At 66.3% G+C, this 55,785-nt stretch carries 53 protein-coding genes and 1 pseudogene (2 of these 54 only partly in view); 28 read left to right on the top strand and 26 right to left on the bottom strand.

What is annotated here, in order from left to right:
- Window positions 1-329, bottom strand: partial view of a hypothetical protein gene (locus JOE41_RS07615; protein ID WP_011693314.1) — the 5' portion only. 166 nt of this gene lie to the left of the window's left edge; 329 of the gene's 495 nt are visible here — the first part of the coding sequence; the start codon lies at window positions 327-329; its stop codon lies off the left edge, out of view.
- A gap of 226 nt (window positions 330-555) precedes the next feature.
- On the opposite strand from JOE41_RS07615, the gene JOE41_RS07610 reads away from it, so the two are divergent.
- Window positions 556-1,122, top strand: coding sequence for a type 1 glutamine amidotransferase domain-containing protein (locus tag JOE41_RS07610; protein ID WP_011693313.1), 567 nt, complete (start codon window positions 556-558; stop codon window positions 1,120-1,122).
- A 90-nt stretch (window positions 1,123-1,212) separates the two neighbouring features.
- On the opposite strand, the gene JOE41_RS07605 is transcribed toward JOE41_RS07610, so the two are convergent.
- Both JOE41_RS07605 and JOE41_RS07600 read right to left on the bottom strand, forming a co-directional pair.
- Window positions 1,213-1,452 (bottom strand): hypothetical protein, encoded by a 240-nt coding sequence (locus JOE41_RS07605; protein WP_011693312.1) that lies wholly within the window; start codon window positions 1,450-1,452, stop codon window positions 1,213-1,215.
- Between the two features lie 110 nt (window positions 1,453-1,562).
- Complete coding sequence (locus JOE41_RS07600) at window positions 1,563-1,793, bottom strand: hypothetical protein (protein WP_052309724.1); 231 nt, start codon at window positions 1,791-1,793, stop codon at window positions 1,563-1,565.
- Between the two features lie 489 nt (window positions 1,794-2,282).
- Here JOE41_RS07600 and JOE41_RS07595 point away from each other — a divergent pair, with 489 nt between their 5' ends.
- The 11 genes from JOE41_RS07595 (at window position 2,283) to JOE41_RS07545 (ending at window position 17,877) form a co-directional block, all read left to right on the top strand.
- The gene (locus JOE41_RS07595; RefSeq protein ID WP_209751801.1) at window positions 2,283-3,113 is read left to right on the top strand and encodes an IclR family transcriptional regulator; all 831 of its coding nucleotides are present in this window, start codon (window positions 2,283-2,285) and stop codon (window positions 3,111-3,113) included.
- Window positions 3,114-3,332: 219 nt separating this feature from the next.
- Entirely contained in the window at window positions 3,333-4,739 is a 1,407-nt protein-coding gene (locus tag JOE41_RS07590) for an MFS transporter (protein WP_209751800.1), read from the top strand.
- Between the two features lie 83 nt (window positions 4,740-4,822).
- A complete protein-coding gene (locus JOE41_RS07585) occupies window positions 4,823-5,986 on the top strand; it encodes a Gfo/Idh/MocA family protein (protein ID WP_209751798.1) in 1,164 nt (387 codons plus the stop codon).
- Between the two features lie 9 nt (window positions 5,987-5,995).
- Entirely contained in the window at window positions 5,996-8,047 is a 2,052-nt protein-coding gene (locus tag JOE41_RS07580; protein ID WP_209751796.1) for an FAD-dependent oxidoreductase, read from the top strand.
- Window positions 8,044-8,880, top strand: a complete 837-nt coding sequence (locus JOE41_RS07575) for a sugar phosphate isomerase/epimerase (protein WP_209751794.1) — start codon at window positions 8,044-8,046, stop codon at window positions 8,878-8,880. Before JOE41_RS07580 ends, JOE41_RS07575 begins: the two co-directional genes overlap by 4 nt.
- A gap of 118 nt (window positions 8,881-8,998) precedes the next feature.
- Complete coding sequence (locus JOE41_RS07570) at window positions 8,999-10,870, top strand: FAD-dependent oxidoreductase (protein WP_209751792.1); 1,872 nt, start codon at window positions 8,999-9,001, stop codon at window positions 10,868-10,870.
- 130 nt (window positions 10,871-11,000) lie between these two features.
- Window positions 11,001-13,094, top strand: coding sequence for a S8 family serine peptidase (locus tag JOE41_RS07565; RefSeq protein WP_011693304.1), 2,094 nt, complete (start codon window positions 11,001-11,003; stop codon window positions 13,092-13,094).
- Window positions 13,095-13,110: 16 nt separating this feature from the next.
- The gene (mgtA, locus tag JOE41_RS07560; protein ID WP_307800674.1) at window positions 13,111-15,819 is read left to right on the top strand and encodes a magnesium-translocating P-type ATPase; all 2,709 of its coding nucleotides are present in this window, start codon (window positions 13,111-13,113) and stop codon (window positions 15,817-15,819) included.
- Window positions 15,820-15,920: 101 nt separating this feature from the next.
- Window positions 15,921-16,799, top strand: a complete 879-nt coding sequence (locus JOE41_RS07555) for a CPBP family intramembrane glutamic endopeptidase (protein WP_209751790.1) — start codon at window positions 15,921-15,923, stop codon at window positions 16,797-16,799.
- A 29-nt stretch (window positions 16,800-16,828) separates the two neighbouring features.
- Entirely contained in the window at window positions 16,829-17,566 is a 738-nt protein-coding gene (locus tag JOE41_RS07550; RefSeq protein WP_209751788.1) for a hypothetical protein, read from the top strand.
- 104 nt (window positions 17,567-17,670) lie between these two features.
- The gene (locus tag JOE41_RS07545) at window positions 17,671-17,877 is read left to right on the top strand and encodes a hypothetical protein (RefSeq protein WP_011693998.1); all 207 of its coding nucleotides are present in this window, start codon (window positions 17,671-17,673) and stop codon (window positions 17,875-17,877) included.
- On the opposite strand, the gene JOE41_RS07540 is transcribed toward JOE41_RS07545, so the two are convergent.
- From JOE41_RS07540 to JOE41_RS07520, 5 genes are all read right to left on the bottom strand, one after another.
- Window positions 17,874-18,857: a CapA family protein gene (locus JOE41_RS07540; RefSeq protein WP_209751786.1), complete on the bottom strand. Its 984-nt coding sequence runs from the start codon at window positions 18,855-18,857 to the stop codon at window positions 17,874-17,876. The two genes, JOE41_RS07545 and JOE41_RS07540, sit on opposite strands and share 4 nt — an antisense overlap.
- A gap of 27 nt (window positions 18,858-18,884) precedes the next feature.
- The gene (locus JOE41_RS07535; RefSeq protein ID WP_209751785.1) at window positions 18,885-20,162 is read right to left on the bottom strand and encodes an ABC transporter permease; all 1,278 of its coding nucleotides are present in this window, start codon (window positions 20,160-20,162) and stop codon (window positions 18,885-18,887) included.
- A gap of 2 nt (window positions 20,163-20,164) precedes the next feature.
- The gene (locus JOE41_RS07530) at window positions 20,165-21,112 is read right to left on the bottom strand and encodes an ABC transporter ATP-binding protein (protein WP_011693298.1); all 948 of its coding nucleotides are present in this window, start codon (window positions 21,110-21,112) and stop codon (window positions 20,165-20,167) included.
- A 182-nt stretch (window positions 21,113-21,294) separates the two neighbouring features.
- Window positions 21,295-21,471: a CsbD family protein gene (locus JOE41_RS07525; RefSeq protein ID WP_209751783.1), complete on the bottom strand. Its 177-nt coding sequence runs from the start codon at window positions 21,469-21,471 to the stop codon at window positions 21,295-21,297.
- A gap of 133 nt (window positions 21,472-21,604) precedes the next feature.
- Entirely contained in the window at window positions 21,605-24,022 is a 2,418-nt protein-coding gene (locus tag JOE41_RS07520; protein ID WP_011693296.1) for an HAD-IC family P-type ATPase, read from the bottom strand.
- 128 nt (window positions 24,023-24,150) lie between these two features.
- Between JOE41_RS07520 and JOE41_RS07515 the strand changes: the two genes are divergently transcribed.
- On the top strand, window positions 24,151-24,549 hold the full coding sequence (locus tag JOE41_RS07515) for a hypothetical protein (RefSeq protein WP_043431040.1): 399 nt from the start codon (window positions 24,151-24,153) through the stop codon (window positions 24,547-24,549).
- Window positions 24,550-24,553: 4 nt separating this feature from the next.
- Here JOE41_RS07515 and JOE41_RS07510 read toward each other — a convergent pair whose 3' ends face one another.
- The 7 genes and pseudogenes from JOE41_RS07510 to JOE41_RS07480 all read right to left on the bottom strand — a co-directional run bounded on the left by JOE41_RS07510 (window position 24,554) and on the right by JOE41_RS07480 (window position 31,689).
- On the bottom strand, window positions 24,554-25,666 hold the full coding sequence (locus tag JOE41_RS07510; RefSeq protein ID WP_209751781.1) for a Gfo/Idh/MocA family protein: 1,113 nt from the start codon (window positions 25,664-25,666) through the stop codon (window positions 24,554-24,556).
- The gene (locus JOE41_RS07505; RefSeq protein ID WP_011693293.1) at window positions 25,663-26,436 is read right to left on the bottom strand and encodes a ThuA domain-containing protein; all 774 of its coding nucleotides are present in this window, start codon (window positions 26,434-26,436) and stop codon (window positions 25,663-25,665) included. The genes JOE41_RS07510 and JOE41_RS07505 overlap by 4 nt, the downstream gene beginning before the upstream one ends.
- A 33-nt stretch (window positions 26,437-26,469) precedes the next feature.
- The gene (locus JOE41_RS07500; RefSeq protein ID WP_011693292.1) at window positions 26,470-27,360 is read right to left on the bottom strand and encodes a carbohydrate ABC transporter permease; all 891 of its coding nucleotides are present in this window, start codon (window positions 27,358-27,360) and stop codon (window positions 26,470-26,472) included.
- Between the two features lie 7 nt (window positions 27,361-27,367).
- Window positions 27,368-28,396 (bottom strand): carbohydrate ABC transporter permease, encoded by a 1,029-nt coding sequence (locus JOE41_RS07495; RefSeq protein ID WP_011693291.1) that lies wholly within the window; start codon window positions 28,394-28,396, stop codon window positions 27,368-27,370.
- Between the two features lie 9 nt (window positions 28,397-28,405).
- Window positions 28,406-29,642 (bottom strand): annotated as a pseudogene (locus JOE41_RS07490) (extracellular solute-binding protein).
- Between the two features lie 88 nt (window positions 29,643-29,730).
- Window positions 29,731-30,753 carry a LacI family DNA-binding transcriptional regulator gene (locus JOE41_RS07485; RefSeq protein WP_011693289.1) on the bottom strand — a complete coding sequence of 341 codons (1,023 nt, stop codon included), beginning with the start codon at window positions 30,751-30,753 and terminating at the stop codon, window positions 29,731-29,733.
- Between the two features lie 192 nt (window positions 30,754-30,945).
- On the bottom strand, window positions 30,946-31,689 hold the full coding sequence (locus tag JOE41_RS07480; RefSeq protein WP_011693288.1) for a GAF and ANTAR domain-containing protein: 744 nt from the start codon (window positions 31,687-31,689) through the stop codon (window positions 30,946-30,948).
- A gap of 380 nt (window positions 31,690-32,069) precedes the next feature.
- On the opposite strand from JOE41_RS07480, the gene JOE41_RS07475 reads away from it, so the two are divergent.
- Window positions 32,070-33,395, top strand: a complete 1,326-nt coding sequence (locus tag JOE41_RS07475) for a phosphoribosyltransferase (protein WP_209751779.1) — start codon at window positions 32,070-32,072, stop codon at window positions 33,393-33,395.
- Here the strand turns inward: JOE41_RS07475 and JOE41_RS07470 are convergent.
- A complete protein-coding gene (locus tag JOE41_RS07470; RefSeq protein WP_011693286.1) occupies window positions 33,365-34,426 on the bottom strand; it encodes a glycosyltransferase family 4 protein in 1,062 nt (353 codons plus the stop codon). The two genes, JOE41_RS07475 and JOE41_RS07470, sit on opposite strands and share 31 nt — an antisense overlap.
- Window positions 34,427-34,779: 353 nt before the next feature.
- Between JOE41_RS07470 and JOE41_RS07465 the strand changes: the two genes are divergently transcribed.
- On the top strand, window positions 34,780-36,450 hold the full coding sequence (locus JOE41_RS07465) for a GAF domain-containing sensor histidine kinase (RefSeq protein ID WP_209751777.1): 1,671 nt from the start codon (window positions 34,780-34,782) through the stop codon (window positions 36,448-36,450).
- A gap of 33 nt (window positions 36,451-36,483) precedes the next feature.
- On the opposite strand, the gene JOE41_RS07460 is transcribed toward JOE41_RS07465, so the two are convergent.
- The 3 genes from JOE41_RS07460 to JOE41_RS07450 form a co-directional block, all read right to left on the bottom strand.
- Window positions 36,484-37,113, bottom strand: coding sequence for a response regulator transcription factor (locus JOE41_RS07460; RefSeq protein ID WP_209751775.1), 630 nt, complete (start codon window positions 37,111-37,113; stop codon window positions 36,484-36,486).
- Window positions 37,094-37,807: a hypothetical protein gene (locus JOE41_RS07455; RefSeq protein WP_209751772.1), complete on the bottom strand. Its 714-nt coding sequence runs from the start codon at window positions 37,805-37,807 to the stop codon at window positions 37,094-37,096. The genes JOE41_RS07460 and JOE41_RS07455 overlap by 20 nt, the downstream gene beginning before the upstream one ends.
- A gap of 130 nt (window positions 37,808-37,937) precedes the next feature.
- Window positions 37,938-38,417 (bottom strand): universal stress protein, encoded by a 480-nt coding sequence (locus JOE41_RS07450; RefSeq protein WP_011693282.1) that lies wholly within the window; start codon window positions 38,415-38,417, stop codon window positions 37,938-37,940.
- A gap of 131 nt (window positions 38,418-38,548) precedes the next feature.
- On the opposite strand from JOE41_RS07450, the gene JOE41_RS07445 reads away from it, so the two are divergent.
- From JOE41_RS07445 to JOE41_RS07435, 3 genes are all read left to right on the top strand, one after another.
- Complete coding sequence (locus JOE41_RS07445) at window positions 38,549-38,869, top strand: DUF3040 domain-containing protein (RefSeq protein ID WP_198011521.1); 321 nt, start codon at window positions 38,549-38,551, stop codon at window positions 38,867-38,869.
- A gap of 245 nt (window positions 38,870-39,114) precedes the next feature.
- Window positions 39,115-39,987, top strand: coding sequence for an NAD(P)-dependent oxidoreductase (locus tag JOE41_RS07440; protein WP_011693279.1), 873 nt, complete (start codon window positions 39,115-39,117; stop codon window positions 39,985-39,987).
- 8 nt (window positions 39,988-39,995) lie between these two features.
- Window positions 39,996-41,027, top strand: a complete 1,032-nt coding sequence (locus tag JOE41_RS07435) for an aldo/keto reductase (RefSeq protein WP_209751770.1) — start codon at window positions 39,996-39,998, stop codon at window positions 41,025-41,027.
- A 104-nt stretch (window positions 41,028-41,131) separates the two neighbouring features.
- Here the strand turns inward: JOE41_RS07435 and JOE41_RS07430 are convergent, their stop codons facing one another.
- The gene (locus tag JOE41_RS07430) at window positions 41,132-41,341 is read right to left on the bottom strand and encodes a hypothetical protein (protein WP_043430028.1); all 210 of its coding nucleotides are present in this window, start codon (window positions 41,339-41,341) and stop codon (window positions 41,132-41,134) included.
- Window positions 41,342-41,507: 166 nt separating this feature from the next.
- The gene (locus JOE41_RS07425) at window positions 41,508-42,620 is read right to left on the bottom strand and encodes a DNA alkylation repair protein (RefSeq protein WP_209751768.1); all 1,113 of its coding nucleotides are present in this window, start codon (window positions 42,618-42,620) and stop codon (window positions 41,508-41,510) included.
- A gap of 164 nt (window positions 42,621-42,784) precedes the next feature.
- Between JOE41_RS07425 and JOE41_RS07420 the strand changes: the two genes are divergently transcribed.
- Window positions 42,785-43,567 (top strand): phosphatase PAP2 family protein, encoded by a 783-nt coding sequence (locus tag JOE41_RS07420; protein WP_209751767.1) that lies wholly within the window; start codon window positions 42,785-42,787, stop codon window positions 43,565-43,567.
- Window positions 43,568-43,657: 90 nt separating this feature from the next.
- Here the strand turns inward: JOE41_RS07420 and JOE41_RS07415 are convergent, their stop codons facing one another.
- Window positions 43,658-43,954, bottom strand: a complete 297-nt coding sequence (locus tag JOE41_RS07415; protein WP_011693274.1) for a MerR family transcriptional regulator — start codon at window positions 43,952-43,954, stop codon at window positions 43,658-43,660.
- A gap of 143 nt (window positions 43,955-44,097) precedes the next feature.
- Here JOE41_RS07415 and JOE41_RS07410 point away from each other — a divergent pair, with 143 nt between their 5' ends.
- The 4 genes from JOE41_RS07410 to JOE41_RS07395 all read left to right on the top strand — a co-directional run bounded on the left by JOE41_RS07410 (window position 44,098) and on the right by JOE41_RS07395 (window position 46,937).
- Window positions 44,098-44,523 carry an Hsp20/alpha crystallin family protein gene (locus tag JOE41_RS07410; RefSeq protein WP_209753576.1) on the top strand — a complete coding sequence of 142 codons (426 nt, stop codon included), beginning with the start codon at window positions 44,098-44,100 and terminating at the stop codon, window positions 44,521-44,523.
- Window positions 44,524-44,603: 80 nt separating this feature from the next.
- Window positions 44,604-44,990, top strand: a complete 387-nt coding sequence (locus JOE41_RS07405; RefSeq protein WP_011693272.1) for a J domain-containing protein — start codon at window positions 44,604-44,606, stop codon at window positions 44,988-44,990.
- Between the two features lie 18 nt (window positions 44,991-45,008).
- Window positions 45,009-45,398: a hypothetical protein gene (locus JOE41_RS07400; protein ID WP_011693271.1), complete on the top strand. Its 390-nt coding sequence runs from the start codon at window positions 45,009-45,011 to the stop codon at window positions 45,396-45,398.
- 39 nt (window positions 45,399-45,437) lie between these two features.
- Window positions 45,438-46,937, top strand: coding sequence for a GH1 family beta-glucosidase (locus JOE41_RS07395; RefSeq protein ID WP_209751765.1), 1,500 nt, complete (start codon window positions 45,438-45,440; stop codon window positions 46,935-46,937).
- A gap of 52 nt (window positions 46,938-46,989) precedes the next feature.
- On the opposite strand, the gene JOE41_RS07390 is transcribed toward JOE41_RS07395, so the two are convergent.
- The gene (locus JOE41_RS07390; protein ID WP_209751763.1) at window positions 46,990-48,048 is read right to left on the bottom strand and encodes an App1 family protein; all 1,059 of its coding nucleotides are present in this window, start codon (window positions 48,046-48,048) and stop codon (window positions 46,990-46,992) included.
- Between the two features lie 74 nt (window positions 48,049-48,122).
- Window positions 48,123-48,854, bottom strand: coding sequence for a DUF72 domain-containing protein (locus JOE41_RS07385; protein ID WP_209751761.1), 732 nt, complete (start codon window positions 48,852-48,854; stop codon window positions 48,123-48,125).
- 172 nt (window positions 48,855-49,026) lie between these two features.
- Between JOE41_RS07385 and JOE41_RS07380 the strand changes: the two genes are divergently transcribed.
- The 4 genes from JOE41_RS07380 to JOE41_RS07365 all read left to right on the top strand — a co-directional run bounded on the left by JOE41_RS07380 (window position 49,027) and on the right by JOE41_RS07365 (window position 52,957).
- On the top strand, window positions 49,027-50,820 hold the full coding sequence (locus JOE41_RS07380; protein ID WP_209751759.1) for a glycoside hydrolase family 15 protein: 1,794 nt from the start codon (window positions 49,027-49,029) through the stop codon (window positions 50,818-50,820).
- Window positions 50,821-50,912: 92 nt separating this feature from the next.
- Window positions 50,913-51,785, top strand: a complete 873-nt coding sequence (locus tag JOE41_RS07375; protein WP_209751757.1) for a fumarylacetoacetate hydrolase family protein — start codon at window positions 50,913-50,915, stop codon at window positions 51,783-51,785.
- Window positions 51,786-51,929: 144 nt separating this feature from the next.
- The gene (locus JOE41_RS20995) at window positions 51,930-52,241 is read left to right on the top strand and encodes a hypothetical protein (protein WP_011693265.1); all 312 of its coding nucleotides are present in this window, start codon (window positions 51,930-51,932) and stop codon (window positions 52,239-52,241) included.
- Between the two features lie 14 nt (window positions 52,242-52,255).
- Window positions 52,256-52,957 carry an HAD family hydrolase gene (locus JOE41_RS07365; protein WP_011693264.1) on the top strand — a complete coding sequence of 234 codons (702 nt, stop codon included), beginning with the start codon at window positions 52,256-52,258 and terminating at the stop codon, window positions 52,955-52,957.
- A 9-nt stretch (window positions 52,958-52,966) separates the two neighbouring features.
- Here the strand turns inward: JOE41_RS07365 and JOE41_RS07360 are convergent, their stop codons facing one another.
- The gene (locus JOE41_RS07360; protein WP_011693263.1) at window positions 52,967-53,185 is read right to left on the bottom strand and encodes a hypothetical protein; all 219 of its coding nucleotides are present in this window, start codon (window positions 53,183-53,185) and stop codon (window positions 52,967-52,969) included.
- Between the two features lie 147 nt (window positions 53,186-53,332).
- Here JOE41_RS07360 and JOE41_RS07355 point away from each other — a divergent pair, with 147 nt between their 5' ends.
- Complete coding sequence (locus JOE41_RS07355) at window positions 53,333-54,508, top strand: zinc-dependent alcohol dehydrogenase (RefSeq protein WP_209751755.1); 1,176 nt, start codon at window positions 53,333-53,335, stop codon at window positions 54,506-54,508.
- Window positions 54,509-54,698: 190 nt separating this feature from the next.
- Here JOE41_RS07355 and JOE41_RS07350 read toward each other — a convergent pair whose 3' ends face one another.
- Window positions 54,699-55,785: the 3' portion of a serine hydrolase gene (locus tag JOE41_RS07350; protein WP_245200659.1), read on the bottom strand. 68 nt of this gene lie beyond the right edge of the window; only the last 1,087 of its 1,155 coding nucleotides appear in the window; the start codon falls outside the window, past its right edge; the stop codon is at window positions 54,699-54,701.

The following is a 55,785-nucleotide window of genomic DNA, read 5'->3' as shown; positions in this document are numbered from 1 at the left end:
CCGAGGCTGCGGCTGAAGCTGGAGTTGCCGAGGTGGTCGTCGCCGTTGGGCCAGTCGTCACTTTCCCAACGCTGCTGCTCGATGTAGACGGAACGGTTGTTGTAGCAGCGCACCTGGATCTGGTAATCCACCAGCTTGGTGCCCGAGGAGTTGAAACCGGCAAAGACGGGCTTCAGCGGGGTGACGGTGCAGGCGTAGTTGGTGGTGGCGGCCTGGGCAGGCGCGGCCAGGGCGACGCCGCCCGCAGCAAGTCCCAGCGTCATTGCTGAAACGAGTGCGATCTTGGCGCGGGAGGGACGGGACTTCGTTGTTCCGGCGGTCATGGACATTTGTTTGCTCCTGTTGCGGTGATTGTGGTTTCGGCCAGGAATCCTTTCCTGATGCCGTGTTTCCATGGTGCGGCGGGGGTGCTGTCGCTGACTTCCGTGCTAGCACTGTTTGTCCGGCACTGTTTGGCCGGCACTGTTTGTCCGGCGCAGCAGGATTATCAGCTTGCTTATTATTTCCGGGGTTCCTAGTGTTAAACCCGTAAGGAATCCGGCAAGAGGAGGACATATGTCAGCGCACAATATTGCAGGCAAGAAGGTTGCGTTCCTGCTGACCGACGGCGTGGAACAGGTGGAGCTCACCAGCCCTTGGAATGCCGTGAAGGAAGCCGGCGGCGAGCCCACGCTCGTCGCGCCCAAGGCGGGAAAGCTGCAGGGTTACGACGGCACCGAAAAAGGCGAGACCTTCGACGTCGACATCACGGTGGCGGAGGCCAATGCCTCCGATTTTCACGCCCTGGTCATCCCCGGCGGTGTGGTCAACGCCGACCACCTTCGCGTGGACAAGGACGCCCAGGCCTTTGCCCGCAGCTTCTTTGAGCAGCACAAGCCCGTGGCCTCCATCTGCCACGGCCCGTGGCTGCTGATCGACGCCGGAGTGGTCCGCGGGCGCAAGCTGACCTCGTACCACACGCTCCAGACCGACCTGAAGAACGCCGGTGCGGACTGGAGTGACGCGGAAGTGGTGGTGGACCAGGGGTTTGTGACCAGCAGGCACCCCGGCGACCTCAACGCCTTCAACGACAAACTGCTCGAGGAGATCGAGGAAGGCGAGCACGCCGGCCAGACTGCCTGACCGTCGCGCAGCAACTGCGTGACCCCAAAAGAAGAGAGGCCCGACGGCGGCAATTGCCGCCGTCGGGCCTCTCTTCTTCTGTCACCAGGGTCAGTCGCTGGAGCTGGGTTCCGTGGTGAGGCCCCGGTCGTCTGCGGTTTCGCTGTTCTGTTCCTCGGCCGGTCCCGGAGGCCTGGTGCCTCCTGAGCCGGCCGGGCCGCCATCAGCGGGGCCGGAGGCTGCGTGGCGGCCGGAGCTGCGGTCCGCCGGCTCCTCCCTCGGCACTGGTCTTGTTCCGTCCTCGACGCCGTCGCTCACGATGTCTTGGGGCTCGTTGTGTTCCGTGCTCATTGACTACTCCTCGTCTTGCGGTGTCTGACTGCACGAGCGTGTAGAAAGTGCACTGACTTTCCCACGCTACAGGCGGGCGGGAAGCGAGTACAGGCGCCTCCGCTGCTGCCCTATGCCATGGAAGCCCATTGCCGCAGTTCGCGGGTTTCGCCGTAGGGAACGTCGCGGCTGACGGCCACGGTGTAACTGGAGAAGCCGGTCTGGGTGACCAGCACACCGTGGCGCCGCTCCTGCATGGCGTGCCGGAGGGCGATGTCCACCGCACTGTTGAGGTCGTTTTCGATGGTTGCGGGGTCGTGGGCAATGATTTCCAGCAGGATGTCCGAGTGGTGCTTGATCATGGGGTGCTCTCTTTCGCGATGACGGGGCGGTAGGCCTCTGAGGGCGGATTTGGTGAGGGGTGTTCCTTGGACAAAATTGCCGAGGACAAAAGTAGCGCCGGTTGAGGCTGGAGATAATTCGAGGGGGCCCGGCATTCTGTGATGGGGCGGGGCCGGTGCGAAGCTTCCGGCGGAGGGACCGGGAACGTTGTGTCGTTCCTGTGGATCCACCCTTAGTGTGGCGGACAGCCGGGCCGCAAGGCAATCATTTCGGTGGAATTTCCCGTGTGTCCTGCATCACACGTTTGTCCGTCGGCCCCTTGCCGCGGCGTTCCCCGATCAGCCGCAGCTCCACGTAGTTCCTCCCGGCGGTGTTCCCTTGATGGCCCGCTCCGGGGGTTCGTATCCGCGTGCGGCTTTGCTCGGTCCTGGGCTACTTCCACGCGTCCGCGGTCCTGCCGGCAGGGGGATATATTGGCAGGACAACAGCTGGCGCAACCGGGAGGGACCATGGCGAACTCCGCATCGGGGGAGTCCGTCATCCAGCGCGTGGTGAAAATCCTGGACGCCTTCTCCCGGGGGAATCCGCGGCTGACGCTCGCTGAGCTGGTCCGCATCACCGGGATGTCCAGCAGCACCGCCCACCGCCTGGCAGGCGGCCTGGTGGACAGCGGGCTGCTCAACCGCGGCGCTGACGGGGACTACGGCGTAGGCGTAAAAATGTGGGAGCTCGCCTCGCGCAGCAACCCCCTCGAAGAGTTCCGGCGCCGCGGGCTTCCCTTCCTGGAAGGCGTCCACGCGGCCGTCCGCGAGAACGTTTCCCTGTCCGTCCCCGACGTGGAATCCTGCAGTGTCCTGTACCTTGAGCGGCTTGACCGGCACGGCACAGTGCTGAACCTCGCCGACGTCGCCGGCCGGCTGGACATCCACAACACGTCATCGGGCCTCGCCATGATGGCCCACATGCCCCGCCACGTCCAGGAGCGTTTCCTGGCGGGCCCGCTGCAGAAGACCACGCCCGCTACGGAAACGGATCCCGTCAAGATCCGCGCGCACCTGGCCCTGATCCGCGAGCGGGGCTACGTCCGGCTGGCCGGCGTCCTGGTCCCCGAAAACACCGCGTACTCCGTGCCTGTGTTTGGTGAGGGCAATAGCGTGATCGGTGCGATCGCCGTCGTCGTCCCCACCGCTGACGAGAAGCCCCAGGTGATCCTCCCGGTCCTGGTGGCCGCGGGCCGCGGCCTCTCCCGAACGATGGGTGCGGAGCGCCGGCCGTACGGCACCCGGCCCTGGCTCGAGACGGGCCGCCAGTCCGCGGACGCCCGGGACGCGAACATCTAAGCATCCGCCACCGTCCCGTTGAATGGGATTGACCGCTGTCTGTCGTGATGCCGCTCATACAGTTTTGAGTCAGGGAGCCACGCAAGCCACCGCCAACGGGCACCCGGAAGTCCGGCCCTGAACAGGACGCCGGCCGCGAGAACTCTTACGGACCGTGCCGCCGCATTGTGGCGCCGGCTCCCACCACACTTAGCCCGTGAACTCGATGAGGAGACACTAATGGGACTTGTCCAAGAACCCCCGGCACTTGACGTCCGGGAGACTGCCGTCCTGCGCGGCGACGTCCTGGAACCGGACATCCAAAACCAGGCCGAAATCCGTCCGGCCAAGATGCCCAGGAAAGCGGCGCTGGCCTCGTTCCTGGGTTCCACCCTGGAGTACTACGATTTCTTCATCTACGGCACCGCGGCAGCGCTGGTCTTCCCCAAGATCTTCTTCCCCGGCGGCGACCCCGTGGTGGCACTGCTTGGAGCGATGGCCACCTTCGGCGTCGGTTACCTGGCCCGGCCGCTCGGCGGCATCGTGATGAGCCACTTCGGTGACAAGGTGGGCCGCAAGCAGGCCCTCATGATCACGCTGGTGATCATGGGCGTCGCGTCCATCGGCATCGGCTTCCTGCCCACCTACGGCCAAATAGGCTACTGGGCCACGGCCCTGCTCCTGGTTGGCCGCCTGGCCCAGGGCTTCTCGGCGGGTGCCGAAGCCGCCGGCGCATCCACCCTCACCATGGAACACTCCCCGGAAGGCCGCCGCGGCTTCTTCACCAGCTTCGTCATGACCGGCTACGCCTCCGGCATGGTGCTCTCTACCGTGGTCTTCATCCCGCTGGCGGCCCTCCCCGAAGACCAGCTGCTCAGTTGGGGCTGGCGCATCCCGTTCTGGCTCTCCGTTGTGGTCCTCGGCGTCGCCTACTGGATCCGCACCCGGCTGGAGGAACCGCCGGTCTTCGAAGAAGCCGTGGATCCGGCCAAGCCCAAGGGCATGCCCGCGGCCGAAGTACTGAAAACCCAGTGGCGCGACGTCCTGCGGGTAGCCCTCGTCATGCTGTTCTCCGTCATGCAGACCACTTTCACTGTCTACGCCCTGGCCTACGCCACGGGAAGCTCCATCGGGCTGGACCGGACGTTGATGCTCACCGTCAACGCCGTCACCATTGGCCTGTCCATGTTCACCATCCCGCTGGCCGGCATCATCTCGGACAAGTTCGGCCGCAAGAAGGTGCTCCTGGTGGGCGCCCTTGGCTGCGCTGTCACCTCGTTCGGCTACTTCTGGGCCATCAGCGAGCACAACGTCCCCCTGATCTTCGTTTTCGGCTTCCTGAACATGAGCGTGTTCTACTCCTGCTGGAACGGCGTCTGGACGGTCTTCTTCCCCGAGATGTTCCCCGCAGCGGTCCGCTACTCGGGCATGGCCATCGGCAGCCAGGTGGGACTGATCCTCACCGGGTTCGCCCCCGTCATCGCCACGGTCCTCGCACAGCCCGGCCCCGGCGGCTGGATCCCGGTGGCCAGCTTCACGGTGGTCTGCCTGGCGGTCTCCGCGATCGCCATTGCGACGGCGAAGGAAACCCACAGGACCCCGCTCGAAGAGCTCGGCCTGCCCCGGAAGCGCCGCGTTTTCGCCTAGCGCACCAGTTTGTGCCCAGCGCCCCGCCCGCTTGGCCGCCCGGCTGGCGGCCCGCATCCACGCACCAGAAAGTTGATCCTCCCGTGACTCCATCAGTATCCGCCCGCACCTTCCGCGTCGGCATCGTCGGCTGCGGCGCCATTTCCCGCAACCACCTTGAGGCCTTCGGCTCCCTGGCCAACGTCCGGATCGTCGGGGTCTGCGACATCGACCTGGACCGGGCCCGTGCCACTGCCGAGTCCTGGGATGTGCCGAACGCCGTGAGCACGGTGGGCGAACTGCTGGACCTCGGCGTGGACATCATCTCGGTCTGCACGCCGCACCCCACCCACGAGGAAGTGGTGCTGCAGGCGGCCGCCGCCGGCGTCCACGTGCTCTGCGAGAAGCCCATCTCCACCGACCTGCCCTCCGCCGAGCGGATGGCCGCTGCCTGCGCCGACGCCGGCGTGAAGCTGGGCGTGCTCTTCCAGCGCCGCTTCTGGCCTGGCGCCCAGCGGATCCGTAAGGCGATCGACGACGGAACGCTGGGCCGCCCGGTGATGGGCCAGTGCTCGGTGATGCTGCACCGCGAACCCGAGTACTACTCCAAGGACGCCTGGCGGGGAACCTGGGCCAACGACGGCGGCGGCGTGCTGATGACGCAGGCCATCCACTACATCGACCTGCTGCAGTGGTTCATGGGGGACATCGCCGAGGTCTACGGCAGGATCAACAGCTACAAGCACGGCGCCCACATCGAGGTGGAGGACTCCGCCACGGCCGTCCTGACGTTCACCTCGGGGGCCATGGCAACGCTGGAAGCCTCGACGGCGGTCTCGCCCAGCCTGGGCGTGCAGATCCGGATCACCGGCGAGAGCGGCGCGTCGGCTTCCCTCACCGAGTTCCCCGAGGGCAGGGACGGCCGGTTGGACCTGTGGGCCGTCGGCGAGACCATCAGCACGGAAGCCGTCCACCCGGCCGGCGTCCGCCCCAACGTGGACCTGGCCTCCATCAACGGCCAGCTCATTCCGCACCACACCAGCCAGGTCCGCGACTTCGTGGCCGCGCTGGAAAACGGCACCGAACCGGCCATCACGGGCGAGGACGCCACCAAGGCGCTGCGCATCCTGCTGGCCGTCTACGAATCCTCCCGGACCGGCGTCCCGGTCCGCTTCGCCGCCGTGGAGCCACCGGACATCACCGGCCGGCACTCCGCGCCGGAGGCGCCGGCAGTTCAACTCACCAGCCGCACTGCGGCCGCACGCTAGGGAAGGCCCATGACCACCAAACGCTACGCAGCCCGCCCGCTGACCCTCGGACGCAACGGCCGCACACCGCGGACCCTCCGTAACCGGCTGGCGTCCGCTCCGATGGAACGCAACTACGGCACCACGGACGGCCGCATCACCGAGCAATACATCGATTACCTCGTAACCCGTGCCAGGGCCGGACTGGGTATGGTGACCACCGAGGCCACCTACGTCCGCGCCGACGGCAAGGGCCGCACCCACCAGCTGGGACTGCACAACGATGCCATGGTCCCGGGCCTGCGCAGACTCACGGACGCCCTGCACGCCGAGGGCGCCCTCGCCGCCGTCGAAATCAACCATGGCGGCCGCACCGCGCAGGCCGCGGTGTCCGGGTTCAAGAACCTGGCGCCGTCGCCGATGCCGTGCGAGGTGGCCGGCGGCGAGGTGCCGCGCGAGCTCACCGCCGGGGAGTGCCACGACCTCGTGGACGCGTACGGGCAGGCCGCCCGCCGCGCGGTGCAAGCCGGCTTCGACGTCATCAACATCCACGGCGCGCACGGCTACCTGATCCATCAGTTCATGTCCCCGGTCTCCAACCGCCGCACGGACGAATTCGCCGCACCGGAACGCTTCATGAACCTGGTGCTCGACGAAGTCCGGCACGCCGCTCCCGATGCCATCGTCGGCATGCGCGTCTCCGTGGTGGAGGGCCCGGCCGACGGCATCACCGCTGACCGGCAGCTGGAGATCATCGCCAAGGCCCACCTCGAGCACCTCGACTTCCTGGACATCTCCGCCGGCAGCTATGAGGCAGGCGAATGGATCGTGCAGCCGGGCGAGTGGAAGCCCGGCATCCTGGCCGATTACGCCAAGGCTTACCGCCGCTTCGGCCTCCCCCTGGGCATGGCCGGCCGGCTGACCTCCGCGGCCATCATCGAGGAGGTCCTCAGCGAGGGCACCTGCGACTTCGTCAGCCTGGCACGCGCCATCCATGCCGACCCCGCCTTCGTTGGCGGCGTCCTTCACGACGAGCGGTACCGCCCGTGCATCGCCTGCAACGTCTGCATCGACAACCTGGGGCTCGGCCAGGTGACCTGCACCGTCAACCCTGCCGTCGGCCGCTCCCGCGTCCCTGTTCCCACGCCCGCCGTCCGGGAAGGCTCCCGCGTAGTGGTGGTGGGCGCCGGTCCGGCCGGCCTCACCGCCGCCCGTGAACTCGCCGAAGCCGGTGCGCAGGTGACCGTGCTCGACGACGGCGCCCGCCCCGGAGGCCAGTTCGCCCTCGCCGAGCGCATGAAGTCCACCCCGGACTTCCACCGCTTCGCCGAATGGTCGGCGGAGGAGAACGCACGGCTCGGCGTCGAGGTCCGGCCGGGCACGCACGTGGACACCGACGACGTCGCCGCGCTGGTCCGGGAAACCGGTGCCGACGCCGTCGTGCTGGCCACGGGCGGGCTGCGCCCGGCCGCCGGGTTTCCCGGCGGGGATTCCCCGAACGTCCTGGACATCCGCGAGTGGCTTGCCGCCCACCCGCGCGTCCTGGACGGTTCGGAGATCCCCGGGGCCGTGACCATCTGGGGTGCCGACTCCGTGGCCATGAGCGTGGCGGACACCCTGGCGGACCGCGGCACCGCCGTGCTGCTCGTAGGGCGGCAGGAGGTCATCGCGCCCGAATCGGGCCGGCGCGCAAAGATCCTGGCCGTGCCGCGGCTCGAGGAGAACCCCCGGGTCCGGATCCGGCTCGGAGTGAGCATCGAGGCATACGACGGCGCCCGCGTCCGGCTCAGCAGCGGCGAATGGCTGGACGCCCCGGGGCCCCTGCTGGTCTCCCGTTCGGTTGCTCCGCTGGACGGCTCCGTGCCTGCCCGTGAGCGCGATGCCGCACTGAGCTTCGCGGCCGGAGTTCCCGTGACCCTCGCCGGCACAGTGGTGGACCGGACCCCGGCCATCGCCTCCAACGCCGTGAAGAGCGGCTACGACGCAGCCCAGCGCGTGGCAGCTGCGCTGGCCGCCCGCCCCTCTGCTGATCGAGGCCGCCGAGATCAAGCGAATCTTTCCCTGAACGGAGCAGCATCATGACCACGCAGGCACGCCGCCGGGTGGGCCTCGCCCAGCTGTCCCTCGTGGGGACCGCGCCGCCGGACCTCGTGACCATCGCCGCAGAAGCGGGCTTCGATTTCATCGGCGCCCGCGTGCGGCCGGTCACCGCCGCCGAGCGGGCCTACGACCTGCAGCCCGGATCGCCCATGCTGAAGGAAACCCTGGCCCGGATGCGGGACACCGGGGTGGCGGTGAAGGACACCGAGTTCCTGCTCCTGGATGGCAGCGAGCAGCGCGAGGCCTGGCTGCGGATGATGGAAGCAGGCCACGCGCTGGGCGCCGGCTCGCTGACCGTTGCCGGCGCCGATGCGGACACCGCCCGGCTGGCAGACACCCTGGCCCGGATGACGGAGGACGGCCGGGACTTTGGCATCGTGCCCACGCTGGAACCGATCTCCTACCAGGCGGTACATTCCATCCCCGCCGCCGCGGAGCTGGCCCGTGCAGCCGGCTGCAACATCGTGGTGGACGCCCTGCACTTCAACCGCTTCGGCGGCACTTTCGAGCAGCTGGCAGCCAGCGTGGACCTTGTCCCGCTGCTGCAGCTCTGCGAAGGCCCGGTACAGCGGCCCGCCAGCCGCGAGGAACTCGTGGCCGAGTCACGCTCTGAACGCGGCGTTCCCGGCGAGGGCGCCTTCGATCTCGCCGCACTGGTAGCCGCCTTCCCCGCCGGGACACCGGTCAGCGTGGAAACGCCGTCGGACCGGAGGGTTGCCCAACTCGGCGAGCAGGGCTGGGCCCGGGCACTGAAAGCCGCTGCCGACGCCGTGCTGGCGGCAGCGGAGGACCTCCAGGAAGCGGGGTCCAAATGAGCACGGTGCAGGAAAGCACGACGACGGAGCTCGCCCCCGGCATCCACGTTCCGCTGATCGGGCTGGCCCAAGCTACGGACACTACGAGACACCGAAAGAACCACAAATGGAGAACCCCATGAACGCGAGCACCGATTCGGCAATGCCGGACTCGACACAGGCACCGGCTTCCACACCGGAACAGGACCACCGGCTTCCCGCCCTGGACTGCGACGTCCTGGTGGTCGGATCCGGCGCCGGCGGGCTGTCCGCCGCCGTCACGGCCGCCTACCACGGCCTCAAGGTGATTGTGGTGGAAAAGGCCGAGGTGTGCGGCGGCGCCACGTCCTGGTCCGGCGGCTGGGCCTGGGCCCCCGGCAACCCCCTGGCCAAGGCTGCCGGTGTGAACAAGGACAAGGAAACCTTCCGCACGTATCTGCGCCACACCCTGGGGAAGGAGTACCAGTCGGACAAGGTGGACGCCTTCCTCGAGGCCGTGCCGCACATGGTGGGGTTCTTCCAGGACAAGACGTCCCTTCAGTTCGTCCCGGGAGCCAGGATCAATGACATCTACGGCAAGGTACCGGGCGCAGGCACCGGCAACCGCTCGGTGGGGCCCAAACCCATCAACGCACGCCGGATCCGCCCGGAACTCCGGGCCAAGATGCGCCACCAGCTCTACGAGACGTCCTTCCTGGGCATGGGCATCATGGCCGGACCGGACCTCAGCTTGTTCCTTTCCGCCTCGCAGGGAAACCTCAAAGGCATCTTCCACGCCGGCTGGCGCCTGGGCCTCCACCTCCTGGACCTGCTGATCCACCGGCGCAACATGCAGCTGGTCAACGGCACTGCCCTCACCGGGCGCCTCCTGAAATCCGCTGACGACCTGGGCGTGGACCTCCGCGTCTCCACGCCCGCGAAACGGCTTCTCACCGACAACACAGGCAAGGTGACCGGCGCCGTCGTCGGTTCCCCGGACGGTGAGCTGCAGATCAACGCGGCGCGCGGCGTCGTGCTCGCCGCAGGCGGCTTCCCCCACGACATCCAGCGCCGGAAAGAGCTGTTTCCCCACACTCCCACCGGCCGCGAACACTGGACGCTGGCCCCCGCGGAAACCAGCGGCGACGGCATCAGCCTGGCCCAGGCCGTGGGCGCCCGGTTCAAGACCGACGTGAAGTCCGCCGCGGCGTGGTGCCCCGTCTCGCTGGTGCCTTACCGCAACGGCCGCACGGGCACCTTCCCGCACATCATGGACCGCGCCAAGCCGGGCAGCATCGGCGTCCTCGCGAACGGCAAACGCTTCGTCAACGAGGCCAACGGCTACTACGACTATGTTGCCGCCCTGATGGCGGCCACGCCCGCGGGCGGCACCGCAGAGTCGTGGCAGATCGCGGACAGCCGGTTCGTCCGGAAATTCCCGCTGGGCATGGCCAAGCCGCTGCCGGTCCCGCTGTTCCCGTATCTGCGCTCCGGCTACCTCAAGAAGGGGCGCACCATCGAGGAACTCGCCGCAAAGTGCGGGATCGACCCCGGCGGCCTCAAAGCCACCGTGGAGGAGTTCAACCGCAACGCCCGCGACGGCGTGGACCCGGACTTCGGGCGCGGCGAGACAGCCTTCAACCGCTACGGCGGCGACGCGGGCAACCGGCCCAATCCGTCGCTGGCCCCGATTGAGAAGGGGCCCTATTACGCCGTCCGCGTGGTTCCCGGCAGCTTCGGCACCTTCGCCGGTCTGGAGGCGGACGGCCGCAGCCGAGTCCTGGACAACCACGGCCGGCCGATCGAAGGTCTCTACGTTGCGGGCAACGACCAGGCCAACGTGATGGGCGGGCACTACCCCGCGGGCGGCATCAACCTGGGACCGGCCCTCACCTTCGGCTACATCGCCGGCAGGGACCTGGCCGGGGCCGGCGCGTATGAGGACGACATCAATGTGGCGCAGGCGACGCCGGAGGGACCTGCTGCCGGGCCCGCTGCGCCGCCGGCTACCCATGCGGCGTTGACCGCCTAGGGTGCCGAGCGTAAGCTGACGCTCACCTTCCGGGGCCCCCGCTCGGCGGGGGCCCGGGTCTCCTTCTAGAACGCACGCGGCCGCCGGGTGCCGAGGCTGTTTCCGGCGGCGCGCCAGGGGGCACAATTCCATGTCTGAAATAACCATCAACGGCATCACCATTGATCCGATCAAACAGAACCGGGCCCTGCGTGACGCCGGGCTGGTTGCCGAGGACGCCTCGGAGTCGGACCACATCCTCATCCAGACCGCCGAGCCGCTGACAGCGGAACAGCGTGCGGAACTTGCCGGCATCGACGTCGAGATGCAGGAATACGTCTCGGACAACACCTACCTGGCGGCGTTCCCGCCGGCGGACCTGAACCGGGTGCGCGCCCTGCCGTTCGTGAGCTGGGCGGACGTTTACTCCCGCGTTTTCAAGATCCCGCCGCCCCTGCTGCCGCGCAGCGCGGACACGGGCAATGTCCGGTCCCTGGCGGACCATGAACCGCATCCGGACCGGCGGCTGGAAAGAGTGGACCTGCTCCTGCACCCGGGCATCGAGGCCGGACCGGAGCTGATCGCCCGGGTGGCCGCCGCCGCCAGGGTGGAGCCCGACGCCGTCGCGGTGACCCCGGGCAAGCTGCGCATCACCACGTCGGTCGGCCAGCTCCCGGAACTTGCCGCCATCGATGAGATCCGCGAGATCCATCCGGTCCGCGAGCGCCAGCTCTTCAACAACGTGGCCCGGGAGATCCTGAACGCCGACGTTCAGCTCAACGGGACAACATACCGCGGCGCCGGCGAGGTGGTGGCCGTAGCGGACACCGGCTTTGACACCGGAGACGCCGCCAACCCGCACCCGGCATTCACCGGACGGGTCCAGACGCTCTACGCATTGGGCCGCACGGCACCGGACAAGGCAGACGACCCGCATGGCCACGGGACGCACGTGGCCGGCTCGGTGCTGGGCCGGGGAAACTCGGCCACCATGGGCGGAGCGATTGAGGGCACGGCGCCGGAGGCCCTGCTGATCCTGCAGAGCCTCCTCGACCCCAACGGCGGCCTGGGCGGCATCCCGGTCAATCTCAACGACCTCTTCCAAAAGACGTACGACGACGGCGCACGCGTACACACGAATTCCTGGGGCGTGCCCGGACTCAACCTTCCGTACGACGCGAGTTCGCGGGAAATCGACGAATTCGTGTGGAACCACCCGGACCAGGTGATCTGCTTTGCGGCGGGGAATGACGGCGTGGACGGCAACAGCGACGGCACGGTGGACTCTAACTCCATCGGTTCCCAGTCCGCTGCGAAGAACTGCATCACCGTGGGCGCCAGCGAAAGCCTCCGCAAGGAGTTCACGCCGTCCTACGGCACCTACTGGCCCGGAGATTTCCCCGCGAATCCCGTCAAGCGGGACAAGCAGGCCAACAACCCGGACGGGATGGTGGCCTTCTCCAGCCGCGGGCCCACCAAGGAGGGCCGCATCAAGCCCGACGTCGTGGCGCCGGGAACCAGCATCCTGTCCACGCTCTCGCGGAACGCTCCGATGGGCAACACCTTCGGCACCTCCACCGATCCGCTGTTCTTCTTCGACTCCGGAACTTCCATGGCCACCCCGCTGGTGGCCGGCTGCGCCGCGGTGCTGCGCGAGACCTTGGTGAAGAACGGCCTCAACTCGCCAAGTGCGGCCCTGGTCAAAGCCCTCCTGGTCAATGGCGCCGACGTCCTGCCCGGACAGTACAACCCCAGTGAGGCCGGGGAATCGCCGAACGGGAACTCCGGGTGGGGCCGGGTCAACCTGGCCCGGTCCGTGGTCCTGCCCGGGCAGCCCGGCAACGCCGGCCTGGGCGAAGGGGGACCGCTGGAGCAGGGGCAGGAGGACTCCTTCACCATCGACATCCCTGAGGAAGTCCCGAAGGTTGCTGCCAAGGGGAGGCGGAACCGGGGCCCGGCCGCGGAACCGGCGCTGACCGCAGCCGGGGTGACGCTGAAGATCACCCTCGTGTGGTCCGATCCGCCCGGCCCGCAGCTGCAGAACGACCTCGACCTCATTGTGCTGGCAGCCGACGGCAGCGAGCGCCACGGAAATTCAGGAACGACCGCCGGCTTCGACCGCCGCAACAACGTGGAACAGGTGCTCTGGACGGGCATGCCGCCCGGCCAGGCCAGGATCGTGGTCAGGGCTTTCCGGATCACGCAGTTCCCGCAGCCCTACGCCTACGTTTGGCGGCTGTCCTAGCGTGCCGGAACTCCACGTGCCGGACTCCCACGTCCAGGAGCAGTTACCCGGGAAAGTGACGATGGCGCACGCCGCGCAGCTTCCCGTGGAAGAGGTCCTGGACCAGTTGGAATCCGGCAGCGGGGGGCTGGCCAGCGGGGAAGCCGCCAAACGGCTGGCTGCCGTGGGCCCCAACGCCGTGCGGACGCATCAAGCCAGCGGATGGTCTGTGCTGGGGCGGCAACTAGGCAGCCCCATCCTGATCCTTCTCGCCATCACTGCCGGGCTGTCGCTCTTCCTGGGGGATGCCACAAACTCCATCGTGATCGGTGTGATCCTGCTTGTCAGCGTCGGTCTGGGCTTTACCAACGAGTTCCGGGCCGAACGCGCCGCCGAGGCGCTGCACTCCCGCGTCACCCACCTGGCGGCGGTTCTCCGCGACGGGACCGTGGACGAAGTCGGCGTCACCACGCTGGTGCCCGGCGACGTCGTGCATCTGGCCATCGGTGCGATCATCCCGGCCGACATCAGGTTGCTGACGGCCAAAGACCTGCTCTGCGACGAAAGCATCCTGACCGGCGAATCCCTGCCCGTCAGCAAAGACCCTGCACCAGTCACCGGTGCCGTTGCGCTCGCGGACCTGACGTCCTGCCTGTTCATGGGGACCGTGGTCCAATCGGGGAGCTGCACAGGGGTGGTGGTGGCCACGGGCGGGCGGGCCGAATTCGGAAGGATCGCCCTGGGGCTCGGTGAGCGGCAGCCGCAGACCGAGTTCCAGCTCGGCCTGAAGCGTTTCTCCTACCTGCTGCTGCAGGTGGCCATTGTTCTCACCTCGCTGATCTTCATCGCCAACCTCCTGTTGCAGCGGCCTGTCATTGAATCCCTGCTGTTCTCGCTGGCCATCGCCGTCGGAATCACCCCGCAGCTGTTGCCGGCCGTCGTGAGCACCAGCCTGGCCACGGGTACCCGCCAGCTGGCCAAACGCAAAGTGCTGGTCAAGCGGCTGGTGTGCATTGAGGACCTCGGGGACATGGACGTGCTGGTCACGGATAAGACCGGCACGCTCACCGAAGGCAGGATCAGCTTCACTGCAGCGTTGCCCGCCAGGGACGGCGTATCCCCGGGCGCCCTGTTGACGCTGGGACTTCTCGCCACGGAAGCGGAGTACACGGAAGCGAAGGTGTCCACGGTGGGACTAAACCCGCTGGACATGGCGCTCTGGGCCTCCGCCGACGCGGCCGGATTCCAGCCGGACCGCTACGAACGGCTCGACGTCATTGATTTTGACCACCTGCGCCGCCGGACCAGCGTGCTGGTCAGCGAGGACGGCGCAGCGGCGCGGCTGGTCACCAAGGGCTCGCCGGAAGATGTCCTGGCGCTCTGCGTGGACACCCCGGCAGGCGTGCAGGCGATGCTGGACGAACAGTTCAACGCGGGATCCCGCGTGGTGGCCGTCGCCAGCCGGGCCGCCGGCGGAATGACGTCGATTGAACCCCCCGACGAGAAGGACCTGGTCCTGGAGGGGCTGCTGGTCTTCCTGGACCGGCCCAAAGCAAACGCCAGGGCTTCACTGGACCAGCTTGAAACGCTCGGCATCACGGTCAAGATCGCCACCGGGGACAACGCCAAGGTTGCCGAGAAGGTCTGTGACGAGCTCGGGGTGCTCTCCGGCGGCACGCTCACCGGCGCCGAGGTGGAAGCCCTCTCGGACTCAGAACTGGCCGCGGCGGCCCGCGAGGCCAGCATCTTCGCCCGTGTCTCGCCGGAGCAGAAGGCCCGGATCATCCGCCTGCTGCGCCAAAGCGGGGGGTCCGTCGGGTTCATGGGCGACGGCGTCAATGACGCGCTGGCCCTGCACGCGGCGGACATCGGCATCTCCGTGGACAGCGCCACCGATGTGGCCAAGGATGCCGCCGACGTTGTCCTGCTGGACAAAGACCTGGGCGTGCTGGCGGAGGGGGTGATGGAAGGGCGGAGGATTTTCGCCAACACCATCAAGTACGTGCTGATGGGAACCTCGAGTAACTTCGGCAACATGTTCAGTGCCGCCACGGCCTCCGTCTTCCTGAGCTTCCTGCCGATGCTGCCCGGGCAGATCCTGCTGAACAACCTGCTCTACGACACCGGCCAGCTGGCGATCCCGGGCGACCGCGTGGACAAGGAACAGCTGCTGGCCCCGTCGCACTGGAACATCGGCTTCATCCGGCGTTTTATGCTCCTCTTCGGCCCCATCAGCTCCGTGTTCGACTTCGCCACCTTCGCCCTGATGCTGTTCGCGTTCAACGCGGTGCCCGGCGAATTCCGGGCCGGCTGGTTCATCGAATCGATCGCCACGCAAACACTGATCATTTTTGCCATCCGCACCCGGCGGGTTCCTTTCCTGCGGAGCAGGCCCTCGGCCGGCCTGCTGGGCGCATCCCTTGGCGTGGTGGCACTGGGTATCTTCCTCCCGCTGTCTCCGCTGGCCGGTGTTTTGGGGTTCGACCCGCTGCCCACGCCTTTCTTCCTGGCGCTGCTTGGCATGACGGTGGTGTACCTGGTCATGGTCGAATTCGCCAAGAGCTGGTTCTTTGCCCGCACAGCCCAGCAGCCTCCGGTCCGGCCGGCCGTCATTCCGCGACGGCGGTCCACGCACCATATTTCCCGCCGCGCGGCCCGTTTCAGCACCCCGGTAGCCCGCCCCCTGCGCGGACAGCTGGTCCGCGGCGGGCGGAAGCGGAAGGCCAGGACCAGCCATGGCCGCTGACGGGCGGGCGCCCCGCACGGGAAACCATGGATTCAGCGCTGCAACCGGCGTACTCTGCAGCTGATAGCATCTGGTGATTTGGCCTGGATCCGAGGCGCATCATGAGTGGTGAATCGCATGCACCGGAGTCCGCGGGAAGCATCCGCTCCCGGATAGCCGCGCACCCTGTTGCCGCTTTCCTGATCCTCGCCATCCCGTTGGCCTGGCTGGCGCAGGCCCTGGCCATCGTCCTGCTGCAGGACATCACTCCCGGACTCCTGGTGGAACTGCTGGTCCTGCTGGGGACCGCGGTCCTCGTGACGGCGGCGGCCGAAGGCCGCGCCGGCGTCAGGCGACTCTTCGCCGGGGTTGTCCGTTGGCGCGTGGCTGCCGGCTGGTACGTCATCGCGTTGCTGGCGCTGCCGGTCCTGACGCTGCTGACCGCCGTCGTGACCGGTACCCTCCGCGAGCCCGGCAGCGGGTGGGCATCAACCGCAGGGCTGTATCTGCTGAAGGCCGTGGTGATCGGCGCCCTGCTGGGCAACGTCTGGGAGGAACTGGCCTGGGCAGGAGTGGTTCAGCGGCGGTTGATGGACCGGAAGGGCGTGCTCGCAGGCTCCCTGCTGACGGCCGTACCGTTCGCTCTGATCCATCTGCCCCAGGCGTTCGCGCAGCGCGGGTTCGCCGCCACGCCCTGGGCGGACGTTGCCCTCTCGTGGGCCGTCCTTTTCGGCTTCGCCGCCATAGCGCGTTACCTACTGGGTATGGTCTTCGTTGGAACCGGCGGAAGCATCCTGGTTCTCGGCCTCCTGCACGGGTCCATGAATGCGTCCCAAGGCATGGACACGGTGGACTGGTGGCAGTTCATCCCGGCGGTGGTGGTGCTGACAGCGGCGGTCGCGGCGTACCTCGCCGTGAGGTCCCGGACCACCGGCCAGGGCAGCAGCGGACATGCCCTGCGCCGGCGGCGGATCCGGCCGCTCCGGGCCGCAAACCCCTAACTGTGATCTGACGGAAGGGACCAAGTGCCATGGACGATACCCCGGACGACGGCGTGCTCCGCCGCCCCGAGCTGCGGCTGTCCGCCACGCTGCTCTTCGCCGGCGTCCTTGTGTCGCTGCTGTCCGGGCTCCAGCACCCGGATGCGGCCAGCGCCAACGACCACCCCGCGACGTTCGCCGAATATGCGGCCAGTGACATCTGGATTGCGGTCCACCTCGGGCAGTTCCTCGGCATGGCGCTGATCCTCTGCGGACTGCTGGTGCTGGCCTACGCCCTCAACGTGCGGCACGGGCGGGCGGCCTGGGCAGTCCGGCTGGGAGCTGCGGCAGCCGTCGCAGCATTGGCGCTCTACGGCGTCCTGCAGGGCGTGGACGGAGTGGCCCTCAAACATGCCGTGGATGCCTGGGCAGGCGCTGCCGAGGGGGAGAAGGCCCTGCGCTTCGCGGCCGCGGAGGACATCCGGTGGCTTGAGTGGGGAGTCCGGAGCTACCAGAGCTTCATGTTGGGAGCGGCGCTCATCCTCGTCGGCATCTCAGTCGCCGCCACGCACAGGATCTCCCGAATCATCGGGTACCTGATGGTGCTCTCCGGTGCGGCCTACCTGGCCCAGGGCTGGATCATCGGCGCCGAGGGCTTCTCGGTGTCCAATACCCTGCCCACCCTGGCCGGCATAGTGCTGGTCCTCGGCTGGACCGGCGGGCTCTTCGCCTCGGCATGGCGGAGGGAGGAACACGGAAAGACCCGCGCCCGGTCCTCCGCCGCCTAGTCGTGCGCCGGCCAGACTTCCGTCCGCAGCCAGGTGCGGATATTCTGGGGACTGCCAGGATGCTGCCAGAACAGCACCCAGTTCCTGGCCAAGAGAGGCACTAAATGACCGAGAAGCTGCATCTCACCCCGGAAGACGAGTTTCCGGAAGACCTCACCAAAGTCGAGGACAAGGATCTTCAGATCCTCGACAGCCAGGTCCAGCGCCAACTGGACTATGAATACGTGGCCGAGGGCGAACCGAATCCGGAGACCGAATTCAGGCACTACGACCTCGATGAGGAATTCACCGATCGGGACAAACGGGACTAACTGTCCACCGGTATTTCCAGCACGTTCGATTCGTCGATCCATCGGCTCTGCGTTCCCAGCTGCGCGCAGAGTCCCTTCATCCGCATGGCGATGTGGCGTGCGCCCCTACCGGCCAGTTGCGCCTGGAACCCGGCGATGACCGTTGGATGGAGCTGCAGCCGGGCAGGCGAGATCCCTGCGGTTTCCATGCAGAAGATGAACGACTGGTCGTTGCGCTCCCCGGGGTCCACGGCATAGTCGTCAATGAAGTCGCCGGCGCTGTAGATGAGGGGCCGGCCGCGGTAGAGTTCCACGCCGCGGAAGATATGCGCCGAATGTCCGAACACGACGTCGGCCCCGGCATCCACCAGCGCCCGTCCCAGGTCCCGGTGGCCGGAGGGCACATCGGCTCCCCAGTTGCCGCCCCAGTGCGCCGAAACCACCAGCAGATCGGCCCTGGCCTTGGTGCGGCGGACCAGCGCCAGCAGGTCATGGACTCTTCTGTCGTCCTTCTGCCGCCCGGCCACCGGCACGTAATACACCCCGGGGCGGTCCGGACCCGCCTCCCAGTCCGGCTGGTTGTCCGTGAAGGCGATGAGCCCGACGGCGGCCGGACCCGCCCGCCTGATCGCCGGCCTTTGCGCGGCCTCAAGGTCCGGCCCCGCGCCGGCGTGCAGGATTCCGCTGCGGTCCAGCGCCGGCAGCGTCTCCCGGAAGGCGTCCGCCCCGTAGTCGAGCACATGGTTGTTGGCAAGCGATACGGCATCGATGCCCGCCGCGGCCAGGACGGCCGCGTTGCGGGCGTCCGAGCGGAAATGGAACACTTTCCCCGGTTGCGGCGTCCCGCCGTCGGCCAGGACGCATTCGAGGTTGGCGAACCGGATGTCCCCCTGTGCCAGGACGGGGAGGGTATCGCCCCAGGGGAAGGCAGGCGGGACGGTCCTGAGCTGCCGGTTCACCAGGCGGCCCAGCATCACGTCACCCAGGAATATCAGGCGCATGGTCCGCCTCCCGCCCCTTTCCGCCGCCTACTGCTCCGCCGCGTGCGTCTCTGACGGGTGCTTCGCGGGGCCGGCCACGGCATGCCGGGATCCAGCTTTGAGGGCGGTCCTGATGCTGACCTTCGAGGTGTAGGAGATGGACCCGTATTGGAAGAGCCGCACGGCCATCCGGAGCATCAGGGCGGCCCCGATGTAGAGGACGGCGATCACGACGGCTGCCTCCACGATGTTCAGTGAGCCGAAGGCGTTCCGTAGCAGCGCGGTAACCGGGGCGGAGAACGGGAAGTAGGTGAACACCTGCACGATCGGGGAGTGCGGCTCGGAGACCACCAGGCTGACGGAGTAGAACGGAATAAAGATCAGGGCGATCATCACGCCCATGAAGTTCCCGGCTTCCTTGGCGGTGGGCATCACGGCGCCGATGGCCACCAGGGTGGTGGTGAACAGGGCGAAGCCGCCCACGAGGATGAGTAGGCCGACCGTCATGCGCAGGGGGTCGAAGACGAGCTGCGACGCGTCAAACTCGGGGATGCGCATGGCGTCACGATAGAAAAGGGCGCCGATCAGGATGGGGGACGCGAAAACGGCCACCTGCACCAGGCCCACCATGAACAGGGCCAGCACCTTTCCGGTGATGAGGGTGGTGGGCTTGAGCGTTGTCAGGATCATTTCGGTGACCCTGTTCTCCTTCTCCTCCAGGGTGGAGTTCAGCATCTGCCCGGCAAGGAGCACCACCAGTCCGTAGAAAACCACCAGGAATGCCATCGGCGGGATCACGGAATTCATGCCTCCGGACACCTCGGACCCCTGGTAGGTGACGGTGTCCACCTGCGCCGACCCCGACGCGAGGCTGGACAGTTGGGGCGAGCCGATTTTGACTGCCACAGCGCGGGCCAGCATGGCCTGCGCGACGGCGGCGTACTTGCCGTTCTCGAACAGTCCCCGGTCCGCGCCGTACGCCTTCACCGCAGTGGTCTCGGGGTGCGCGGGGAACTCGAAGTAGGCATCCACGGCGCCGGACTGCACGGCCCGGATCCCGGCGTCGGACGAGGCCGCGGGAACGGCGCCGAATGCGGCCGCGTCGGCGGGTGTGATGAGGCCGGAGGCGTCCAGGTAGGAGATGCTGAACTGGGCGTTCTTCTGGGCCTCGGCGGCAGTGCTGGTGCTGGTGTTGCTGAGGAAGATCATCCCGAACACCACAGCCATGATGACGGGCACGGACAGCGTGCCGATCCAGAAGCGCACCTTGGTGACGGTGCGCACGAATTCGAAGCTGATGACCGTTCCAAGGTTGTGCTGTGCCATGGCTAGGCACCCCGCTCTGCGGCTGCGCGCCCGGGAACGGACGACGGCGGCTGGGTGCGGTCCCCGTACACGCGGATGAAGATGTCCTCCATCGAGATTTTGGTGGTGGTGAAGCTGCGGATGACCAGGCCGGCGTCCATGAGTTCCCGCAGGATGGCCGCTTCGTCGCTGTCGTCCGTGATGGAGAGCTCCGCATAGTTGGTCTCCTCCAGCGTCACCTCGTAATGGGGTGAAGGAGGTATGGGCCCGGCATGCCGGATACGGACGATCCGGCCGCCGTATTTGTTCTGCACCTCATCGATGGTGCCGTAGGCCTCGGACGTGCCGTCTTTCAGGAGGATGATGCGGTCGCAAAGCCGCTCCACCTCCTCCATCTGGTGGGTCACCATGACCACCGTGGCGCCGTCGTTCTTCTGTTCCCCGATGATGTCCATCAGCAGCCGGCGGTTCACGGGGTCGAAGCCCTTGGTGGGCTCATCGAGGATGAGGAGCTCCGGACGGTTCATGATGGTGACGCCGAGCTGGACTTTTTGCTGCTCGCCGCTGGAGAGCTTGTCCACCTGGGTGGCGGCCTTGCCGGCCAGGTCCACCCGGTCGAGGTAGGCCAGGGACCACTGCCGCGCCGAATGCCGGTCCATTCCCTTGAGCCGGCCGAAGTAGGTCATGACGTCCATGACCTTTTCCTTCTTGTAGAGCCCGCGTTCCTCCGGAAGATAGCCCAGCCTGCTGCCGTGCTCGGGTTTGAAGGGCCGGCCGTTGATGTGGAGGACCCCGGCCGTGGGTTCGTAGAGGCCCAGGAGGGCGCGGATGGTGGTGGTCTTGCCCGAGCCGTTGCTGCCCAGGAACCCGAACGTCTCGCCGGCCCGGACATCGAAGGACAGGTCGCGGACCACGGTGGTGTCCGCGAAGTCCATCCGGAAACCGCTGATATGCACCACTGGCTCGTCCATGGCTGTCGCCGCCTGTACCGATCATTGCCCGCCGTTGTCGGTTCCCCCCGGGGCAGGCTGCCATGTGACAAGACTGGTCGCGGACGCCCTCAAATGGAAGGGGCGAAGGTCCCGGCAAGCCGGGTCCGGACACCAAATGGCCGGGACACGGAAGGTTCCGCGCCCCGGCCATCGGGTAACGACTACTTGTCGTTGATGGTGTCCTTGACGTCCTCGGATGCGTGCTTCGCATCTGCCGTGCCCTGATCAATCTTGCCCTCGGTCTCAAGCTTGCTGTTGTTGGTCAGCTTGCCCAGTGCTTCCTTGGCCTCGCCGATTGCTTTCTCGGCAGCGTTCTTGATCTTGTCGCCCAAACCCATGTTTGTTTCCTCAATCAGTTGATCAGTCGCAGGCGGGCGGATGCCAACCGTTGCCCCTCCACCCTTAGGTGCAACCGGCCCCCGGTAGTGCCAAACACAGTTATGCGTCCACGGCGCCGCGGCCCGCGCACTGTCAAACGTTGAGGCGGCGGCGTAACCGGAACACGAGTTCGACGGCGGCGCACCCGACAAGCGCCGCCAGCAGGGCCGCGTTGCGGAGCTCGTCCGGGGGCCACGAGATGCCGAAGAAGTCTGCGATGACGGGGACGGTGAGCAGCGCGAGGAGGCCGGCATACATTGAGGCGACGATGAGGAGACGCCAGCGGTTCAGCGGCCGGGAAAGCACCACGAGCACCCAGAGTGCCACCAGGGCGAGCACCATGACCGACCCGGTTCGCACGGAATCCTCCCCGTACACGCCTGCGATCGCGGCATAGGTATTCAGTGCAACGACGGCCACGGTAATGATGAGGCCTGCGGGCACGGCAAACGTCAGGGAGCGTTTGAGGAAGCCGGGCCTGTAGAGCCGGGCGTTGGGCATGAGCGCGAGGAAGAAAGCGGGGATGCCGATGGTGAGCCCGTCGGTGGCGGAGAGCTGCCGCGGCAGGAACGGAAAGCCCCACAGCAAACCGCCGAAGACCACCGAAAGGGCAATGGCATACGCTGTCTTGGCAAGGAACAGCATCGAGACGCGCTCGATGTTGGCGATGACCCGTCTTCCCTCAGCCACGACGCCGGGAAGCCTGTCGAACCGCCCGTCCAACAACACAAGCCGGGAGACGGCCTTGGTGGCCGCGGCGGCCGTGCCCATGGCAATCCCGATGTCCGCTTCCTTCAGCGCGAGAGCATCATTGACGCCGTCCCCGGTCATGGCCACCACGTGGCCCCGGCTGCGCAGCGCAGAGACCATGGCCTTCTTTTGCGCGGGGGTAACCCGGCCGAATACCTTGTGGTCCTGCAGGACGTCCGCCATGAGTTCGGGATCTTCCGGCAGGTCGCGGGCATCGTAGCCGTCAGCGGTGTCCAGGCCCACGTCGCGGGCGACTGCCGCCACGGTCCGCGGATCGTCACCGGAGATAATGCGGAGGTCGACGCCCTGTTCCCGGAAGTAGGCGAGGGTCGTTGCGGCGTCGGGCCGTATCTTTTCGCGGAATGTCAGTATCGCGGCAGGCACCAGCACGGACGGCAGGGCTGCCTCCTCGGCTTCCCGGACTGCCATGGGCTGTCCGGCATGGGCCAGAACCAGGGTCCGGAGGCCGGACGATGCCAGCCCGGCCGCGGAGGACAGGGCCTGGACGTGTCCCGGGGTCGTGGACTCGAGGACGAGTTCCGGCGCGCCCAGCACCCAGGTGCCGGGCGCGGACCCGTCGGTGAAGCTGACGGCGCTCCATTTCCGGGACGACGCGAAGGGGACGGAGGATACCGGGCGGGGGACGCCGTCGTCCTTGTAGACGGCGGCGAGGCAGCGGGCGGTGGCGTTTGCATCGGGGTCGGCCCCGAACCAGCCCAGCGCCTCCTTCCACCCCTGCACCGGTGAGGCGCCGGCGTCGTGCATCCCGTCGAAAACGATTCGTCCTTCAGTGAGGGTGCCGGTCTTGTCCAGGCAAAGCATGTCCACCCGGGCCAGCCCTTCCACGGCTGCCAGTTCCTGGATGAGGACCTTGTCGCGCGCGAGCCGCAGCCCGCCGAGGGCGAAAGCGACGCTGGCCATAAGCACCAGGCCCAGCGGAACCATGGCGATGACACTGGCCACGGCGCCGACCGCGGCGGTCTTCCAGGAACCCGTGGCCAGCGCCTGGTTCCAGCCTCCCTGGGCTTGCATCTCCCCGTTGACAACGACAGCCATGACAGGAAGGAGGCCCCATGTGATCCAGCGCAGGACCCGGTTGAGGCCGGTGCGGATTTCCGAGTTGACCAGGGAAAAACGCTTGGCTGCCGTCGTGAGCTTGCCGGCGAAGGAGTCGTCCCCCACCCGGACAACCTGCGCCCGGCCCTGGCCGCCCACAACACTGGACCCGGCCAGCGCCTCGGACCCAGCTTCTTTGTCCACGGGGTTGGATTCACCGGTGAGCAGGGACTCGTCGATTTCCAGACCGTTGGCGGCGAACACGGTGGCGTCCGCAGGCACCTGGTCTCCGGCGAAGAGCAGGATGACGTCGTCAAGGACCACCTCGGCCGTGGGAATATCCTGGATGGCGCCGTCCCTCAGGACTCGTGCGTGCGGGGAGTTCAGCACCGCAAGCCGGTCCAGCGACTTCTTGGCCCGGTACTCCTGGACCACCCCGATGACGGCGTTTCCGACGGCGGCGAAGCCAAAGAGGGCGTCCTGCCACTGGCCCAAGGCCAGGAGCAGCACGAAGCTGCCGGCCACAATCGCATTGAAAAGTGTCAGGACGTTCGCACGGAAGATGTCCCACAGGCTGCGGCTTGACGCGTTGGAAACCAGGTTGGTCAGGCCCCCGCGGACACGTTCGGAGACGTCCGCACTGGACAGGCCGTTCCCGCGCCACCTGTCCTTGCCAAACCGGTGGGTGCGTTGCCCCGTCACCATGTGTGTTGCTCCCTTAGGCGTGCGCCGTTCGTAGTCCTTAGTGTGGCACGCCGACCGGGCTCGTGGCCCGCCCCGGAGCGGACGACGGATGTGGCCCGTGAATGCGCGGGAACGGTAGCATCGTGACCATGCCCGGAGTTCTTGACATTGCAGGCCCCATCCTGGAAGTGCTGACCTGGATTTGCCTGCCTGCCGGCCTCATTCTTCTGGTGGTGGTGGAGACGATGAGGCGGTTCGAGGATCAGTGGACCCAGTCGGAGGGCGTGGTCTACTCCGACGAGAGCGGCGTGGGGTTCCGCTGGTACGACCACCATCACGAGGTCCACAACGCGCCCATGTCCCCGTATGACATCCGGCATATGGCCCCGGGGGACGCCGTCACCATCCACTACGCGGTGAAGACGCCCACCCGCTGGCGGACCAGTGCCCCGGAGGTGCGCGGAGAAGCGGCCGGAGTCCTCGGCTGGATCCTGAGCGGCATCGGTGCAGCGGCCATGGTTGCCGGGTTCCTGCTGCCGATGTTCTGAGTAGTTACAAGGCGGCCCTGACGGACGGCCAGGTTTTGAGGATCTCGAGCACGCCCGGATCGCGCTCAGCCAGGATGGCCTCCGCGTAGGACTCTTCCAGCAGGCCATCGACGGAAACCCTGGTTCCTGTAGCGGCGCTGAGAACGGCGGCCTCCACCATTGCCAGGCTCATGATGTTCCGGTGAACCTGACCCATGGGGGTGCCGCCCGTGCGGAGTGCTGCCACGAAGTCCCGGAGAGAGCCGGCGATCTCCTGGCCGGGGTCGGCGCCCGGCGCCGATCCGGCCGGTTTGGCCGATTCCACGGTGGGTTCGTTGTCGCCGTCCCACAGCACAGCGCCGTGCTCGCCGCTGATCCGCCACGAAGCGTTCCACGACGTCTCCTGCCCGGGGCTGCACCAGCTGCCGGTGAAGACGAAGCGTTCCCCGCCGGTCATTTCGAAGATGGCGCTGGCCCCGGCATCGCCGCGGTACCAGCTCCATGACGGGTTGTACTCCTCGCAGAAAACCGACACCGGATCGGCGTCGAGCAGGAACCGGGCCATGTCGAACTGGTGAATGGCCATGTCCAACAGCAGCGGGTGGTCCATGGCGTCGCGGAAACCGCCGAAATGCGGGGCTTTGAAGAACTCGGCCGACACGATCCCGATGCTCCCCAGCGATGACGCCAGCCGTTTCGCCTCGAAGAGCTGCCGGTTGTAGCGCCGCGACTGGCTGACCATAAACAGCTGGCCGGACAGTTGGGCGGCGGCCGCGAGGGAGAGGCCCTGTGACACGGTGGAGGCAACCGGCTTCTCGCCCAGGACCGGCAGGCCGGCGGCCAGCGCCTCGGCGGTGACCGGGTGGTGCGCGGCAGGAACTGTCACGTTGATGACGGCCCGGGCGCCGACGTCGGCCGCCAGTGCTGCAGTGCCGGTGCCGACCGGAAGGTCCGGGCGCCCGATGGCGGCGGCTGCCGCGCGGGCGGCATTCAGGTCGAGGTCAACGATGCCGGCCAGTTCCACCTGGGGCGACTGCTGGACCGTGTTTAGCCAGGCGCGGCCCATGCCGCCGGCACCGACGACGATGACGCGCAGGGGAGATCCGTCGTCGGGAATAGTGGCGAAGTCCGTGCTCACGCGTTGGCCCCCTGGTAGCTCTTGCCGTTGAAGAAGTCGTTCGTTTCGTAGCGCAGCAGTTCGGGGTAGGCGCGTTCGGGGCGGTCGGTGACGGCCCACTCGACGGCGTTGGCGATGACGCGCCGGACGTCCTTGTGGTGGTAGACGGGGTAGTCCTGGTCGCCGGGGCTAAAGAAGAAGATCTTGCCGTGGCCGCGGCGGAAGGTGCAGCCGGAACGGAACACCTCGCCGCCGCTGAAGGAGCTGATGAACACGAGTTCCTCAGGGGTGGGGATGTCGAAGAACTCGCCGTACATTTCCTGCTGGTCGATCACGATGGGATGCGGTACGCCCCTGGTAATCGGGTGGGTGGGGTCCACGGTCCAGACAAGTTCGCGGTCCTGTTCGGAACGCCAGCGCAGGGTGCAGGAGGTGCCCATGAGCTTGGTGAAGATCTTGGACCAGTGGCCGGAGTGCAGGACGATCAGGCCCATGCCGGAAAGGACATGGCGGTGCACGCGCTCCACGATCTCGTCTTCAACGTCGCCGTGCGACATGTGCCCCCACCAGGTCAGGACGTCGGTGTTGGCCAGGACCTCTTCGCTAAGGCCGTGTTGGGGTTCGTCGAGAGTGGCGGTGCGGACACTGACCTTGGCGCCGAGGTTCTCCTCGATTCCCGCCTTGACGGCGCCGTGCATGCCGTCGGGATAGAGGCGGGCCACGAGTTCGTCGCGCTTTTCGTGGCGGTTCTCGCTCCAGACGGTGACGCGGACGGGCTTGGTGTCAGTCATGATGTTCTCCTCGTAAGTGTTGTTGAAGACGGCCTATTTGACCGCGCCGCCGGTTGTGCCTGCGGCGATGTATTTCTGGGCGGCGACCAGCAGGATGATGGCAGGGATGGATGCGAGCACGGCCGTGGCCATCACCGAACTCCAGTCGTTCACGTAGGCGCCGATGTACTGGAAGATTCCCAGCGTTACGGGCCGGACAGCTTCGGTGGTGGTCAGGGTCAGGGCGAACAGGAAGTCGCTCCAGGCGAACAGGAACGTGAACAGTCCGGCGGTGATGAGCGAGTTCCGGCTCAGCGGCAGCACGATGGACCAGAACGCCCGGATGTGCCCGGCGCCATCCACCCGGGCCGCCTCGATCACCGATGCCGGCATGCCGTTCATGAAGGCCCGGATGATCAGGATTGCGAACGGGATGCCGTGCGCCGAGTCCGCCAGGATGAGGCCCGGGATGGAGTTGAGCAGGCCGAGGTCGTTGTAGGCGGTGTAGAGGGCGTTGGCCACTACGATTCCGGGGATCATCTGGCTGATCAGGATGGCGAACAGCACGATGCCGGCGCCGCGGACCTTGAAGTAGGCCAGGGCGTAGGCTGCCGGAGCGGCGATGGCCAGACTCAGCGCCACGCTGCCGAGCGAAATGACCAGGCTGGTGCCCAGGTTTCCGCCCTGTTCGCTGATGGCGGTGGCGTAGCCGGTGAAATCCGGTTTCAGCGGCAGCCAGGATGTTTCCAGGGTGGTGCCGTTCGGCTGCAGCGAGGCGTTGACCATCCAGTAGACCGGAAACAGCATGACCGCCAGGAAGAAAATGGCGAGCGCCGTGGCGCCCCAGTTCTTGCGATCCGGGGTCGGCCCGGTACTGCGGCCGGCCGCCTTGCGTCCGCCGGGCCGGTGACCGCCGGCGCGGGAGGTGATTGTTGTCGTCGTCATGGTTTCCTCACTCATCAACGGCTCGCCGGCTGGCACGGAGATACAGGACCGCGAACACCAGCGAAATGATCACCAGGATGTTGCCCAGCGCGGCGCCCTCGCCGAACTTGAACTCCTGGAAGGAGAGCGCGTAGGACTGCGTGGCGATCGTCTGTGTCGAGTTGGCCGGTCCGCCGTTTGTTAGCCCAAGGATGATGTCCAGGACCTTGAGCGTGTAGACGACGCCGAGCACCAGGACCACACTCACTACCGGCCGGAGCATGGGCCACGTAATGTGCCGGAATGCTTTCCAGCCCGTGGCACCGTCCAAGGAGCCTGCCTCATACAGCTCGTCGGGGATCTCCTGCAGGCCCCCGTAGAGGATAGTCAGGTTGAACGGGATGCCGATCCAGATGTTCACGCCGACGACGGCGATCAGGGCCAGCGACGTGCTGGTTAGCCACGGCACCCCGGTGTCCACGATGTTCAGGTCACCCAGGAAGCGGTTCAGTGCACCGCTGTCCTTGTCCAGGATCCACCGCCACACGGCGCTGGAGACAATCAGCGGCAGCAGCCAGGGGAGCAGGAGCAGGCTCCGGAGGATCCCGTTGAGCGGGAACTTTTGCTGGAAGAAGATCGCCAGCGCCAGACCGATCACGAACTGGCCCAGGATGGACCCTACGGTGAACAGTGCGGTGTTGAGCAACGCGGTGGAAAACAACGACGACGACAGCACCGTCACGTAGTTGGCCAGCCCCACCCACGGGGCCTCGCCGGTGAAGAACGTGGCGGTTGTGTAGTCCTGGAAACTCATGACGACGTTCTTGACCACGGGGTAGCCGAAGAAGAGTGCCATGTAGACCACCGCGGGCACCAGGAACAGCCACTGGAAGAGGCGCTCCCGCCGCTGGCGGCTGCGTCGGCGCGGCGCCGCAAAGGTATCCTTCCTTCCGGCGCCGCCGGACTGCCGGCCGCCGGCCCTCCATCCGCCCGGCTTTCCCTTGGATGCCTTTCCATTGGGAGGTGTCGCCTGCGATAAATCAGTTGTCAGTGACATGGCCGCTGCCTACTGTCCCTGCGCTTGCTTCAGGGCCTCGGACGGGGTCGCCTTCCCGGTGAGGGCCGTCTGGATGGCGGTGTAGATCTTGGTGGCCTGCGCGGGCCATTCCTCACCCAGCTGTCCCGTGCGGGCGCGGGCGGTTTTCACAAGTTCGGTGAACGTGGCGAGTTTTGGGTTTTCTTCGGCAAACTTGGCTGCCAGGGTCGTTTTGGACGGGATAGTGTTCCGGACCTTGGCCATGGCCAGCTGGTTTTCGTCGCTGTTGAGGCAGGAAACCACCTCTGCGGCCTTGGCCTGCCCGGGCCTTGTTCCCGGTCTGCGGAACAGTCCAGACTTCTCCGCCGAGCGGGGCAACAACGGTCTGCCCGGCCTCCCTGACGGGTATCTTCACCACGCCGTACTGCAGGGAGGCCTGCTTGTCGAGGGAGGGGATCTGCCACGGTCCGTTGACCATCATGGCGGCCTTGCCGGCCAGGAACTGGTCCTTGACATCGGCCTGCGTCCAGTTCAGGGCGGAGGAGGACACCGAGCCGTCCTTCACCAGGTCGGTCCAGAGCTGCAGGGCCTGTGCCGTTTCCTCCGTGTCGATGTTCTTTTCGTTGCCGCCGTTGGACCACATGACCGGCAGGAACTGCCAGGTGCCTTCATAAGTGGGGTTGGCATTGAACGCCAGCCCGTATTGGTCCCCGGACGTCAGCTTGGCGGCGGCCGCTTCCAGCTCGTCCCACGTGGCCGGCGGGGTCACTCCGGCCTTCGTCAGGATGTCCTTGTTGTAGAAGAGGGCGATGGTATTGACAGTGGGGGCCAGCCCGTAGACCTTGTCCTTGTACGTGCCCGCACTGAGCACGCCGGGGGCGAAGTCGGCGGTGCTGATGTTGAAATCGGCCAGGGGAGCCAGGGCGCCCGTGGCCGCAATCTGCTGCAGGTCCGGGTTGTCCAGCATCAGCACGTCCGGCAAGGTCTTGGATGAGGACTGCTGAAGGACCTTGGAGATCAGGGATTTACCGGGCACCGTTTCCCGCTTGATGGTGACGCCGGCCTTGGTGCCGCAGGCGGTGAGGGCGTCGCCGATGAAGGTCTTGTCAGGTTCATTGTTGTAGTAGTCCATGACGGAGATCTCCGAGACTGACTCCGTGGATGATGATGAGGCGGCGGTACCGCAGCCGGAGAGCATGACCGGCAGCCCGATGAGGGCGGTGACGGCAACGGCGAGAGGACGGCTCTTGGTGAATGCTGACTTCATTGTCTGTTCCTTGGGTTGTTGGGCTGAGTCATCGATGCGTATCGACGATGGACAAAATGAATACTTCGGGCAGGGGGTGCGAGTGGTGTTAGGCGCCGTGGGGTGGACGGAGCGTGCTGGAACGGTGCGTGATGACCGTGGGCACCAACTCCAGGGATTCGTGTGGTCCCTGGGAATCGGCGTCGAGAAGCTGGCAGATGATTTTCACCGCCCGGCGGGAGACCTCCGCGGGGCGCAGGTCGATGGTGGAGAGCGGGACGGGCTGGAGTTCGGCCAGAGTGGGTGAGGCGCTGCCAATAACCGAGACATCCACCCCGGGAGTCAGTCCCCTGGACGCGAGGGTCCGGCGCAGGATGTCCTGCACCGTGCCGTCCGGTGCGATGAAAGCCGGTACACCCGTGGTCCGAGCAAGGGCCCGGTCCACGGAAGCGGAAATGGTGTCCCGGTCCGCGCCGCCGGGCAGGTGCTGCACGGTGACGCCGAGGGTTCGTGCCGCGCTGTCCGTGCCAAGCATGAACCGGTCCACGTAATTCACATGGCGTTCCACCACTTCAGGCTGCCAGTCGATGACGGAAATGACGGAATGCCCCGCTGCGGCGAGGTCCCGGACGCATTGTTCGCCTGCCATTTCGAAGTCCGCGTCGATACAGACGAGGCCGGACGGGTCGCGGGGGATGCCGATAAGAACCACCGGTACGTTCAGCGTCCGCGCCACGGGAAGGCGCTCATCCTCGCCCTCGACCTGCATCAGGATGAGGCCGTCGCAGATCTGCTGTCCGACGACGCGGCGGAGCCCGGCGGCTCCTTCATCCTCAGTGACCAGCAGGATGTCGTGGTCGTATTGCCGGGCTGTGGAGGCGATGACGGAGACGAACTCCATGATGGAAGCCATATGCAGTTCGGGAATGAAGGGGATCACAAGCCCGATGACCCGGGTCTTGCGGCTGGCAAGCGCCCGCGCCCCGGCGTTGGGCTGGTAGGTCAGCTGCTCAATTGCCGCTTCGACCTTTCTTCGGGTTTTCTCGGAGATGGGCCGCTTGCCGCTCAGGACGTAGGAGACAGTGCTTTGGGCGACGCCGGCGGCTTCCGCAACGTCTTTGCTGGTTGGCACTCGTCTCCACCTCCTTTGTTCCTGGCACTCTTTGGGTCCCGAGCCTACCGGTTCCGGGCCGCGCCGGCACTGGGTAAATGCACGTTGTCGATGCGTATCGTCGATGCGTATCGAGAAGAGTATGGCACGCATCACATTCGTGCGCAATGCTTATTTCGGTCCACAGCCCCGGCCGAAGCTGAACGGCGCCGGTTACAGCTCGAAGTGCGTCCTCGTTGGTCCCTGGCCCAAGGAATCCACAATGGCCGTTGCCACGCCGTGCAGTTTGACGTTCCGTGCACTTGAGGCCGCCTTCAGGAGTTCGAAGGCTTCCTCCTGGCTGCAGCGGTTCTGGGCCATGATGATCCCGATGGCGACGTCGATCGCGGTGCGGGACTCCAGCGTTGCCTTGAGGTTGGCCGCCGTATCGCTGAAGTGGGCGAAGCGCACGGCCAGCCGGAGGGCCATGGACGTCTGGCTGACAAAATCCTCGGCGAGCTCCAGGACCTTGCCCTCGAAACGGCCGGGGCGGTGGGAATAGAGGTTCAGCGCCGCGCGGGTGTCGCCCTCAAGCTGGAAGGGCACGGCGAGGATGGACCGGACTCCGTGCCCCAGGACTGTGGTGGAGTACGTCGGCCAGCGTTCGTGGGCTTCAAGGTCCTTGATGTGCACCGTCACCTGGTCGCGGGAAGCGGTCATGCACGGGCCGTCACCGAAGGCGTACTGGATTTCATCCATAGCTTGTGCTTCCGGGCTGCTGCTGGCCACGGTGGCCGCTTTCCGGTGCCGGAGCAGGGTGATCCCGCACAGGACGGCGTCCCCCGGTTCGGAGAGGCTGCGCGCGGAGACGCGCGCGAGTTCGTGGAGGAATTGCTCGACATCCGAGCTGTTCAACACCAATTCGTTCAGGTGCTGGCTGATGGACGTTGCGGTGTTTGCGGTCGACTCGCTGGCCACGATGTTCTTGCTGCCGTTTCGTTCAGGTCAAAACGAACCGGCAACGCGGCCGCCCACCTTGTCGGTCGCAAGGCGGGTAGCAGGCAGAGAACCGGATCGTAGAACTATCCAACGGCTCTCTGCTAAACCGTACCGGGAAATTATATACATCACTCGCCTGGCTCCGGACCCGTGTGACAAGGCCCACCCCCGGTCCTGCGCGCACCGCGGACGAGGCCGTTGATGCCTGCCGAATCCGGGCCGAAAGTCCCTCGCAACCGGCCGCCACCTGCCGGATAGTTGGAGAAAAGCGGCCGCAGTCCGTCCCTCCACGCCGAGCTTCCTACGCCGGCTCACCGGACCCGCCTGGCGGCCTTGAGCCACGAGGCGAACGGCTGGCCATGAGCATTTTCGAGGACAGGGTAGAAGCGGGACGGCGGCTGGGGCAGCGGCTCGAATACCTTCGCGGCCAGAACATCGTAGTTCTGGGGCTGCCCCGGGGCGGCGTTCCGGTGGCGTTCGAGGTGGCCACGGCGCTGGATGCACCCCTGGACGTGATCGTGGTGCGGAAGCTGGGAGTTCCGTTCCAGCCTGAGCTGGCCATGGGAGCCATAGGCGAGGGCGGTGCCCGGGTCCTGGACAAGCACATCATTTCCCGCGTGGGCGTGACGCAGGCAGAGCTTGACGCCGTTGAAGACCGGGAGCGCGCCCTGCTCGAGACGCGGGTGGCCCGGTTCAGGAAAGGGCGGACCCGTGCGGATCTGAGGGGATGCACCGCGGTGATCGTCGACGACGGCATCGCCACCGGCTCCACGGCCCGCGTTGCGTGCCACATCGCCCGGCAACTGGGCGCCGCCAGGGTGATCCTGGCGGTTCCGGTGGCACCGGCGGACACGCTGGCGGACCTCACGGAACCGGATGAAGTGGTCTGCCTGGCCACGCCGCGCCAGTTCACCGCCGTCGGATATCACTACCGTGACTTCTCGCCGACTGACGACGCCGAAGTCGTGCTGCTGCTCGACGCGGCAGCCAAGCGGCTGCACAGCGCCCAGGCCGTAGCCAACGGGACTGCCGTCGACGAGGATGTCCAGATCGAAGCGGGAGCGGCGCGGCTCCAGGGGCACCTCTACGTGCCGGTGGAGGGCGCCGCCGTCGTCGTGTTCGCCCACGGCAGCGGCAGCAGCAGGCACAGTCCCCGGAACCGTTTTGTGGCGTCGTTCCTCCAGCGGGCGGGACTGGGAACCTTGCTGCTGGACCTGCTCACCCCGGCCGAGGAACTTAATCGGGCCAATGTGTTCGACATCGGGCTGCTTGCCGGCCGACTGACGGGGGCAACGGAATGGCTCGCCGGACGGCCGGAGACCGCCCGGAGCAGGGTGGGGTACTTCGGTGCAAGCACGGGGGCCGGGGCCGCTTTGTGGGCTGCGGCGGAACCCGGCGCCCGTATTGGCGCCGTGGTGTCGCGGGGCGGCCGTCCGGATCTCGCCGGTGACAGGCTCTCAGCCGTCCGTGCCCCCACGCTCCTCATAGTGGGCGGGGCGGACCGGGAGGTCCTGGAACTGAACCGCTGGGCCCAGGCACTGTTGCGCTGTCCCAGCCAGCTGTCCGTGGTCCCGGGGGCCACGCATCTTTTCGAGGAACCCGGCACGTTGTCGGAAGCCGCGGCGCTGGCCAGGGACTGGTTCCTCCGCTACCTTCAGCCGGGCGGGGACGGGGCCGGCGACTGATCCAACCGCTTGTCCCGCAATATCTCCTCATACAATGAGATGTGATCGGCCACCATCCGGCCCACGCTGAAGCGCAGCTCGGCGGCCCGGCGGCAGGCAGCCCGGTCCAGGCCAGGGGCCAAGGTCAGGGCCTCGGCGAGGTCGTCGATGCCGGTCCGGAGATAACCGGTGACGCCGTCGTCCACTATTTCAGGGGCCGCACCGGAACCGGTGCCTACCACCGGGGTGCCCGTTGCCAGTGCCTCGATCATCACCAGGCCGAACGGTTCGGGCCACTGGATCGGGTTGAGGAATGCCGCTGCACCGCCCATGAGCTGATATTTTTCCGCGACATTGAGTTCTCCGAGGAACTCCACCTCCGGCCCAAGGAGCGGGGCAACCTGGCTGTCGAAGTATTCCTGTTCCTCCCGGCCTTGGATCCGGGCGGACAGCAGAAGCCTGAACCCGGCCTGCCGCGCGATGAGGATGGCCTCCCGCGGCCCTTTGTCCGGGCTCATCCGCCCGAGGAACGCCGCGTAGCCGCCGGTGCCGTCTCCCACCGGCACGGCATCAACGTCGATTCCGTGATGGATCACCCGGGCGATCCGCACACCCCCGGCATCCGCCGCCTGCCGGTGCGAAATGGCCACCATGGCCACATCCGGCCCCATCAGCCGGTAGAGGTCGCCAAGGCGCGAGCTGAACGGCCCGTGGTTGGTGGTGACCACGGGAAGCGAGGCCGGGCGGTAGCGGAAAAAGGGACCGGCCACCGTGTGGTCGTGGACGAGGTCCACGTCCGTCAGGGCGGCATAGGCCAAGGCCACATGGTAAAGCTCGGCACCAGCGGACCAGGTGGCCGACGAACCGAAGCTGGGCTCCGGCATGTCCGGAACAAGGGGAACCGGGCAGGTGCTTCCCGCCGGGGCGGCCAGCAGCACGTCATGACCGGCGGCTACGAGTCCGCGGGCCAGCCCGTCAACCACCACTTCGGTGCCGCCATAACGGGGCGGCGGGACCTGCAGCCAAGGGGGAGCGATCAGTCCGATACGCACGTTGGATCATCTCCTCGCACCCGGGGACGCCGCAGTTTGCCGCTCGATCAGATTCCCAGCCGTGCAGGTGGATGCCCAGTGCCTTTAGTCCCGTTACGCTGTCTATTGAGCCCCTGTGTCGGTCTTGGTACTGTGTTGGTATCAGTCTGGGGTTGATGCAATAGAACTCGGTGAAGCAGTCCGCCGTGTGTGTCTCACTGCTGTGGGGAGTCGCATGAGCCCGGACCTTCCGGTAGTCACCATATATCGGTCAAACAAAATTCTTCTTAGTCGCCCGAGCGGCGCACCTTTTACTGCGCCTGCCGTTGGACTGGCCGACGGCCTCTTCCGTGGTCCTTGCCTTCGGGGGCGCCATGTGGCGTGAACCGATCCGCCGGCGCACCGAGGACCTGTTGCGCGACTTCGTGGCCCGGGCAGATGAATTGGTGCGCGCCCAGGACCAGATGCAGGGCCTGCTGGGTGCCGTGGTTTCGCTCACCGAAGACCTCAGCCTCGAAGCCGTCCTGGACCGTGTGGTGCAGTCAGCCTGCGAGCTGGTGGGCGCGCGCTACGGCGCGCTGGGCGTGATCGACGGCGACCAAGAGCTGGGGCACTTCATCACGGTGGGAATCGACGACGACGGCGTCCGCCTGATCGGCGACCTTCCTACGGGACGCGGGGTACTGGGGCATCTGATCCGCCAGCCCGAAGCGCTGAGGCTGGAGGATCTGGGCGCAGACGAAATGGCCAGCGGGTTCCCGCCCAACCACCCGGACATGAAGACATTCCTTGGGGTGCCGGTCAGGGTCCGCGGTTCCGTCTTTGGGAACCTCTACCTGACGGAGAAGCTCGACGGCGGCCCGTTCACCGCAGAGGACCAGGAGCTCGCTTCCGCGTTGGCGGCGGCTGCCGGCGTCGCAATCGAAAATGCCCGCCTGTACGAGGACACCCGACGCCGGCAACGTTGGCTGGAGGCCGGGCTGGAGGTCAGTGACCAGCTGAGTTCGGCGATGTTCCCCGGCGAAACCGACAACCTGGACCTCGTGGCCGAGCGGGCACTGACTGTCTCGGATTCGATCCTCGCCGTGATTGCCTACCCTGACGCCGACGGCATGCAACGGTGCCGCACCATGGTGGGGGTCCAGTCCCTTCCTGCCGGCCAGGAGCTGCCTGCGTCCAAGGTCATCGCCGACGTCCTGGAAACCGGGCTTTCCGCCCTCGTCAGGGACCCGTACGAGGTCTTTGGGCCGGGTACGGACGAGAAACTCGGCCCCCTGCTGGTGGCTGCCCTGGGACGGAAGAGCGGTGAACGCGGCCTGCTGATCCTGGCGCGTCCCCCGGGAGGTCCGTTGTACCTCCAATCGGACATCCAGTCCTGCGCCGTTTTCGGCTCCCGGGTGGGCCTGGCGCTCGGGCTGGCCAGGGCGCGGCGGCGGCGGGAAGAGCAGTTGCTGTCCACGGACCGCGACAGGATCGCGCGGGACCTGCACGATCTGGTGATCCAGCGGCTCTTCGGTGCTGGGCTGAGCATGCAGAGCCTGCGTCGCTATGTCCCGGACCCTGTGGCCCAGGAACGTATCTCTGCGGTGACAGCCGAATTGGACAGCACCATCCATGAGCTCAGGGACACCATTTACTCAATGCGGACCGGCCACGGCCTGAAGGAGCCGCTCACCGGCCTCATCATGCGGACCATTCACGAGGGGATCCGGAACTCCGACTTTTCCCCCAAGGTCCAGCTGACGGGACCGGTGGACGAAGCGGTGCCCGATGCCGTCGTCGAGCAGTTGCTGCCGGTGCTGTCCGAGGGACTGAGCAACGCCGTCCGGCACTCCGGGGCGGACGAAATCGAGATTTCGCTGACCGCCCGGCCCGACGGCGTGGAACTTCGGATTGCGGACAACGGCTGCGGGTTCGAAAATCCCGACCGCATCAGCGGCATCGCAAACATGAAGCACCGGGCCAGGGCACTGGGCGGCGAGTGCTCCATCACGAGCAGCCCCGGGCACGGCACCCGACTGACATGGACCGCACCGTCGAGATGAACTGGCTGCGTCAGCGCCCTAGTCCACCGGCCACTAGCCGCGCAGTTCGAAGCCCAGCTTGGCCAGGATGCCGGCAACCTGTATCGTCACCGCAGTCCGCGCGAAGCGCGTCTCCTCGCTGATCTGGCTGTTGGTCAGGCCCTCCGCCATGAGGGCCAAAACCCTCAGTTCCTGTGAGCTGAGCCCGCGGTTCGCCTGCGCCTTGTACAGGCTCTCCATTACCTTGCGCTCGGTGCCGGGCTCCAGCAATGACTCGCCGGTGGCCACCCGGCGGATTCCCTCAACCAGCGCGGTTCCGGGTAACTGCCGGAGCACGTAGCCGGCTGCTCCCGCCAGCACGGCGCTGCTGAGTGCATGGTCGTCGTCGTAACTGCTCAGGAGCAGGCACCGGACGCCGGGATTGTCCGCGAGAATTTCCCGGCACACTTCGATGCCGGTGCCATCCGGCAGATGGGCTCCGATCACCACGAGGTCGGGACACAGTTCCGGGATCCGGCGGCTTGCTTCGGAGGCGGATCCGCTCTCGCCAACCACCGTGAAGTGAGCTTCTTCCAGCAGCTCGCGGAGTCCTGTCCGGACCAGCGCATGGCTGTCCAGGATGTATACGCGCGTTCCCCCAACAACGGTGTTGTCGATTGCTGGGTCAGTGGCCACCGTGAGCATCACCCAGTCCCGGCTTCATCTGATCCGGCACGGCACGGCCCGTGTGCCGGCTGCCGCTCCGGCGGTTATGGAATGCGTAGTACAGCAGGCACACGCCGGCTATCAGCGGCACCACGGCGGTGAGGTACTCCATGGTGCGGAAATTCACGGCCGACTGGATGGCGAAGGACAGCCCAAGAACGGCCAGCACAGCCGCCGGGATTAATGGCCACTTCATCCTCTCCGGCGTGAGGGTCAGCGCTGCAAAGGTCGCAGCGAACCCCAGGAACAGCACCGCGGCCACGGGTGTGCCGTCCAGGCCCGGCGGCAATGCCACCACCAGTGCAAGGGTGAGCAGGACGCCGCAAGGAATCAGCGCCCACCAGTTGGCCCGCTCCCGGAGGTACACGGCAGCGAAGCCGGCGGAGATGAAGAGGAAGAACAGCGAACCTGGCCAATCGCCCGCCACCCCGGGCCACAGCTGTGTGGTGGCGACCACCGCGGCAAGCCCAAGGAGGACAAAGCCCGGGATGGCTGCCCACCAATTGGCGCGGCTTCTGGAAAACACTGCCAGGAAGGCGGCGCCGGAGGCGCCAAAGATGAAGGGCCACACCAGCAGTGCGGTGTCGAGGATGCGCAGGGCGTCCAACAATAAGAGGATTCCGGCCAGCAGGAGGACCACGCCTGCGATGATGCTCGCCGTTGTTGCTTTCATGACGATGCTCCCGGGACTTGGCGCGCGGGGCGTGCCGCGCTGATGCATTCAGGTTATGGCTTGGGTACGAACCGTGATCAGGGCACAAAGTCACTGAACGCCCAGGGGCCTGCCACGGGGATGCCCGGCTTCACCCGGACGTGGGACCCGGTTCCGGTTCGGCAACCTTCGAGTCCTGGCCCACCACGAGGACCGGGCAGTGTGCGTGCGCGGCGCAGGCTCCGCTGACGGATCCCATGACCTGGGTCAGGAACCCGCCTTCCCCTCGCCGGCCCACCACCAGCAGCTGCGCATCGCGGCTTTCATCGACCAGGGTCTTTGCCGGCGGACCGAACTTCACGGTGCGGGACAGCCGCGCCGGAGGTTCTGCCCCAAAGGCCCTTTCCACGGCCTGGTCCACCAGGCGCTTGGCTGTCTCTTCGAGTTCCTCCATGCTGGGGACCCGCCCGGCAGGCATGTGCGAAGCGAGGTAGAAATCAGAGGTGCCCAGGCATGTGATGATCTCCAGCGGGGCGTTGAGGCTTCGGGCCATTCGTCCGGCGAGCTGCAAGGCAGCCGTGGAGAATTCGGAACCGTCCACACCCACCACAATGCGTTCTTCAGTGTTCATGGGTTCCAGCGTGCGCCGCCCGGCACCCCTTGCCTAGGGTCCAAAGTCACCGGGGTTCCGCCATGACTTTCGGCTCTATTGACTTAACCGTCCGAGGGGCGATCCTTAATATCAATCCGGTTCGGAGGTCAATGATGCCGCTTTCTGAACATGAAAAGGACATCCTCAGGCAGATGGAGCAGTCGCTTCACGAGGACGATCCGCAATTCGCCGCGCGCATGGAGGGCCAGTCCTGGTCGCTGATGCGGCGGATCGTCCTTGGTGCCCTGTGCGTGGTCTGCGGATTCCTTGCAGTGATCGCCGGCGCCGCCTTGCAGATTGTCTACCTGGGCGTCGCCGGGTTCGCCGCGATGGTGGCCGGCGGCTATTACGCATCCCTGGGCATCAGCCCGAGCAGGCTTCCTTTCGGCCGGCCGAGCCTTGGTTTACCGGGCCAGTCGCAGCACATCTGACAGCCATCCCGGATGACTTCACCTAGCCAGGTGGCCGCCGCCTTCAGCATCATCACGAACACCCTCCCGCTGCTGTTCCGGCTTGGCTGAAGGCCGCCGGCAGGCAGGGGCGTTCCTTCCTAGGACTCAGAGGGCCATGCTGAAAGGCTGCATCCGTACCGCTGCGCCTCTAGGGTGGAATGACGACGGCGGCGGCGCACGGTCGCGGATGACCGCCGGCCGCCAACTACCCAGAGGAGTTCCTGATGAGAGTTGCTGTAACCGGAGGAAGCGGAAAACTGGGCAGGAGCGTGGTCCGCAGGCTCACCGAGGACGGCCATGACGTCCTGAACCTGGACCGCACGGGCACCCGGGACCGCGGTTTCACCGAGGTTGACCTGCGCAATTACGGGCAGGTCCTGGACGTCATCCTGGGCCTCGATGACCGCCACGAGGGCTTCGACGCGATCGTGCACCTGGGGGCCATCCCGGCTCCGGGCCTCGCGCCGGATGCGGCCACGTTCGAGAACAACATTCTCGCCACCTACAACGTCTTCCAGGCCGCACGCCGGGCCGGAATCAAGAAGGTGGTGTACGCCTCCAGCGAGACGGTGCTGGGGCTGCCGTTCGACGTCGATCCTCCCTACATCCCGGTGGATGAGGAATACCCGGCCAGGCCTGAAAGCACTTACTCGCTGGTGAAGCACCTGGAGGAGCAGATGGCCATCCAGCTGACCCGCTGGGACCCGGAACTGAGCATCACCGGCCTGCGGTTCTCCAACGTGATGGACCCTGAGGACTATGAGGCTTTTCCCTCCTTCGACTCCGACGCCTCCCTGCGGAAGTGGAACCTCTGGGGGTACATCGACGGGCGCGACGGCGCGCAGGCCGTGGCCCGCGCGTTGGAGAACGGCAAGCCCGGATTCGAGGCGTTCATCATTGCCAACGAAGACACCGTCATGAGCCGGTCCAGCGCCAGCCTCGCAGCGGAAGTCTTTCCGGACGTCAAGGTGGTCAAGGAGCTCGGCGAACACGAGACCATGCTTTCCATCGACAAGGCCAAGCGCCTCCTGGGGTTTGCCCCGGAGCACACATGGCGGACGTACCACTCGAACCGCACCACGCCCACCGAGGACTGAGGAGAACCATGCAATACCGCACACTAGGCAACAGCGGCGCCGTCGTTTCCAATTACGCGCTGGGCACCATGACCTTTGGCGCAGAGGCCACCGAGGAAACATCCTTCGCCATTCTTGACGACTACCTTGCAGCAGGTGGCAACTTCATCGATACTGCGGACGTCTACAGCCAGGGCGTCTCGGAAGAGATCATCGGCCGCTGGCTGGCCGCCCGTCCCGACGTCAGGGACCGCGCCGTTCTGGCCACCAAGGGACGCTTCCCCATGGGGCAGGCCCCGAACGACCTCGGAACCTCCCGCCGCCACCTCACCCGGGCGCTGGACGACTCGCTGCGCCGTCTCGGCGTCGAACAGATCGACCTGTACCAGATGCACGCGTGGGACCCCATTACGCCCCTGGAGGAGACGCTGCGCTTCCTGCATGACTCCGTCAGCAGCGGCAAGATCGCCTACTACGGGTTCTCCAACTTCCTGGGCTGGCAGCTGACCAAGGCGGTGCACCTGGCCAAGGCCCATGGCTGGAGCGCGCCGGTAACACTGCAGCCGCAGTACAGCCTGCTGGTCCGGGAGATCGAATCAGAGATTGTTCCTGCGTCACTGGACGCGGGGATCGGGCTGCTGCCGTGGTCCCCCCTTGGCGGAGGCTGGCTCTCCGGCAAATACAAGCGCGATGAGGCTCCGGCCGGCGCGACCCGGCTGGGCGAGAACCCCAAGCGCGGCATGGAAGCCTGGCAGGCCCGCAACGACGATCCCCGCACCTGGGAGGTCATCGGAACGGTCGAGAAGATCGCGGCGGACCACGGAGTGAGCGCATCCCAGGTGGCACTGGCCTGGCTGGCGGACCGGCCGGCGGTTACGTCCGTGATCCTCGGCGCCCGCACCACGGAGCAGCTGGCGGACAACCTCGCAGCCGCGGACCTGGAGCTGACGGAGGAGGAGACCCGGCGGCTGACCGAGGCCAGCCAGCCACGGGTGGGCGTGTACCCGTACGGTCCCATGGCCCAGGAGCAACGCAACCGGAAGATTGAGGGCGGCCGGTAGCCGGCGCACAAGCAACTGACAAGGGAGGCCGACGGCGGCAGGAGGCTGCCGCCGTCGGCCTCCCTTACTTGTCACCGACCGACGCCAAAGCGAGAGCGGTTCCCTTAGCTAAGCGGTAGAACCTCGTAGCCGTCGGTCTTGGACACCAGCTGTCGGCCGTGGTTGCCGTCGAAGCGCAGCCACATCACTGAGGAATCATGGGTGGCGTCTTCCACCTCCCCGGTGCGGACTATCCGGCCGTCGAGCCGCAGCTCCACCCGGCTGCCAATCAACTGCTGCCAGGTTGAGGTTGGGTCAGGTGCGGGGGCGGTCATCCGGGGTCCTCTTCTGTGAGCGCTAACAGTTATGGAATGCTATCCATCAAGAGGGTGTGAAGCAAATCACACTCACTGCGTGGAAGTCGGGCGCGTGCGCTGGGGCCGGGAACGCCTCTCGATTCGGAGGCCGCCGCGTTGCCGACGCTGGGATCAACCCTCCAGGTCAGACCTCGACGAGGAACTGCGTGTGGGCGTACCGGACGCCGTTGATCTGGAGCTCCAGGGCGTGGCTGCCCGGATGGTGCACCCGGGTGGTCATCTGGCGGAACGCATGGCGTTTGGACACTGTCCGGGTTTCGCCGGGATTCAGGGTCAGGGCCGCCAGTTTGAAGACCTTCTCCGTTTGTGAGCCGTTTGCCTTCATGTAGTGCACGATGTAATCAACCGCGAGCCTGGCCGGATCGGCACCCGTGTTGGAGATCTCGAATTCGAAGGCGAGGTCCGCCGGCAGGGCCACGGTGTGCCGGTCCAGCCTCGGCGGGGATACCGAGAGGGACGCGGGAGCGAACCCCTGCAGGGCCAGTGCGCCCGGGTGGGCCTTCTTGACGAGGGTGCGGAGTCCATGCCGGACCACCCACGGAGTATTGGCGTCCGGCGCTGCAGTCCAGCCGGCAGCTGCGGCCAGCACCGCCTCGGGAGAATGGCGTGCCAGGTCGTTGAGGTGATTGGCCACTGAACGCCGGACGTACTCGTGCGGATCCCGGTAGAGCGCGTCCAGGATGGGAATCGTGGCCTCCGGGCGCTGGACCAGGCCGGGAATCCGGACCGCCCACGGGAGATACGGTCGGGTGCCTTCGCTGGCGAGGCGGCGCACATGCTGGTCAGGGTGGGCGGTCCAGGTCAGGACGACGGCGAGTGCACGGTCCAGGTCGGCGGCCAGCATCCGCCGGATGGCGAATTCCCCGGTCAGCCGCGGAGTCAGTTCGGCCAGAAGCTGGAGGCAGTCTTCAAAATCCGCGGACCGGGTCGAATTCAAGGCCAGCGTTACCGCTGTTTCCGTAACCGGCCAGAGCGTCCAGCCGGTGAAGCCAGGATCCAGGAGGGCGCTCCGGAAGACGCGCGCCGCCGTCGAATAGTCCGCCGGACTGGCGGCAGCGGCAAAGTCGGCGAGCAGTCCCCGGCTCACATGATCGGTGCGTTCGCGCAGGCTCAGGTTCCCCAGGGAAGACCCTGCGTCGCCGAGGTTGGACCAGCAAGCGCCGGGGGCGGCGTCCGCGAGGACCCGAACCAGCCGGCCGACGGTGGCCTGGTCAATCAGTTCGTTCATGGCACCCATGCAGTCAGGCTACCGTGTGCAGCCAGGTTGCCGTTGCCCCGTCCCGGCCTGTCTGCCGGTGGCCAGGCGGCACTGGCTCTTCGTGCCGCCGCGAGCCAAATCCTGGGAATCGGGATAATCTCAGCGGACACAAATTTTCAAGACTGCATAGGCGGAAGCGGGACATGACTGAAGATCGATCACGGAAATCGCCCCACTGGTGGCGGGTCTTCCACGACAAATTCGTGGTCGAAGAGCGGTTCATGAGCGCTGACTCCAGGAAGAACCTCTACCGCATCGCAGTGACCCTGATGATTGTTGGCGCAGTGCTGTTCTCGCTCGCCCTGACCGGGGTGCTCGGAAAAGACGGCCTTACCTTCATGGACGAGCTGGTCAGGGCGTGGCTTGTCACCCAGCGGTCGGAGCCGCTCACCGCCGTGATGATCTTCCTTGCGATCGTGTTCGGGCCAGTGGCGTTGCCGATCATCGTCCTGGTGGTCACCGTGGCCTGGGGCATCGCCGCCAAGCACGCCTGGCGGCCCATGCTGCTGGCCGGGGCAATGCTCACCGGAGTTGCGCTCGCCCAGATCATCGGGCGGTCGGTCGGACGGCAGCGGCCGCCGCTGGACCTCATGCTGTTCGGTCCGGACGTCACCTTCTCCTTCCCCTCCGGGCACGTGCTCGGTGCTTGCGACTTCCTGCTGGTCACCACGTTCCTGATCTTCTCGCGACGCCAAAGTACCTGGCCGGCGGTGGCCGCCTTCGCCCTGGCCGTTTTCGGGATTTTCCTGGCATCCATCAGCCGGCTCTACCTCGGCTACCACTGGGTCAGCGACGCCCTGGCCTCTCTGTTCATCTCCTTCGTCGTTCTGGGCGCCGTCATCGCCGTGGACACGTGGCGAACGGCGCGCATCCCGGGAGAACAGATCACCGGTGAATTGTCCAAGGCCGATACGGTGGAAAGCTAGGAGCAGGCGGAACTTCTCGGGGAGTCCTACCTGATCGCGGGCGGCCGGCCCTGAATACCCGATCATCTGCGTAAATCACCTCTGCGGGGGTCAGCCCCGCGGGCGAGAGCGGGCCTTCTTCAGCTCGATCCTGAGCTTCGCATTGGCTGCCTCGAGCTCCAGGACCTTCGCCACTCCGGCCAGGTTGAGCCCCTCGTCCAGCAGTTCACCGATGCGTTTTAGCACCGCGAGGTCCGCGTCGCTGTACTGCCGCGTCCCTCCAGAGGTGCGGTCCGGAGTGAGCAGACCCTTCCGTTCGTAAAGCCTGATGTTCTGCTGGCCCGTTCCCACCAGGTGGGCCACCACGGAGATCGCGTAGAGGCCTGTCTCCGCATTGCGCTCGGCCATGATCCTCCCCGAAAAATTCGTGCAAATCGGTCTTGCAACAGTCTCCCACCGGTGCTATAAAAAATCTATACCCGCCACCATAGATATGCGAGGCGGGCGGCCCAAGAGAATGCAACAACCACATGCTGAAGGAGTGGGAAATGATGTTGATGCGTACGGACCCGTTCCGTGAACTGGACAGGCTTACCCAGCAGGTGTTTGGAACCGCGGCCCGGCCCGCGGCCATGCCGATGGATGCCTGGCAGGAGGACGGGGAGTTCGTAGTCGCGTTCGATCTGCCGGGAGTCGACATCGACTCTGTGGACCTCAATATAGAGCGGAACGTGCTGACTGTGCGGGCTGAACGGCGCGATCAAACTCAGCCCAACGTGGAACTGGTCGTTTCGGAGCGCCCCCGCGGCGTCTTCAGCCGCCAGTTGATCCTCGGCGACACCCTGGACACGGACAACGTCAAGGCCAGCTACGACGCCGGCGTGTTGACTCTCCGCATCCCGGTTGCCGAACAGGCGAAGCCGCGCAAGATCGAAATCGAAACCAAGCACGACAAGATGCACGAGATCAGCACCTAGTCCCCAGTGGAACCCGCGGGGCGGCAGCCGGCCGGTGCCGGCGGCCGCCCCGCCACGCAGCGGACAGAAGTGGCACCGCCATGATCAACCAGTCCCCGGACTACTACGACGTACTCAACGTGGCCAGGACAGCCACAAGGCAGGAGATATCGCGCGCCTACCGGGCGCTGATGCGCCTCCACCATCCCGACCTCGAGGGCAGGTCCAGCAGCGCCGGCCCGGACACCGGCGGCGGACCGAAAAACGGCGGCGCGGACAACAACGGGCTGCTGGGCATTATGGAAGCCTTTGCGGTCCTCAGTGATGCCAAAACGCGTGCTGAATACGACCGGACATTATCCGTTTCCCGCCCTGGCGGGGGAGAACCCCGTGAGGTGCCGGTCCGCCGGACTTACACTCCGCAGCCGCCGTTGCTGCGGGTCACACCAGTGCTTTGGGAGCGCGGCCCCTGGCCGGGCACCGGATGAGTAGAGAAGGAGCAATCCATGAGCGCCTGGCGCCGTTATGATTCCCATCTGATTCCGGCGTTCCATGAACGCTTTGAGCAAAGGTGGGGCGTGGGCACGGCCCCGTTCCTGGACCCCGAAGCTCATGAGGAGCCGCTGCCGCGGGCCCAGTGGATCCATCCGGAGACGGGTGCGGCACTGGCCGTGGTGCCCGTCTGGACGCCGGATGACAGCCAGCACCGGTCCTTTGGGGTCTTTTATCTCCCACCGGGCGGCGATATCTGGGTGCTGCGCCCTGGCTTCACGGGCTACCTTGAACCCGCAGCGGATGAGACGGAACACCTGATTACGCTCCGCAACGACGCGTTCAAAAAAGCCCTGGCGCATGCCAAGGAATTCCTCTTCGGCTCCGACGCCGCGGTGCACTAAAATCAGTCCACCACCCGAACTACATAAGGGATCAAGCAGATGAAGCACTCCGCCAAAGACCTGGCTGCCAGGATCCCGCCGTCCTTCACCCTGGGCGTGGCCACAGCCGCCTTCCAGATTGAGGGAGCCCTCGACGAGGACGGCCGCGGGCCCTCCGGGTGGGACGTGTTTGCCCGGAAGCCCGGCGCCATAGTGGACGACCACAGCCCTGTCACAGCCTGCGACCACTACCACCGCATGCCTGAAGACGTTGCGCTGATGAAGGAACTGGGGGTGGATTCCTACCGGTTCTCGCTGTCCTGGTCCCGCATCCAGCCCGGCGGCAGCGGCCCGGTCAATCCCAAGGGCCTGGACTTCTACGACCGGCTGCTGGACCAGCTGCTGGCCAGCGGCATCTCACCCATGGTGACGCTCTACCACTGGGACACCCCGCTGCCGCTCGACGAGGCCGGCGGCTGGTTGAACCGGGACACGGCGTACCGGCTCGGCGAGTTTGCCTCTATTGCGGCTGCGGCCTTTGGCGACCGCGTGGCCCGCTGGGTCACCGTCAATGAGCCTGCCACCGTGACCACCAACGGCTACGCCCTGGGACTCCACGCGCCGGGCGAATCGCAGTTGCTCAAAGCGCTCCCCACAGTCCACCACCAGCTCCTCGGCCACGGCCTGGCCATGCAGGCATTGCGGGCTGCCAACGTACCCGGCGAAATAGGCATCACCAATGTCTATTCGCCCATGGTTCCGGCCTCGATCAACCCGCTGGACAAGCTGAGCACGGCGCTGATGGACGTTTTCCAGAACAGGCTCTTCGCGGATCCGGTGCTCCTCGGAAAGTACCCTGACGTCGTCCGGGCCGCCACGTTCTTCAGCTCGTTCAGCCCCTCCGATGAGGACATGGACCTGATCTCGCAGCCGTTGGACTTCTACGGGCTCAACTACTACATGCCAACGCGGGTTGCGGCAGGTCCCGGCGACGGCGCCGTTCCCCCGGGGATGGCCGAGGCCATGGGGGATGACCTCAGCGGCAGCGCTCCCGGCGCACCGTTCCACATCACTGAGTTTCCGGATGCCGAGACGACTGCGTACGGCTGGCCGATCAGGCCCGACTACATGCCCGTGGCCCTAGCCGAGATGGCCGAACGCTACCCGGAGCTGCCCCCCGTCTTCATCACGGAAGGCGGAGCGAGCTTTGAGGATGTGGTGGTCCGGGACAAGGCCGGGGACAGGATCATCATTCCGGACGAGCGCCGCCTGCGCTATCTTGCCGAGCACATCTCCAGCGCGGTGGAGGCCACCAGCCCGGGGGGACCTGCGGAATCCATTGACCTCCGTGGCTACTACGTATGGTCCCTTCTCGACAACTTCGAGTGGTCCGCGGGCTATAAGCAGCCCTTCGGACTCCTGCATGTTGACTTCGAGACGATGGCCAGAACGCCCAAGGCGTCCTACTACTGGCTGCAGGAGCTGCAGGAAGCCCGCAAGGAAGCCGCGGCTGAGGCTGTTGGCGAGAGTGCAGCCGGGGAACCGGAGCCCGTAGCCTGACGCGTCACCTGCGGCCGGCCGGTATGCACACCGGCCGGCAAAGGTGCTTGAATCAGACGATCCTGAGGTCCGCCAGGCCCTTGGTGATGCCGGCGCCGTCGGGGGAGTAGATCCACGGAACGGTTGAACCGGTGTGGTCGCCGTTCTCCGAGTGGCCGCCGGCCAGGACGGACTCGCCGACCGAGAGCTGGCGGATGGCAATGGCGGCTACGCGGTCGCCATGATCCCGGGCGAACCGCGAATAGATCTGTTCGTCGTGCTGGCCGTTGTCGCCGATCAACAGCCACCGCATGTCGGGGAATTCCTTGGCGAGCCGGTCCAGGTTCCCATTCTTGTGCTCCTGGCCGCTCCGGAACCAGCGGTCCTGGGTCAGCCCCCAGTCCGTCAGGAGGAGTGGACCGGCCGGGTACATGTTGCGGGTCAGGAACCGTGCCAGCGTGGGTGCGGCATTCCACGGCCCGGTGGACAGGTAGATCACCGGCGCATCGGGGTGCTCCACCACCAGCCGGTCCATGAGGACCGGCATGCCGGGCGTGGCCATCCGTGCCCGCTCACTCAATACGAAGGTGTTCCACAAGGCCAGGAACGGCCTGGGCAGCGCCGTGACCATCACGGTGTCGTCGATATCCGACACGATGCCGAACTTGGTGTCAGGACCTATCACAATGATATTGGCCTGCACGGCTTCGGTTCCGACAGCCCGCAGCGTCGCCGTGTGCCAGCCGGGGGAGAGCGCTACCTCCACCACAGTGTCCACCAGGCCGCCGCGGTCCGCCTTGACGCGCGTGGTCACCCCCTCGATCTCGATGTCCACCTCGGTGAACTGGAGGGGCACGCTGGTGAACGCCCGCCAGCCGCGGATGTTCTGGTTGCCGTTTTTCGCGGCGTGCTCGGCGCGGCTGCCCGGCTTCGGTTTGGTGGTCAGAACCACCCGGCCAAGGACCCGCACCCACGACGTGGAGCCGTACCCCTGGTAGGCGACCGTCTGCGGAATAAAATTCCAGCGCCGGGCCAGCTTGATGCGGGCGGTATTGACCGTGTCCGAGACCTTGTGGGCCGCCCGGAACGCATGATTTCCGGACACCGATGATTCCTGCGACGCCAATTCCATGCCTCCACTCTGCCACAACGGCGCCCATCGCCAACCGTGCGGTGCCACTAAGGCGCCGCACCGTAACAACAGAGTCAGCCGTCGCCCAACAGCCATCGCAGGGTGTCGGCGTTCCGCACGGCGTTGCCGCCGCCGTCGTTGTTGAAATAGACGAAGACGTCCTTGCCCTGGCCCTGCCACTCCCGGACGCGGTCAGCCCACCACCGCAGGTCGTCGTCGGCATACGATCCCCCGTAAAGGTAATCATGGTCCGGCCCGTGCAGGCGGACGTACACGAACGGCGCCGTGGCCCGCAGGATGCAGGGCAGGTTGGCGCCGCTCATGATGCAATAGGCAGCCTCGTGGCGTTCCAGCAGGGCATATACCTCGGGATGGTCCCAGCTGGGGTGGCGGAATTCCACCGCCACGCGCACCCACCAGGGCAGCGCCGCGAGGAAGTAGTCAAGCCGGGCGTCGTCGCGGGCGAAACCCGGCGGGAGCTGGACCAGCAGGACCGCCCGCTTGTCGCCGAGCTCATGCCAGCACCTGATGATCCGTTCAACCCAGACCTCGGGGGCGTAGAGCTTCTTCGCGTGGGTCAGTCCGCGCGGGGCCTTGACGGACATCATGAAGCCGTCGGGAAGGCGCCGGCGCCAGCTGGCGAAGGATGATTCCCGCGGCCAGCGGTAGAAACTCGCATTCAGCTCCACCGTGCCGAAACGGGCCGCGTAGTGGGCCAGACGGTCGCGCGCCGGAAGTCCCGGCGGGTAGAGCACGTTCTCCCAGTGGTCATAGCTCCAGCCGGACGTTCCGATGTGGATCCCCATGGCGTCCTTCGAACTCAGCCAGCCGCCGCAGCAGCGGCGCTGACGTCGTCAAGGCCAACATGGCCGGGGCCGAACCCGAGGTCGGACACGGTCAGGGACGAGTTTCCGAAGTTCCGTTGCAGCATGCCTTGGATAGTAGTCGGCCCGGTCCGGTTGTGGCACTGTAAGGTCCATGGCACACATCGAGGACTACGCGGTAGTGGGGGACCTTCACACGGCGGCCCTCATCAGCACTGAAGGCTCCATCGACTGGCTCTGCCTGCCGCGGTTTGATTCCCCCGCCTGCTTCAATGCGCTGCTGGACACGCCGAAGGCCGGGCGGTGGCTGCTGGCGCCTGCCGGGGCCGGGGACTGCACCCGGCGCCATTACCGCAAGGGAACGCTGATTCTTGAGACCGAATGGGAAACCCCCAGCGGCAAGGTGAAGGTCATCGACTTCATGCCGCCGCGGGACAGCGTGGCGGACATTGTGCGGATAGTTGTGGGTGTCCACGGGTCCGTCCGTATGCGCGGCGAACTGGCGCTCCGGTTCGACTACGGGCACATCGTGCCGTGGGTCCGGCATGATGAGCACGGCATCCACGCCGTCGCCGGGCCGGATGCGGCCTATCTGGTCACCAACGCCCCGCTGCGCGGCGAACGCATGAAGACGGTCAGCGACTTCACCGTCCATGCAGGCGAGAGGGTCCCGTTCGTGCTGACCTGGACCCCCAGCCACCTGGACCGCCCCCGGGCCATTGACCCTGAGGCGTACCTGGAGTCAACGGAATCGTTCTGGCGGGAGTGGTCCGCCCGGTGCAAGATCACCGGCCCGTACCGGGAGGCCATCCAGCGCTCGCTGATCACTCTCAAAGCGCTGACGTACGCTCCGACCGGCGGCATTGTTGCCGCCGTGACCACGTCCCTCCCGGAACAGCTGGGCGGACCGCGCAACTGGGATTACCGGTACTGCTGGCTCCGGGATGCCACGCTGACGCTGCAGGCGCTGCTCGCCGCCGGCTACACGGAGGAAGCCGCCTCCTGGCGGGACTGGCTGCTGCGGGCGGTGGCCGGGGACCCGGCCGACCTGCAGATCATGTACGGCATCCACGGCGAGCGGCGGCTGCCGGAGATGGAGCTGCCCTGGCTGGCCGGATACGAAAATTCGACCCCCGTTCGGATCGGAAACGGCGCCGCGGGTCAGCTCCAGCTGGACGTGTGGGGCGAGGTACTGGATTGCCTGGCCCTGACCCGGCACTCCCTGCTGAAGCATACCGACGACGCCTGGGACGTCCAGGTCGCCCTGATGGAACACCTCGAGGGGGCCTGGCGACGGCCGGACAACGGCCTGTGGGAAATGCGCGGGCCGCAGCGCCACTTCACCCACTCAAAGGTGATGGCCTGGGTCGCGGCAGACCGCATGGTTAAGGGCGTCCGGGACTTCGGCCTGGTGGGACCCGCTGACCGTTGGGAGGTCCTGCGCGACACTATCCACGCCGACGTCATGGCGAACGGCTTCGACGCTGAACGCAACACCTTTGTCCAGTCCTACGGCAGGCCCGAGCTGGACGCGAGCCTGCTGCTCATACCCCGCGTCGGGTTCCTGCCGCCCGACGACCCCAGGGTGGTGGGCACCATCGACGCCGTGCAGCGGGAACTCACCCGCGACGGCTTCGTGCTCCGGTACCGTCCTCAGGACTCCGACGACGGACTGCCGGGCGACGAAGGCGTCTTCCTGGCCTGCTCGTTCTGGCTGGTGGAAGCACTCATCGGCGTGGGCCGGCGCCGCGAAGCAAGGGAACTGTTCGACAGGCTTCTGGCGCTGCGCAACGACGTGGGCCTGCTTAGCGAGGAATGGGGCGTGGAAGCGGGGCGACAGCTGGGGAACACGCCGCAGGCGTTCAGCCACTTCGCGCTGGTCATGAGTGCCATGGAGCTGCACGAGGACAGTGTGCAGCGCAGTGACGCCCCCGTGCACGGGCACTAACGGTCACATTTGGTTCAGCTGGGGACCGCGGTCCCCCGCGTGGTTCCATGGTCAGGGAACCTATTGGAACAGGCACGAAGGAGTGTGGACCGGTGAAATTTGCGCGTCTTGGAGATGCCGGCAGGGAGCAGCCGGCCGTTCAGCCCGGCGGGCCCGAGTCCAACGGGAAGTGGTATTCACTCGCCGGCATCACCGCCGACATTAACGGAACGTTCCTTGGAACCGGTGGCATTGACCGGGTTCGCGACGCGCTCGCAGCCGGGGACCTGGCCGAGATCCCCGATGCCGGCAGCCTCCGCCTCGGAGCCCCGCTTTCCCGCCCCGGCGCCGTCGTGGGGATCGGCCTGAACTACGCCGGGCATGCCGCCGAGTCCGGTGCCGCGGTGCCGGAGGTGCCGGTGGTGTTCCTGAAGCCAAGCAACACGGTGGCAGGGCCGTTCGACGACGCCCCCATCCCGCCGCTGTCGCGCAAGTACGACTGGGAAGTTGAGCTGGCCGTGGTGATCGGACAGCGAGCCTGCTACCTGAAATCAGTGGACGAGGCCGCGGGCTGCGTCGCCGGCTACGTGCTGGCCAACGACCTGTCGGAACGGGACTACCAGCTGCCGGGCGCGGCGGGGCAATGGGTCAAGGGAAAGTCGCTTCCCGCGTCAACGCCCCTTGGCCCCTGGTTCGTCCCGGCCGCAGACCTGGACCCGTCGGCCCTGCGGCTGCGGACCTGGGTGAACGGCGAGCTGCGCCAGGACTCGTCCACGGCGGATCTCATCTTTGACGTCCCGGCCGTGGTGCACCACCTGAGCCAGTTCATGGTGCTGGAACCCGGTGATGTGATCCTTACGGGGACACCGGAGGGGGTGGCTCTGTCGGGGCGCTTTCCCTACCTGCAGGACGGCGACGTACTGGAGCTGGAGGTCGAGGGACTGGGCCGCCAGCGCCAGGTTCTCCGCCGGACCACGGCACCCTAAGCGCAACCCAAAAGCCCTCGCCAAGGGTTCCGGCTTGTGGAACTCGGGGCGCCAGCGCCTGACAACTCCTGGGGACTTCCGAATCCAACACAGGTAAGTATACTTACTAATACCTCAGGTTGGGGTAAAAACGGAGGAGTTGCAATGGCTGGACATTTCGAGCTGGTTGATGCCCCGGATGGCGGCTATCGCGTCAAGCTCATCGACGGAAGCGGAAACCTGATGGCCATCTCGGTGACATTTCCAACCAAGCGCGCCGCGGCGGCGGGTGTGGCCAAGGCCCGGGAGATCGCCGGAACCGGGTTGATCCGGGACCTAAGCGTTAGCCAGGACTCGGAACCGCTGAAGCAGCCGCCCGTGCGGCAACATGTGAAGGCACCCAAGAACATCGGCGTTCTGGGTTCCGGTAGGCCCACCGGAGCCACGGGTGTCAAACGCGCCCGGACGCACTACTGAGTCCACAGCCGACCATGTCGCCTAACGGGCCTGGCGGGCGAAGGCGCGGCGTACTTTTTGATGTCGACGGTACCCTGGTGGATTCCTGTTACCTGCATACCCTCGCGTGGTGGCAGGCGTTCCGGGAGTCGGGGCTGGATGTGCCGATGGCATCCATCCACCGGTCCGTGGGGATGGGGGGTCGGGAGCTGCTGGACAGGCTCCTGCCGGCTGGCCGGGACAAATCCCTTGACTCCGCCATCATGTCCTCCCACGGGGCGGTGTTTGCCACGTTCTGGCCGTCGCTCCGTCCGCTCGACGGGGCCCGTGACCTTTTAGCCCAATGCTACGAAAGCGGCTTCGCCGTCGCGCTGGCCTCCTCTGCGCGCCAGCGGGACCTTGAGGTACTTCGTGCCACTTTGCGGGCCGACGCCTTTATCCATGCCGCCACCAGTGCCAACGATGCCAAAGAGGGTAAACCCGCTCCGGACATCCTGGAAGCGGCCCTCGCCGCGGTCGGCCTGCAGGCAGCGGACGTTGTGTACGTGGGTGATGCCGTCTGGGATGTTTACGCCGCCGGCAGGCTGGGCATTCCCACCATAGGACTCACCTGCGGCGGCACCTCCGCCGCTGAACTGCTGGAGGCCGGCGCAGTGGAAATCTATGAAAATCCGAGGGAGCTCCTGGCGAACCTGCGTGACAGTGCAATCGGCAGGCTCGCCGGAAGCTCGCAGTGACCGGGGATCTTAGACGTCCGCGATGGCACCCTTGTTCCAGGAGACGGCGACGCTGACCGAGCCGTCGTCGTCCCGCTCAACTTCGGTGATGACATCGTTGGGCCCCGCGCCCATTTCCATCAGCTTGGCCCGGTATGACGTGATCAGTTCTTCAAGGCTGGATTCGGTCCACTCGCCGGGACGCATCCGCGTTGAGATCTCTACCGGCTCCGGTTGATAAAGCGTCATGTCGTTGCCTTTCCTCGATGCTCGGATTACTCAACGCTATGATCCGCCGCCCTGCTTAGCAAGGGATTGCTCAGGGTGCTTAGCTTTTCTTGCAAAGAATAGTAAGCTTGCTGATCTTCAAGCACCCTGCTGAGAGAAAGGCGCACCATGAAGGCACTTACCTGGCAAGGCAAACGCTCAGTCAGCGTGGAGAACGTTCCTGATCCCATCATCCAGGAGCCCACGGACGCGATCATCCGCGTCACCTCCACCGCAATCTGCGGATCGGACCTGCACCTCTACGAGGTTCTCGGCCCCTACATGCACAAAGGCGACGTCATAGGGCATGAACCGATGGGCATCGTGGAGGAAGTTGGAAGTTCGGTTACCAACCTGTCCATAGGGGACCGCGTGGTGATCCCCTTTAACATCTCCTGCGGCAAGTGCTTTATGTGTTTCCGCGGACTGCAGTCCCAATGTGAAACCACGCAGGTGAAGAGCCATGGTTCAGGCGCCGCCCTTTTTGGCTATTCAGAGCTGTATGGCTCCGTGCCCGGCGGACAGGCCGAATACCTGAGGGTTCCGCATGCGGATTATGGGCCGGTCAAGGTGGGAACGGAGCTGCCGGACGAACGCTACTTGTTCCTCTCCGACATCCTGCCCACGGCATGGCAGGCAGTGAAATACGCAGACACCGAGGAGGGCGGCACGCTGGCAGTGTTTGGCCTGGGGCCGGTGGGTCAGTTCGCGAGCCGCATCGGAAGGCATCTCGGCCTCCGTGTGATCGGAGTCGATCCCGTACCCGAGCGGCGGGCGATGGCCGAGCGGCATGGCATCGAAACCATGGACTATGCCAAGGGCGTTGCCGACGAGCTTCGTGAGGCGACCAAGGGTAGGGGGCCCGATTCGGTAATTGACGCCGTCGGCATGGAGGCGCATGGTTCCCCGGTCGCAGGTTTTGCCCACCAGGCGCTGGGACTTCTGCCGGACAAGTTGGCGCAAAAGGCCATGGAAACCGCTGGCGTGGACCGCCTTGCGGCTCTGCATGCGTCCTTGGATGCCGTACGCCGCGGAGGCACGGTTTCCCTCAGCGGCGTCTATGGCGGCCAGGCGAGCCCGATGCCGCTCCTGTCGATGTTCGACAAGCAGCTCCAGCTGCGGATGGGCCAGTGCAATGTCCGGAACTGGACCGATGAGCTCCTGCCACTGGTAGAAGACGAAGCTGATCCGCTCGGCGTCATGGACCTGGTGACGCACCGGGTGGGCCTGGAAGAAGCTCCGGCGATGTACGAGAAATTCCAGAAGAAAGAGGATGGCTGCATCAAGGTGGTGCTGCAGCCCTAGCCGCGGGCCCGGTGGCGGGAAAATTTCTTCCACCGGGGAGCCCTCCTGCCCAGGTCGGCCAGGAAGGTCCACGCGACAACGCTGGCGCTTGGCCGACCTCGCCGGCCGTGGTGGGCATGCTTCACTTTACGTCGCCCGGGGTGCCGCCAGAAGGGCCGCACGACCTGCCGTTCCCCGGATAAGCTGCGACCTAACAGCTTGCGTTGAGGGCTTCCTCCACGACGTCGGTGAGGTCGTCCACGATGCCGTTGCCGGTGTAGCTGAATGGCTGCGGCGGAATGGCAAGGGCGAACGATGCCTGCCGGGTTCCGTCAGCGCTGGACATCGAAATGGCGCCGTACCCGGCGATCTGCCCGGCATGGCCGTAGTAGAAGTTGTTGGTGCAGGTATCGTTCCAGCGCTGGATGCCCAGGCCGTACTGCGCGTAGGGAGGGTCCTGCATTTCCGTGACCAAGGCCCGGGGGATCAGCCGGCCCTGGAGAAGTGCCGCGAAGAAAACGTTCAGATCGCTGACGGTGGACACCAAGCCTCCGGCAGGATCGCCCGCATGCAGTGCGGCGTAACTGGCGTCCAAGCGCTCGCCGAAGCTGGTGACATAGCCATGGACCAGCGAGGGCGGGGCCGGACCGAAGCCGGTCATCGAGGTGGAACGCAGCCCCAGCGGCTCAATGATGTCAGACCGCAGCACGTCGCCGATCCGGCGTCCGCGCAGCCGTTCCACGATCATGCCCAGCACGACGTAGTTCGTATTGGAGTGCTCAAAACCCTGTGCGAGCCGGCCCTTCCACGGCTGGGTCGCTGCCAAGGCAAGTAATTCGCGGTGGCTCCGGCCAGTGGCCAGCACCTCGCGCAGGCTGCCCTGCTGGAGGAGCGGGATGATGTAGTCCGGCATCCCTGATCGGTGCTGCAACAGTTGCCGGACCGTGACCGGCCCTGGCGGGTGCATGATGGCCCCAAAGTCCGGTAGATGCTTGCTGACGTCGTCCTCGAGCCCCAGCCTCCCTTCTGCGACCAGCTTGAACACGGATACAGCCACGAAGGATTCGGTCACGCCGGCAATGTGCACCTGATCGGCGGACTCCACCGGCTCCCGGCCTTCCAGGCTCCTGACACCGGAGGCGCGAGCCCATTCTCCACCCCGCACTTTGGCCTGCATCAGGACGGCGGGGGCGCCGTCGTCGAGCATTTCGTTGCCAAACTCTTCCAGCTCCGCCGCCAGCCGCGCCAGGGACGACGGCGGCTCCGGGGCCGCGGTGCAGCCGCCCAGTGCGGCGACC

This window comes from Arthrobacter sp. PvP103, from assembly GCF_017833075.1.
In the GTDB taxonomy this organism is placed as follows: domain Bacteria; phylum Actinomycetota; class Actinomycetes; order Actinomycetales; family Micrococcaceae; genus Arthrobacter.
The sequence above is the reverse complement of the archived record's forward strand: the minus strand, read 5'-3'. Positions and strand labels throughout refer to the sequence as shown.

What these genes read in the sequence shown, in the direction of transcription:
- JOE41_RS07610 (WP_011693313.1), top strand. Translation starts at nt 556, where the DNA reads ATGTCAGCGCACAATATTGCAGGCAAGAAGGTTGCGTTCCTGCTGACC.
- JOE41_RS07605 (WP_011693312.1), bottom strand. Translation starts at nt 1,452, where the DNA reads ATGAGCACGGAACACAACGAGCCCCAAGACATCGTGAGCGACGGCGTC.
- JOE41_RS07600 (WP_052309724.1), bottom strand. Translation starts at nt 1,793, where the DNA reads ATGATCAAGCACCACTCGGACATCCTGCTGGAAATCATTGCCCACGAC.
- JOE41_RS07595 (WP_209751801.1), top strand. Translation starts at nt 2,283, where the DNA reads ATGGCGAACTCCGCATCGGGGGAGTCCGTCATCCAGCGCGTGGTGAAA.
- JOE41_RS07590 (WP_209751800.1), top strand. Translation starts at nt 3,333, where the DNA reads ATGGGACTTGTCCAAGAACCCCCGGCACTTGACGTCCGGGAGACTGCC.
- JOE41_RS07580 (WP_209751796.1), top strand. Translation starts at nt 5,996, where the DNA reads ATGACCACCAAACGCTACGCAGCCCGCCCGCTGACCCTCGGACGCAAC.
- JOE41_RS07575 (WP_209751794.1), top strand. Translation starts at nt 8,044, where the DNA reads ATGACCACGCAGGCACGCCGCCGGGTGGGCCTCGCCCAGCTGTCCCTC.
- JOE41_RS07570 (WP_209751792.1), top strand. Translation starts at nt 8,999, where the DNA reads ATGAACGCGAGCACCGATTCGGCAATGCCGGACTCGACACAGGCACCG.
- JOE41_RS07565 (WP_011693304.1), top strand. Translation starts at nt 11,001, where the DNA reads ATGTCTGAAATAACCATCAACGGCATCACCATTGATCCGATCAAACAG.
- JOE41_RS07555 (WP_209751790.1), top strand. Translation starts at nt 15,921, where the DNA reads ATGAGTGGTGAATCGCATGCACCGGAGTCCGCGGGAAGCATCCGCTCC.
- JOE41_RS07550 (WP_209751788.1), top strand. Translation starts at nt 16,829, where the DNA reads ATGGACGATACCCCGGACGACGGCGTGCTCCGCCGCCCCGAGCTGCGG.
- JOE41_RS07545 (WP_011693998.1), top strand. Translation starts at nt 17,671, where the DNA reads ATGACCGAGAAGCTGCATCTCACCCCGGAAGACGAGTTTCCGGAAGAC.
- JOE41_RS07540 (WP_209751786.1), bottom strand. Translation starts at nt 18,857, where the DNA reads ATGCGCCTGATATTCCTGGGTGACGTGATGCTGGGCCGCCTGGTGAAC.
- JOE41_RS07535 (WP_209751785.1), bottom strand. Translation starts at nt 20,162, where the DNA reads ATGGCACAGCACAACCTTGGAACGGTCATCAGCTTCGAATTCGTGCGC.
- JOE41_RS07530 (WP_011693298.1), bottom strand. Translation starts at nt 21,112, where the DNA reads ATGGACGAGCCAGTGGTGCATATCAGCGGTTTCCGGATGGACTTCGCG.
- JOE41_RS07525 (WP_209751783.1), bottom strand. Translation starts at nt 21,471, where the DNA reads ATGGGTTTGGGCGACAAGATCAAGAACGCTGCCGAGAAAGCAATCGGC.
- JOE41_RS07520 (WP_011693296.1), bottom strand. Translation starts at nt 24,022, where the DNA reads ATGGTGACGGGGCAACGCACCCACCGGTTTGGCAAGGACAGGTGGCGC.
- JOE41_RS07515 (WP_043431040.1), top strand. Translation starts at nt 24,151, where the DNA reads ATGCCCGGAGTTCTTGACATTGCAGGCCCCATCCTGGAAGTGCTGACC.
- JOE41_RS07505 (WP_011693293.1), bottom strand. Translation starts at nt 26,436, where the DNA reads ATGACTGACACCAAGCCCGTCCGCGTCACCGTCTGGAGCGAGAACCGC.
- JOE41_RS07500 (WP_011693292.1), bottom strand. Translation starts at nt 27,360, where the DNA reads ATGACGACGACAACAATCACCTCCCGCGCCGGCGGTCACCGGCCCGGC.
- JOE41_RS07495 (WP_011693291.1), bottom strand. Translation starts at nt 28,396, where the DNA reads ATGTCACTGACAACTGATTTATCGCAGGCGACACCTCCCAATGGAAAG.
- JOE41_RS07475 (WP_209751779.1), top strand. Translation starts at nt 32,070, where the DNA reads ATGAGCATTTTCGAGGACAGGGTAGAAGCGGGACGGCGGCTGGGGCAG.
- JOE41_RS07465 (WP_209751777.1), top strand. Translation starts at nt 34,780, where the DNA reads ATGTGGCGTGAACCGATCCGCCGGCGCACCGAGGACCTGTTGCGCGAC.
- JOE41_RS07460 (WP_209751775.1), bottom strand. Translation starts at nt 37,113, where the DNA reads ATGCTCACGGTGGCCACTGACCCAGCAATCGACAACACCGTTGTTGGG.
- JOE41_RS07455 (WP_209751772.1), bottom strand. Translation starts at nt 37,807, where the DNA reads ATGAAAGCAACAACGGCGAGCATCATCGCAGGCGTGGTCCTCCTGCTG.
- JOE41_RS07450 (WP_011693282.1), bottom strand. Translation starts at nt 38,417, where the DNA reads ATGAACACTGAAGAACGCATTGTGGTGGGTGTGGACGGTTCCGAATTC.
- JOE41_RS07445 (WP_198011521.1), top strand. Translation starts at nt 38,549, where the DNA reads ATGATGCCGCTTTCTGAACATGAAAAGGACATCCTCAGGCAGATGGAG.
- JOE41_RS07440 (WP_011693279.1), top strand. Translation starts at nt 39,115, where the DNA reads ATGAGAGTTGCTGTAACCGGAGGAAGCGGAAAACTGGGCAGGAGCGTG.
- JOE41_RS07435 (WP_209751770.1), top strand. Translation starts at nt 39,996, where the DNA reads ATGCAATACCGCACACTAGGCAACAGCGGCGCCGTCGTTTCCAATTAC.
- JOE41_RS07430 (WP_043430028.1), bottom strand. Translation starts at nt 41,341, where the DNA reads ATGACCGCCCCCGCACCTGACCCAACCTCAACCTGGCAGCAGTTGATT.
- JOE41_RS07425 (WP_209751768.1), bottom strand. Translation starts at nt 42,620, where the DNA reads ATGGGTGCCATGAACGAACTGATTGACCAGGCCACCGTCGGCCGGCTG.
- JOE41_RS07420 (WP_209751767.1), top strand. Translation starts at nt 42,785, where the DNA reads ATGACTGAAGATCGATCACGGAAATCGCCCCACTGGTGGCGGGTCTTC.
- JOE41_RS07415 (WP_011693274.1), bottom strand. Translation starts at nt 43,954, where the DNA reads ATGGCCGAGCGCAATGCGGAGACAGGCCTCTACGCGATCTCCGTGGTG.
- JOE41_RS07410 (WP_209753576.1), top strand. Translation starts at nt 44,098, where the DNA reads ATGTTGATGCGTACGGACCCGTTCCGTGAACTGGACAGGCTTACCCAG.
- JOE41_RS07405 (WP_011693272.1), top strand. Translation starts at nt 44,604, where the DNA reads ATGATCAACCAGTCCCCGGACTACTACGACGTACTCAACGTGGCCAGG.
- JOE41_RS07400 (WP_011693271.1), top strand. Translation starts at nt 45,009, where the DNA reads ATGAGCGCCTGGCGCCGTTATGATTCCCATCTGATTCCGGCGTTCCAT.
- JOE41_RS07395 (WP_209751765.1), top strand. Translation starts at nt 45,438, where the DNA reads ATGAAGCACTCCGCCAAAGACCTGGCTGCCAGGATCCCGCCGTCCTTC.
- JOE41_RS07390 (WP_209751763.1), bottom strand. Translation starts at nt 48,048, where the DNA reads ATGGAATTGGCGTCGCAGGAATCATCGGTGTCCGGAAATCATGCGTTC.
- JOE41_RS07385 (WP_209751761.1), bottom strand. Translation starts at nt 48,854, where the DNA reads ATGGGGATCCACATCGGAACGTCCGGCTGGAGCTATGACCACTGGGAG.
- JOE41_RS07380 (WP_209751759.1), top strand. Translation starts at nt 49,027, where the DNA reads ATGGCACACATCGAGGACTACGCGGTAGTGGGGGACCTTCACACGGCG.
- JOE41_RS20995 (WP_011693265.1), top strand. Translation starts at nt 51,930, where the DNA reads ATGGCTGGACATTTCGAGCTGGTTGATGCCCCGGATGGCGGCTATCGC.
- JOE41_RS07365 (WP_011693264.1), top strand. Translation starts at nt 52,256, where the DNA reads ATGTCGCCTAACGGGCCTGGCGGGCGAAGGCGCGGCGTACTTTTTGAT.
- JOE41_RS07360 (WP_011693263.1), bottom strand. Translation starts at nt 53,185, where the DNA reads ATGACGCTTTATCAACCGGAGCCGGTAGAGATCTCAACGCGGATGCGT.
- JOE41_RS07355 (WP_209751755.1), top strand. Translation starts at nt 53,333, where the DNA reads ATGAAGGCACTTACCTGGCAAGGCAAACGCTCAGTCAGCGTGGAGAAC.